General features: G+C 47.4%; 48 protein-coding genes and 4 tRNA genes (1 of these 52 only partly in view). 46 read left to right on the top strand and 6 right to left on the bottom strand.

Annotation, left to right across the window (positions count from 1 at the left end):
• The 12 genes from IEY24_RS27645 to IEY24_RS27590 all read left to right on the top strand — a co-directional run.
• Window positions 1-81, top strand: the end of a protein-coding gene (locus IEY24_RS27645) for a quinol:cytochrome C oxidoreductase (protein ID WP_188938534.1). It extends 1296 nt beyond the left edge of the window; 81 of the gene's 1377 nt are visible here — the last part of the coding sequence; the start codon falls outside the window, past its left edge; its stop codon occupies window positions 79-81.
• Between the two features lie 21 nt (window positions 82-102).
• Window positions 103-1212, top strand: a complete 1110-nt coding sequence (locus tag IEY24_RS27640) for a cytochrome c oxidase subunit II (RefSeq protein WP_188938533.1) — start codon at window positions 103-105, stop codon at window positions 1210-1212.
• Between the two features lie 30 nt (window positions 1213-1242).
• The gene (locus tag IEY24_RS27635) at window positions 1243-3126 is read left to right on the top strand and encodes a cytochrome c oxidase subunit I (RefSeq protein WP_188938532.1); all 1884 of its coding nucleotides are present in this window, start codon (window positions 1243-1245) and stop codon (window positions 3124-3126) included.
• Window positions 3101-4129 carry a COX15/CtaA family protein gene (locus IEY24_RS27630; protein WP_188938531.1) on the top strand — a complete coding sequence of 343 codons (1029 nt, stop codon included), beginning with the start codon at window positions 3101-3103 and terminating at the stop codon, window positions 4127-4129. Before IEY24_RS27635 ends, IEY24_RS27630 begins: the two co-directional genes overlap by 26 nt.
• A 20-nt stretch (window positions 4130-4149) precedes the next feature.
• Complete coding sequence (gene cyoE / locus IEY24_RS27625) at window positions 4150-5043, top strand: heme o synthase (RefSeq protein WP_229223298.1); 894 nt, start codon at window positions 4150-4152, stop codon at window positions 5041-5043.
• Window positions 5044-5060: 17 nt separating this feature from the next.
• On the top strand, window positions 5061-5648 hold the full coding sequence (locus IEY24_RS27620; RefSeq protein WP_188938530.1) for a cytochrome c oxidase subunit 3: 588 nt from the start codon (window positions 5061-5063) through the stop codon (window positions 5646-5648).
• Window positions 5649-5662: 14 nt separating this feature from the next.
• Complete coding sequence (locus IEY24_RS27615) at window positions 5663-6433, top strand: cytochrome c oxidase subunit 3 (RefSeq protein WP_188938529.1); 771 nt, start codon at window positions 5663-5665, stop codon at window positions 6431-6433.
• Between the two features lie 31 nt (window positions 6434-6464).
• Window positions 6465-6800, top strand: coding sequence for a cytochrome C oxidase subunit IV family protein (locus IEY24_RS27610; RefSeq protein ID WP_188938528.1), 336 nt, complete (start codon window positions 6465-6467; stop codon window positions 6798-6800).
• Window positions 6801-6809: 9 nt separating this feature from the next.
• Window positions 6810-7406, top strand: coding sequence for a hypothetical protein (locus tag IEY24_RS27605; protein WP_188938527.1), 597 nt, complete (start codon window positions 6810-6812; stop codon window positions 7404-7406).
• Window positions 7407-7412: 6 nt separating this feature from the next.
• Window positions 7413-7952 (top strand): DUF420 domain-containing protein, encoded by a 540-nt coding sequence (locus IEY24_RS27600; RefSeq protein ID WP_188938526.1) that lies wholly within the window; start codon window positions 7413-7415, stop codon window positions 7950-7952.
• Complete coding sequence (locus IEY24_RS27595; RefSeq protein WP_188938525.1) at window positions 7949-8230, top strand: hypothetical protein; 282 nt, start codon at window positions 7949-7951, stop codon at window positions 8228-8230. The genes IEY24_RS27600 and IEY24_RS27595 overlap by 4 nt, the downstream gene beginning before the upstream one ends.
• 126 nt (window positions 8231-8356) lie before the next feature.
• Window positions 8357-10879 (top strand): glycosyl hydrolase, encoded by a 2523-nt coding sequence (locus IEY24_RS27590; RefSeq protein WP_188938524.1) that lies wholly within the window; start codon window positions 8357-8359, stop codon window positions 10877-10879.
• A gap of 4 nt (window positions 10880-10883) precedes the next feature.
• Here the strand turns inward: IEY24_RS27590 and murI are convergent, their stop codons facing one another.
• Entirely contained in the window at window positions 10884-11693 is an 810-nt protein-coding gene (gene murI, locus IEY24_RS27585) for a glutamate racemase (RefSeq protein ID WP_188938523.1), read from the bottom strand.
• 130 nt (window positions 11694-11823) lie between these two features.
• On the opposite strand from murI, the gene IEY24_RS27580 reads away from it, so the two are divergent.
• The 17 genes from IEY24_RS27580 (at window position 11824) to IEY24_RS27500 (ending at window position 28591) form a co-directional block, all read left to right on the top strand.
• Window positions 11824-12414, top strand: coding sequence for an RNA polymerase sigma factor (locus IEY24_RS27580; protein WP_188938522.1), 591 nt, complete (start codon window positions 11824-11826; stop codon window positions 12412-12414).
• Window positions 12395-13225 carry a hypothetical protein gene (locus IEY24_RS27575; RefSeq protein ID WP_188938521.1) on the top strand — a complete coding sequence of 277 codons (831 nt, stop codon included), beginning with the start codon at window positions 12395-12397 and terminating at the stop codon, window positions 13223-13225. The genes IEY24_RS27580 and IEY24_RS27575 overlap by 20 nt, the downstream gene beginning before the upstream one ends.
• Window positions 13226-13236: 11 nt before the next feature.
• Window positions 13237-14340 (top strand): hypothetical protein, encoded by a 1104-nt coding sequence (locus tag IEY24_RS27570; protein WP_188938520.1) that lies wholly within the window; start codon window positions 13237-13239, stop codon window positions 14338-14340.
• 164 nt (window positions 14341-14504) lie between these two features.
• Window positions 14505-14587: transfer RNA gene (locus IEY24_RS27565), tRNA-Tyr, on the top strand.
• Between the two features lie 63 nt (window positions 14588-14650).
• A tRNA-Gly gene (locus IEY24_RS27560) sits at window positions 14651-14726 on the top strand.
• A gap of 95 nt (window positions 14727-14821) precedes the next feature.
• Window positions 14822-14893 (top strand) — tRNA-Thr (locus IEY24_RS27555).
• Between the two features lie 253 nt (window positions 14894-15146).
• Complete coding sequence (gene tuf, locus IEY24_RS27550; RefSeq protein WP_090381988.1) at window positions 15147-16334, top strand: elongation factor Tu; 1188 nt, start codon at window positions 15147-15149, stop codon at window positions 16332-16334.
• Window positions 16335-16436: 102 nt separating this feature from the next.
• Window positions 16437-16507: transfer RNA gene (locus IEY24_RS27545), tRNA-Trp, on the top strand.
• A gap of 19 nt (window positions 16508-16526) precedes the next feature.
• The gene (gene secE / locus IEY24_RS27540) at window positions 16527-16718 is read left to right on the top strand and encodes a preprotein translocase subunit SecE (protein ID WP_031528323.1); all 192 of its coding nucleotides are present in this window, start codon (window positions 16527-16529) and stop codon (window positions 16716-16718) included.
• 33 nt (window positions 16719-16751) lie between these two features.
• Entirely contained in the window at window positions 16752-17306 is a 555-nt protein-coding gene (gene nusG, locus IEY24_RS27535; RefSeq protein ID WP_015812908.1) for a transcription termination/antitermination protein NusG, read from the top strand.
• Between the two features lie 75 nt (window positions 17307-17381).
• Complete coding sequence (gene rplK / locus IEY24_RS27530) at window positions 17382-17831, top strand: 50S ribosomal protein L11 (protein ID WP_019944910.1); 450 nt, start codon at window positions 17382-17384, stop codon at window positions 17829-17831.
• 36 nt (window positions 17832-17867) lie between these two features.
• Window positions 17868-18566 (top strand): 50S ribosomal protein L1, encoded by a 699-nt coding sequence (rplA, locus tag IEY24_RS27525; protein ID WP_188938519.1) that lies wholly within the window; start codon window positions 17868-17870, stop codon window positions 18564-18566.
• 1 nt (window position 18567) lies between these two features.
• Complete coding sequence (gene rplJ / locus IEY24_RS27520) at window positions 18568-19098, top strand: 50S ribosomal protein L10 (RefSeq protein WP_090381982.1); 531 nt, start codon at window positions 18568-18570, stop codon at window positions 19096-19098.
• Between the two features lie 90 nt (window positions 19099-19188).
• Entirely contained in the window at window positions 19189-19572 is a 384-nt protein-coding gene (gene rplL / locus IEY24_RS27515; protein WP_019944912.1) for a 50S ribosomal protein L7/L12, read from the top strand.
• 278 nt (window positions 19573-19850) lie between these two features.
• Window positions 19851-23717 (top strand): DNA-directed RNA polymerase subunit beta, encoded by a 3867-nt coding sequence (gene rpoB / locus IEY24_RS27510; protein WP_188938518.1) that lies wholly within the window; start codon window positions 19851-19853, stop codon window positions 23715-23717.
• Window positions 23718-23798: 81 nt separating this feature from the next.
• Entirely contained in the window at window positions 23799-28121 is a 4323-nt protein-coding gene (gene rpoC, locus IEY24_RS27505) for a DNA-directed RNA polymerase subunit beta' (RefSeq protein WP_188938517.1), read from the top strand.
• Between the two features lie 140 nt (window positions 28122-28261).
• The gene (locus tag IEY24_RS27500) at window positions 28262-28591 is read left to right on the top strand and encodes a DUF3467 domain-containing protein (protein WP_041736494.1); all 330 of its coding nucleotides are present in this window, start codon (window positions 28262-28264) and stop codon (window positions 28589-28591) included.
• Here the strand turns inward: IEY24_RS27500 and IEY24_RS27495 are convergent, their stop codons facing one another.
• Window positions 28592-31993 (bottom strand): M12 family metallo-peptidase, encoded by a 3402-nt coding sequence (locus IEY24_RS27495; protein ID WP_188938516.1) that lies wholly within the window; start codon window positions 31991-31993, stop codon window positions 28592-28594.
• A gap of 251 nt (window positions 31994-32244) precedes the next feature.
• On the opposite strand from IEY24_RS27495, the gene IEY24_RS27490 reads away from it, so the two are divergent.
• The 5 genes from IEY24_RS27490 to IEY24_RS27470 all read left to right on the top strand — a co-directional run bounded on the left by IEY24_RS27490 (window position 32245) and on the right by IEY24_RS27470 (window position 38484).
• On the top strand, window positions 32245-32706 hold the full coding sequence (locus tag IEY24_RS27490; protein ID WP_188938515.1) for a (2Fe-2S)-binding protein: 462 nt from the start codon (window positions 32245-32247) through the stop codon (window positions 32704-32706).
• 2 nt (window positions 32707-32708) lie between these two features.
• On the top strand, window positions 32709-34853 hold the full coding sequence (locus tag IEY24_RS27485) for a xanthine dehydrogenase family protein molybdopterin-binding subunit (protein WP_188938514.1): 2145 nt from the start codon (window positions 32709-32711) through the stop codon (window positions 34851-34853).
• A gap of 102 nt (window positions 34854-34955) precedes the next feature.
• Window positions 34956-35927 (top strand): hypothetical protein, encoded by a 972-nt coding sequence (locus IEY24_RS27480; RefSeq protein WP_188938513.1) that lies wholly within the window; start codon window positions 34956-34958, stop codon window positions 35925-35927.
• A gap of 53 nt (window positions 35928-35980) precedes the next feature.
• A complete protein-coding gene (locus IEY24_RS27475; protein WP_188938512.1) occupies window positions 35981-37921 on the top strand; it encodes a KUP/HAK/KT family potassium transporter in 1941 nt (646 codons plus the stop codon).
• A gap of 203 nt (window positions 37922-38124) precedes the next feature.
• On the top strand, window positions 38125-38484 hold the full coding sequence (locus IEY24_RS27470; protein ID WP_188938511.1) for a hypothetical protein: 360 nt from the start codon (window positions 38125-38127) through the stop codon (window positions 38482-38484).
• An 86-nt stretch (window positions 38485-38570) separates the two neighbouring features.
• On the opposite strand, the gene IEY24_RS27465 is transcribed toward IEY24_RS27470, so the two are convergent.
• Window positions 38571-38852 (bottom strand): hypothetical protein, encoded by a 282-nt coding sequence (locus tag IEY24_RS27465; RefSeq protein ID WP_229223285.1) that lies wholly within the window; start codon window positions 38850-38852, stop codon window positions 38571-38573.
• Window positions 38853-39099: 247 nt separating this feature from the next.
• Between IEY24_RS27465 and porU2 the strand changes: the two genes are divergently transcribed.
• Window positions 39100-42426 carry a putative type IX secretion system sortase PorU2 gene (gene porU2 / locus IEY24_RS27460; protein WP_188938510.1) on the top strand — a complete coding sequence of 1109 codons (3327 nt, stop codon included), beginning with the start codon at window positions 39100-39102 and terminating at the stop codon, window positions 42424-42426.
• Window positions 42427-42462: 36 nt separating this feature from the next.
• Here the strand turns inward: porU2 and IEY24_RS27455 are convergent, their stop codons facing one another.
• A complete protein-coding gene (locus tag IEY24_RS27455) occupies window positions 42463-44388 on the bottom strand; it encodes a T9SS type A sorting domain-containing protein (RefSeq protein ID WP_188938509.1) in 1926 nt (641 codons plus the stop codon).
• A 226-nt stretch (window positions 44389-44614) separates the two neighbouring features.
• Here IEY24_RS27455 and IEY24_RS27450 point away from each other — a divergent pair, with 226 nt between their 5' ends.
• The 5 genes from IEY24_RS27450 to IEY24_RS27430 all read left to right on the top strand — a co-directional run bounded on the left by IEY24_RS27450 (window position 44615) and on the right by IEY24_RS27430 (window position 51574).
• Window positions 44615-45193: a Crp/Fnr family transcriptional regulator gene (locus IEY24_RS27450; protein ID WP_188938508.1), complete on the top strand. Its 579-nt coding sequence runs from the start codon at window positions 44615-44617 to the stop codon at window positions 45191-45193.
• Window positions 45194-45286: 93 nt separating this feature from the next.
• Complete coding sequence (locus IEY24_RS27445; RefSeq protein WP_188938507.1) at window positions 45287-45823, top strand: YceI family protein; 537 nt, start codon at window positions 45287-45289, stop codon at window positions 45821-45823.
• Between the two features lie 61 nt (window positions 45824-45884).
• Window positions 45885-46265: a nuclear transport factor 2 family protein gene (locus IEY24_RS27440; protein ID WP_188938506.1), complete on the top strand. Its 381-nt coding sequence runs from the start codon at window positions 45885-45887 to the stop codon at window positions 46263-46265.
• Between the two features lie 338 nt (window positions 46266-46603).
• Window positions 46604-49960, top strand: coding sequence for a SusC/RagA family TonB-linked outer membrane protein (locus IEY24_RS27435; RefSeq protein ID WP_188938505.1), 3357 nt, complete (start codon window positions 46604-46606; stop codon window positions 49958-49960).
• A gap of 18 nt (window positions 49961-49978) precedes the next feature.
• Window positions 49979-51574, top strand: a complete 1596-nt coding sequence (locus IEY24_RS27430; RefSeq protein ID WP_188938504.1) for a SusD/RagB family nutrient-binding outer membrane lipoprotein — start codon at window positions 49979-49981, stop codon at window positions 51572-51574.
• Between the two features lie 215 nt (window positions 51575-51789).
• On the opposite strand, the gene IEY24_RS27425 is transcribed toward IEY24_RS27430, so the two are convergent.
• Window positions 51790-52413, bottom strand: a complete 624-nt coding sequence (locus IEY24_RS27425) for a hypothetical protein (RefSeq protein ID WP_188938503.1) — start codon at window positions 52411-52413, stop codon at window positions 51790-51792.
• 48 nt (window positions 52414-52461) lie between these two features.
• A complete protein-coding gene (locus IEY24_RS27420) occupies window positions 52462-53076 on the bottom strand; it encodes a Crp/Fnr family transcriptional regulator (RefSeq protein WP_188938815.1) in 615 nt (204 codons plus the stop codon).
• Window positions 53077-53641: 565 nt separating this feature from the next.
• On the opposite strand from IEY24_RS27420, the gene IEY24_RS27415 reads away from it, so the two are divergent.
• The 6 genes from IEY24_RS27415 (at window position 53642) to IEY24_RS27390 (ending at window position 57506) form a co-directional block, all read left to right on the top strand.
• Window positions 53642-54880: a site-specific integrase gene (locus IEY24_RS27415; RefSeq protein ID WP_188938502.1), complete on the top strand. Its 1239-nt coding sequence runs from the start codon at window positions 53642-53644 to the stop codon at window positions 54878-54880.
• A 4-nt stretch (window positions 54881-54884) separates the two neighbouring features.
• The gene (locus IEY24_RS27410; protein WP_188938501.1) at window positions 54885-55193 is read left to right on the top strand and encodes a hypothetical protein; all 309 of its coding nucleotides are present in this window, start codon (window positions 54885-54887) and stop codon (window positions 55191-55193) included.
• A complete protein-coding gene (locus tag IEY24_RS27405) occupies window positions 55190-55516 on the top strand; it encodes a hypothetical protein (protein WP_188938500.1) in 327 nt (108 codons plus the stop codon). The genes IEY24_RS27410 and IEY24_RS27405 overlap by 4 nt, the downstream gene beginning before the upstream one ends.
• A gap of 183 nt (window positions 55517-55699) precedes the next feature.
• Window positions 55700-55945, top strand: a complete 246-nt coding sequence (locus tag IEY24_RS27400) for a hypothetical protein (protein WP_188938499.1) — start codon at window positions 55700-55702, stop codon at window positions 55943-55945.
• Between the two features lie 66 nt (window positions 55946-56011).
• A complete protein-coding gene (locus tag IEY24_RS27395; RefSeq protein WP_188938498.1) occupies window positions 56012-56311 on the top strand; it encodes a helix-turn-helix domain-containing protein in 300 nt (99 codons plus the stop codon).
• Window positions 56301-57506 (top strand): primase-helicase family protein, encoded by a 1206-nt coding sequence (locus tag IEY24_RS27390; protein ID WP_188938497.1) that lies wholly within the window; start codon window positions 56301-56303, stop codon window positions 57504-57506. Before IEY24_RS27395 ends, IEY24_RS27390 begins: the two co-directional genes overlap by 11 nt.
• The last annotated feature ends 165 nt before the right edge of the window (window positions 57507-57671 follow it).

The following is a 57671-nucleotide window of genomic DNA, read 5'->3' as shown; positions in this document are numbered from 1 at the left end:
GCAAATCAATTGACCAAGGCAAATCTGATCCCGAGAAATCACCCGATGTTGGAGGAGTCACTGCATCACGATATCGCCTAATTGCAAAACCAGTAAATCATCATGTATATTATTATCGCATTAGTTGCTCTTGTATTTATTGTCCTCACCGGGGTGGTTATATCCAGGTTGCAGGGTGTTTTGAAGAGTATCGACAAGACCGGTTCTGAGGAGGTTGAAACGTCTGGTAATAAAGTAAACGGTGCCATGTTTATCGTGATCCTGATTGGGGGCGCTGTTTCCATCACCTGGTCATACCTGCATGCACGTGAGTTTTTCCTTCCTGAGGCATCTTCGATCCACGGTAGAAGAACCGACGACCTGTTCTGGTTCTCGATGGGAATTCTGACTATCCCTTTCATCCTGGTAAACTTCCTGGTATTCTATTTCGCCTGGAAATACCAACACAAAAAAGGACACCGAGCTACATTCTATCCTGAAAACCACAAGCTTGAATTGGTCTGGACTATCATCCCTGCTATTGTAATGGCATTGCTGGTATTCACAGGCTGGAAAGCGTGGTCGGATATCACAGCGGAAGCTCCACGCGATGCGGAGGTGATTGAGATTACCGGTAAGCAGTTCAACTGGATCGCGCGTTATGGCGGTGTTGATAATAACAAACTAGGTGACTACAATTATAAATTGATTGATGCACAAAACGAAGTAGGTATCGATTTGTCGGATGAAAATTCGTTCGATGACTTTACCAACCCTTCTGAAATGCATATCCCGGTAGGCCGTCCGGTGCTATTGAAAATCCGTGCCCGCGACGTGTTGCACAGCGTTTTCATTCCTCACATGCGTGTGAAAATGGATGCAGTGCCAGGTATGCCGACCAAATTCTGGTTCGTACCGGACAAAACAACCGCTGATATGCGTGCCGAAACCGGTAACCCGAAATTTGACTACGAGATTGCTTGTACGGAGGTATGTGGACAAGGTCACTTTTCAATGAAAATGAGATTGATCGTAGACGATGAGGCTACATACAAGAAATGGGTTTCAGAACAGGCTACTTTCCTGTCGACTTACCCAGAGTATCTTGCGAAAGTTCCTGAGAACCTGAAAGCAAAGGCCATGAAATATGTGCCTGCCGAAGCAGCGACTCCTGCGGCTGACAGCTCAGCAACCTCTGCTGGCGGTGCCGGAGCAAGTTCTAGTCTACGATAATTCTATTAATTAAAATTACAATAAAAGTATATGTCAGCTATTGAAGGATTGGAAACAGCTCACCACCACGCAGACGAGCATGACCACCACCACGAAGCACAAAGCTTTTGGCAGAAATATATATTTTGTGAAGATCACAAGGTAATTGCCAAGCAGTATCTGATCACGGGTATTTTGTGGGCTATTATCGGGATTACCATGTCGGTGATCTTCCGTATTCAGCTCGGTTTGCCCGATTCTAACCTGTCCTGGTTGAAGCCTGTTTTGGGTGGATGGATCAGCGACGCTGGAAAGCTGGATCCCAACTTCTACCTGGCCTTGGTTACAATGCACGGTACCATCATGGTATTCTTTGTATTGACGGCCGGTTTGAGTGGTACTTTCAGTAACTTCCTCATCCCACTTCAAATCGGAGCGCGCGATATGGCGTCAGGTTTTATGAACATGCTGTCGTACTGGTTCTTCTTCCTGGCCAGCGTGATCATGTTCGCTTCTTTGTTCTTGCAACAAGGACCTGCTGCCGGTGGCTGGGTAATTTACCCCCCATTGAGCGCGTTGCCGCAAGCGCACCCGGGCTCAGGCATGGGTATGACATTGTGGTTGGCTAGTATGGCATTCTTTATCGTTTCGCAGCTGTTGGGTGGTATCAACTACATTACTACTGTTATCAACCTGCGTACTAGAGGTATGTCTTTCGACCGTCTGCCTCTGACGATCTGGTCATTCCTGATCACCGCGGTATTGGGTCTGATCTCTTTCCCGGTATTGCTTTCATCTGTATTGCTGCTGATCTTCGACCGTCACTTCGGTACCAGTTTCTATCTTTCCGACATTTATATCAATGGTGAAGCGCTGCCAAACGTGGGTGGTAGCCCGATCCTGTTCCAGCACTTGTTCTGGTTCCTTGGTCACCCTGAGGTATATATCGTACTCTTGCCAGCTTTGGGTATTACATCCGAAGTAATCGCAACAAACTCACGCAAGCCGATCTTCGGTTACCGTGCGATGATCGCATCCATGCTGGGTATTGCATTCCTTGCATTTATCGTATGGGCACACCACATGTTCGTAACAGGTATGAACCCATTCCTGGGATCGGTCTTCATGTTCCTGACGCTGATTATCGCGGTACCTTCTGCGGTGAAAGGTTTTAACTACATCACAACACTCTGGAAAGGTAACATCGTGTTCACCCCCGGTATGTTGTTCTCGATCGGTCTGGTTTCTCTGTTCGTATCAGGTGGTCTTACCGGTATTATCCTGGGTAACAGCGCATTGGATATTCAATTGCACGATACCTACTTCGTAGTTGCCCACTTCCACCTGGTAATGGGGGCTGCATCGGCATTCGGTCTGTTCGCAGGGGTTTACCACTGGTTCCCTAAAATGTTCGGCCGCATGATGAACACCACATTGGGTCAGATTCACTTCTGGATGACATTCATCGGAATTTACCTGGTGTTTATCCCAATGCACTACGTAGGTATCGCGGGCTTCCCTCGCCGTTACTACCAGTTCACCAGCTACGACTTTACGCATAAGTTCATGGATATGAACATGTTTATCTCCGTTGCGGCGATATTCACGTTCCTTGCACAGTTCATTTTCCTCTGGAACTTCTTTTACAGCATTTTCAAGGGAAGAAAAGCTCCGCAAAACCCATGGCGTTCAAACACGCTCGAATGGACTGCTCCTATTATTCCGGGTCACGGAAACTGGGAAGGCGAAATTCCTGCGGTATATCGTTGGTCATATGATTACAGCAAACCGGGTGCCAAAGAGGACTTCATCCCTCAGAACATCCCGTATTCTCAAACACCTGAATCGAACTTCCCTCATGAGAATGAGTTGATCGCGACAGAAAAGGTGATTGAGTCACAGAACTTCAATGACCAGTTCAAAACACATCATTGATCTTAAAGCGAATCGCCGGTTCCGGCGATTCGCTTTAAATACGCTCATTTCGCTGTACCTGGTAGTAATAGCAGGCGGCGTCGTGAGAAGCACAGGCTCAGGAATGGGCTGCCCCGACTGGCCTAAATGCTTCGGCAGATGGGTTCCTCCTACCGAAGCATCACAACTTCCTGCCAATTACAAGGAGATTTACGGTGCCAAGCTGAAAGGAGAAGTCGAGTTTAATGCGACGAAAACCTGGACCGAGTACGTAAACAGGCTTGTAGGAGCGCTTACGGGCATCATTATTTTTCTGATGCTGCTGGCCTCCATTCCTTTTCTGAAATCGGGAAACAAGCAAATATTCTTTTGGAGCCTCGCGGCTTTTTTGTTGACGGGCTTCCAGGGTTGGCTCGGTGCGAAAGTAGTTTCTTTCGAGTTGCACCCGCTGATCGTCACAGTACACATGCTGCTCGCCATAGTGATCATTTTCATCGTGCTCTATGTGTTTACATGGGCTGGTTATGTTGGGAAAGTGCTCACATTGCGTGAAGGCAGCGAGAAAGTGCTCAGTGGAATCGGGATCGTGGTCATGGCGCTGTCTTTGTTCCAGATCCTGCTCGGAACGCAAGTACGTGAGGCAATGGATGTAGTGATAATGCAGCTCGGTTACGATGCAAGGTCACAGTGGATCGATGAATTAGGAGCTAATTTTTACATACACCGGTCGTTTTCAATTCTGGTCTTTATTGTGAATGCAATCTGGATCAACAAAGTTTTGAAATCAGGTAACCAGGGCACAGCAGCGGGTAAAATCGCAAGGGCTTGCTTCTGGATATTGATAGCGGAGATCGCAACAGGTGTGATCATGGCGTATTTCCGGGTTCCCGCATTTGCGCAGCCCGTTCACCTGACATTCGCGATACTTTTGATCGGCTTGCAGTTTATCGTCTGGCTGGTTGTGAATGGTAAGAAGTATTTAAAATATGAAGGCGTGGCCGCGACGGCTGGTAGCCAGTTTTAGAATTTTCAATTTCTGTAATAATGATTTCAGTAGAGGAAAGTGTAAGCGGGGTTGGGAAGATCAGAGAGAGATTAGGGGTTTTATTTGAATTATTGAAATTCCGGCTGGCGTCGTTGATTGCCTTCTCCGGGGCAATGGGATATTGCCTGGGTTCGCGGGATGTGAAAGCCGGCGATATGGTACTTTTTGTGCTCGCATCGATCGGTATTACCGGTGCAGCGAACATTATCAACCAGATTTTGGAAAAAGATCTGGATAAAATGATGAAAAGAACGGCGTCAAGGCCGTTGCCAAGCGGAAGGATTACCGTGGAGCAGGCTGCTGTCTGGGCGGTTATCCTCGGAGTAGCTTCGCTGGTGATATTTGTGATGGTATTTAACCTGACAACGGGGCTTATTTCCCTGCTGTCGCTTGTGCTTTACGGCTTTGTTTATACGCCGTTGAAGCGCGTCGGTCCGATCGCGGTGTTCGTGGGTGCATTCCCCGGCGCATTTCCTCCGATGATCGGTTGGGTAGCAGCTACAAACCATTTCGGTCTGGAACCTGGTATCCTGTTTGCGATCCAGTTTTTCTGGCAATTCCCGCATTTCTGGGCGATTGCATGGGTGCTGGACGAAGATTACAAAAGAGCAGGTTTCAAATTGTTGCCCGCCAACGGTTTGAAAGACTCTGATACGACATTGCAGATCATGATCTATACCTTGTTCCTGCTTCCGATTGGCTGGTTGCCGTACGAGCTGGGAATGACGGGCATCAACTCCGCATTCATTGCGACGATTTTTGGGGTTTTGTTCCTCGCGCAGACGTTCCATCTCATGCGCAAATGCACAGACAAGACCGCGAAGCAGCTGATGTTCGGATCGTTCATTTACCTGCCGATCGTGCAGATTGCTTTTTTGTTGGATAAATTGTGATATTGAATCGAGAGAAAATGGAAAACGTTCGGCAATATAAATTGGAAAGAGAGCCGCAGGAAACGCTGGCGATGGACCCGAAGAAGTTTATTCTCTGGCTGTTCCTCGTGACGATCATCATGCTTTTCGCCTCTCAGAGCAGCGCCTACCTCGTGCGCCGCGCGGAAGGTAATTGGCTGGAGTTCGAAATGCCGCAGATATTCTGGTACAGCACCGTGGTGCTCATAATGAGCAGTGTAGCGATGCAATGGGCCTATTTCTCGGCAAAAAAAGATCAGTTCCAACAATTGAAAATAGCAATTTCTATTACTTTTGTACTCGGCCTGATCTTCCTTTATATGCAGTTTCAGGGCTGGAAAGAGCTGGTGGCGATGAATGTTTATTTTGTAGGAAACCCGTCTGGCTCGTTCTTTTACGTGTTTACAGGACTTCACGGTTTCCACATCATTACCGGGCTGATTGTTTTGGTATTTGCGTTATTCTCGGCATTTAAGCTGAACGTGCATTCCAAAAATCTGAGAAGAATACAGATCAGTGCTACGTACTGGCACTTTTTGGATATACTCTGGTTATACCTTTTTGTTTTTTTATTGACCTTTAATTAATAATTTTTTTATCAATGGCTTCACATGTAACAACACCCGGCGCGGTAGAACCCAAAATGTGGTTGGGGGGTATTGAGCCTATGAAAGCGAGTTACGGTAAACTGATGATGTGGTTCTTCCTCATCTCGGATACCTTTACTTTCTCTGCCCTGCTGGTGGCATATGGTACAGCCCGGTTTAGTTTCCCTGCATTCACCGGAAAGCACGAAGATTTTACCTTCTCCAACATGTATTGGCCGGTACCTGAAAGGGTTTACGAAGCCGTACCATTCCTGCACGGCATTTCCCTGCCGTTGGTGTTTGTTGGTATCATGACATTCATCCTCATCGCGAGCTCCGTAACGATGGTACTTGCAGTGGAAGCTGGTCACCGCATGGACCGCGCGAATGTTGAGAAATATATGCTTTGGACAATCCTCGGCGGTTTTACCTTCCTTGGTTGCCAGGCTTGGGAATGGAGCCACTTTATCCACGGAACCGAAGCTGGTTCGGTAATGAAAGTGATTGAAAACGGCACCTGGATCGAGAAGACGATCTTTGGAGCTAACCTGACGGAGAACCAATACGGTCCTCCTGCATTCGCCGATTTCTTCTTCTTCATCACCGGTTTCCACGGAACGCACGTGTTCTCAGGTGTGATCCTGAACATTCTGATCTTCTTCCGTGCTGCCACAGGGTTCTACGACAAAAGAGGAAGCTACGAAATGGTTGAGAAAGTAGGTCTCTACTGGCACTTTGTAGATCTGGTTTGGGTGTTTGTGTTTACATTCTTCTACCTGGTTTAATTTATAGGACAATATTTAAAATTGAAGTAAAATGGCGGAAGTACATCATCACCACGTACATAACCAGGATCCCGAAGCAGGAGCTGAGCAACGTAAAGCGATCTGGAAGACCTTTTGGATTCTTTTGATCATCACCTCACTCGAGTTCTTGATCGCATTTACAGTTCCCCACGGAATTTTGAAGATTTCTATCTTCATCATCATGACGATCGTGAAGGCATTCTATATCGTAGGGGAATTCATGCACTTAAAACATGAAACAAAAACGCTGATCTGGTCGATACTCGTTCCGATAATATTTGTTGCCTGGTTGATCCTGGCGCTCATGCTCGAAGGAAATGCGATTTTCGAGGCGATTTTCGGATAATAAATTAGAATGAGAAAATTTCCCAAAGCCGGATTACTGATCGTCACATTAGTAATACCGGCTTTGATTTTTGCTTTACTGAAACTGTTCGGAACGAACCATTACGACCTGCCGTACTTTGTGGCGGAGAAAGACGGAAACGGTTCGGTGATCGTGCAAAGCGGCGACACGCTGTTTCACAAGGTTTCTGCGGGTTGTGGCATATTCGGAGGCGTAAATCTGGAAGGACGATTGACGGTGGTGAGCAGAATGCCATCGGAATGTGGAGAGCCTTGCGAAAGGGCGACGGACGAGTTGGAACGGATAGCGGCATTGAAAACTGCGATTCCCGAATTGCAGGTATTATTGGTCGCTACAGATACGGTAAGACGTGGAGAATGGCAATCGGTGAAAGCGGATAGCGCCACGATAGCAAGCTGTTTTACGAAGGAACTGACAGATGCTGCCAAAGGAAGTGATGCTTTAAATGGTCGAGCCGGGCAAATAGTACTGATCGACCGCGATAAGCATGTCAGAGGCTTTTATAAAGCCGGAGATGGAGAGGAAACCGACCGGCTTATGGCCGAGATCAAGATCCTCGATTATGAAAAGAAGAATGAGAAATAAGCGGGTATGGCTACATTAACAATCGAAAGAAAACCAAAGTACGAACGCATAATCAATATCCTGGCCATCGTCATTCCGGTGGTGGTTGCATTGTTGCTGGGAATCCGGCAGAAGATTGACCTCGGCACGTGGACGAAAGTATTGCCGCATATTATCGGGGTGATCAATACCCTTACGTCCATGTTGCTGATCATGGGCTTCTATTTTGTCAAGCAGAAAAATATTTCCGCTCACCGGCAGACTATGACGGGGGCATTCTTGCTAGGAGCTGTGTTCCTGGTGTGCTACGTGCTTTATCACATTTCCAACGAGGCAACACCATTTGGCGGAACAGGTTTTATCCGGCCAGTTTATTACTTTTTGCTGATCTCCCATATCGTGTTGTCGATCGTGGTCGTTTGGTTTGTATTGAGAGCGGTGTATTTTGGTTATACCAACCAGATCACCGAACACCGGAAGGCTGTGAAATGGGCGATGCCGATCTGGCTGTATGTAAGTGTTACCGGTGTGATCGTTTACCTGATGATTAGTCCATATTACGTATGAAAAAGTTCTTGACGATATTCGGATTGATTGTGTTGTTCGTGATGAACAGTGCGGGTGCATTTGCGCAATGCGCGATGTGCCGGGGATCGGTTGAAAGCTCCATGGGTAATGGGCGCAATAATGTGGGTGTGGGTTTGAATACCGGCATTATGTTTCTCTTTGTGATCCCCTACATTCTCGTAGCGGTGATCGGTTACCTTTGGTACCGCAATTCCAAGAAAGCGCAGGCCGAGCGGCAATTTGTTGCGGCGCGGGTACGGTCGGCTTACGACAACTGACCTCTTGACGAAGATATTCCAGGGCGGGACCACATTGGTCCCGCCTTTTTTGTTTTTAACAAATTATTCCCGTGTAGTGGCGTAGATAATGCAATGAGCGTCTTTAAAGAAAAACACTATCCCATCATGCGCCGGATTTTCCTCGTTCTCCTCCTGATACTCGCTCAATTTGGTAATGGCAATGCGCAAAACTTATCGACTGCCAAACCCTGGACTTATTGGTGGTGGATGGGCAGCGCGGTCACCAAAACGGATATTACGGCTCAGCTCGAATATTTCAGCAAATCGGGGCTTGGCGGGGTGCACATCATCCCTATTTACGGGGTGAAAGGGTATGAAAAAGCAGCTATTCCTTTTCTGGGAGTGCAGTGGCTGGAAGTAATGCAGCACACCGTCCGCGAGGGCAAGCGTCTGGGATTGGGTGTGGACATGACCACCGGCACCGGCTGGCCCTTCGGTGGCCCGAATGTAACACAGGCTATGGCGGCACAAGGTATGACCATTGTGGATGGAAAGCCCGCGGTGAAGCCAACCGGACAAAAGGTGAAACGCGCTGCGCCGGGCGGGGAAGGTTTTGTGCTCGATCCATTCAATGCAAACGGGATGAAGCAATACCTTTCCCGGTTTGATTCCGCATTTGCTAAATCGTCGGACAAGCCGCGATCGATGTACAATGACTCTTATGAAGCCTACGGTGCTAACTGGACTGACGATTTTGCAAACCAATTTCAATCGCGCAGGAAATATGATTTGTTAAGCAAACTGGCATTGCTCAACGACTCGACGGGAAACCCGGAGGCTACATTAGTTAAAATAGATTACCATCAAACACTGGCCGAACTGCTGCTGGAACGGTACGCGAAGCCCTGGACTGATTGGAGCCGTGCACACGGGTTTGTGACCCGCTACCAGGCGCATGGCTCGCCGGGTAACCTGCTCGATCTCTACGAAGCGGCCGATATTCCGGAAACGGAATCATTTGGTACCAGCCGCTTCAACATTCCCGGCCTGCGCGTCGATCCTGATTATTCGATCGATCAATTCGGAACGCCGAACCCGTTGGCAATGAAGTTTGCTTCTTCGGCGGCAAATTTGTCGGGCAAGAAACTGGTGAGCTCCGAGACCGGTACCTGGCTTGCGAATCATTTCAAGGTTTCATTATCTCAAATCAAGCCGCAGATCGATGAGCTATTTACGGCGGGTATCAACCACATTTTTTATCACGGCACCACCTACTCGCCGGAAAAGGAAGACTTTCCTGGCTGGCTGTTTTATGCTTCCACCAATTTTGGCAAGTCATCCCATTTTTCAGAACATTTCCCGTTGCTGAATCAGTATGTAGAATGGTGCCAAAAACTATTACAGGATAGCAAACCGGATAATGACGTGCTGGTATATTTTCCGATCCATGATTTGTGGGCTACCAAGGCGAAATCGGGCGGTGGAGTGCATTTGCTGGAAGTGCATCATGTTGAGCGCTGGCTGCTGGATTTGCCGTTCGGGAAGCTTTCGGAAAGGCTCTGGAAGGAAGGTTATGCGTTCGATTTTGTGTCGGATTTGCAGTTGAAGAAGTTCACCGTTGATGCGAATGGCGTTTTGAATTCAGGGAATGCTACTTATAGAACTTTGCTGATCCCGTCGGCGACATACTTTCCCGAGGAAACAATGGCAGAGCTCCAACGATTGGCTGGTGGGGGCGCAAAAATCATTTTTGAAGGGAAGCTACCGGCTACCGTTACGGGCAACGCAGATCATGCGCAGCGGCAGAAGGTATTCTCAGAAAATTTAACACAACTTTCAAAACTTAAAAATGTGCGGATTTCCGGCGACCTGCATGGCGACCTGGCGGCGAATGGCGTGATTAGGGAAGAGCTTTCGCGGAAAGGGTTAACATTTATCCGCAAACGGGATTCGCGCGGAATGGCCTTGTATTTTGTCGCCAATCTCGGCAATGCATTTAAAGAAGGGTGGGTGAAAATAGGCAACGGAGAGCTAGTGCGCCGTGACACGCCGCTTCGTGGGCAGTCGCTTATGCATGTTCGTGAAGCGGACGGGAAGTATGAAGTATTTTTACGGCTGGAACCGGGCGAATCTTGCTTTTTACAGACGTCGGGCGACGGATCAGATATACCTTTTGTAAAAAGCCGGGACCAGCAGTTGGATATCAAAGGTAATTGGCAGCTTACTTTCACAGACGGAAGGCCGTATTTGCCTGCACCTGCGAAATTAAGCCAACTGAAATCGTGGACGGAGCTTTCCGACTCAGCCACTTATTTTTCAGGCAAAGCAAAGTACAGTATCAAATTCGATGTTCCGGCCGCGGTGCTTAAAGGGGAAAATGCAGTTTTAGATTTGGGTGATGTGCGTGAAATTGCAAGCGTAAAATTGAATGGGAAAGACCTGGGCACAGCCTGGCGTATCCCTTTCCAGCTCTATGCCGGGCATGCGCTCAAAGCAAAAGGCAACGTTCTTGAAATAGAAGTCACTAACCTTTCAGCCAACTACATGCGCCTGCGCGACCAGCAGCAGCCCGATTGGAAGAAATTTTACGACATTAATATCGTAGACATTACCTATAAAAAGTTCGACGCTGCCCGCTGGCAGCCTATGCCGTCGGGCCTGCTGGGGCCTGTGAAGCTGCTTTATTAGTACTTTATTCCCACAGCGGATAATGTTCCAGCTGGATTTGCCGGCCAAAGAAGATGTTGGTGGATTGCTCGAACGACAATGTATAGTCCGAAACATAGAATTGTCGCTTGCCTTCGCCCTTTTCATTGATCAGATAGTGTTGTTCGAGCCAGGCTTTCAGCGAGCGGGCTACAATATCGGAAGTGTCAAGCGTTTCCACAGTTTCGCCGTAGAATTTGCGGATCTGGGTTTTGATCAAAGGATAATGCGTGCAGCCGAGTATCAATGCTTCGATTCCATTTAAAGTGGGATCCGATAGGTAATTGGCGATCACGCTTTCACTGATATTGTTGTCGAAGAATCCCTCTTCGATCATCGGAGCGAGTAACGGGGTAGCGAGCGATTTCAGGTGAATATTACGATCCAGTGCATCAACCTTCTTTTTGTATACATTGGAGAGAACCGTCTGCTTGGTACCGATGAGGCCGATGGTTTTTCCCTCATAATGCTCCTTCACATAGTCCACCACCGGGTCGATCACATTCAACACCTTTGCTTTGCTTCCCACATACTCGCGCACGAGCTCGTAGGCTGCCGCGGAGGCGGAGTTGCAGGCGATCAGGATCAGCTTGCAGTTTTGCTGTAAAAGCATGTTGCAGATTTTGATCGAATAGGCCTGTATGGCAGCGGTAGACTTATCGCCGTAAGGCAAATGCGCCGTGTCGCCGAAATAAATGGTGTTTTCCTGCGGAAGTAACCTGGTTACGGCACTGGCGACGGTCATACCGCCGATTCCACTATCAAAAATTCCGATGGGCGCAGAGGAGTCGAGCATTGTGGAAAAGTCCTTTTGGTGTTTAATAAATGATATTCGCATCAAAGCTAAAAAAATATCAAAAACTTTTCGGGCACATGCAACCTCATGCGCAGGAATGCGCATCTTGCTGTTGAAACCACCAATTAGAATGGGTCGAATTTTAGCACTATTTAGCCAGGAAGCACAGCTCGTTAAAGCCCTCAGGAAAGAAGATCCGAAGGCGCAGCGACAGCTTTATGACAAGTACAGCCATCGAATGCTGGCTTTGTGCTTCCGCTATGTGTGCGACGAAATGGCGGCTGAGGATGTAATGGTGGAAGGTTTTTTAAAGGTTTTTGAAAAAATAAATCAATTCAGCGGGGAAGGAAATTTTGAGGGGTGGATCAGGAGGATCATGGTGAATGAGTCGCTGGGGTATTTGCGGAAGCAAAAGCGGATTTTGGAGGACAATCTTTCCGACGAAGCCAATAATATCCCGGACTACATCCACGCGGATCAGAACCTGGAAACACAAGAACTGTTGGCATTGATCGAATCGCTGCCTGTGGGTTACCGGACGGTCTTTAACCTGTACGCCATTGAAGGGTACGCACATATTGAAATAGCCCAGATGCTGGGTGTTACCGAAAGTACATCGAAATCACAATTGCACCGTGCCCGTGCCCTGCTGCAAAAGATGGTCGCGGAATGGGAGAATGATTATAAAAAAAAAGTAGACTATGAAAAAGCATCCTGTTGATGATCTTTTCAAACGCAGACTCGAAGGATTGGAAAGGACACCTTCGGAAAATGCGTGGCTAAAAATTCAGGAAAAGCAACCGGCAAAACATCGTTCGGCTGTGTGGGGCTGGTATGCTGCGGCGGGAGTGGCGGCAGCGGTGATGGGAGGATACCTGGTTTGGCAAAATCAGCAGGTTGCGTCGCCGGGAGGTATTCGATCGAATCCGACAGTAGCAGTTGCAAAACCTGCGCCGTCCGAGCCGGCAGTTTTGCCTGTTGACAATACAAAACAGCCGATAGAGCATTTGGCGGCCATGGAGGGAAAAAGCGATGAACATGCCGTGGCAGGGTCAAAACAGACTTCCGAAATACCTGAAACTGGCAAGAATCAACTAGCACAATCGGAAATAAGGCAGGCAGAAATTATCCGGCCAGGTTACGATGCGCCCGTTGTAGCAATCACAGAAAAGCCATCGGTTCTGGTGGAAACAATCCAGCCAGAACCTGTAAATACCCCTGATATCCAGGGAGCCAAGATTTTGCCTGATGAGCCAGCTGTTAGTCAGGTAAACAAGCCGGTAACGGAACCGACAAGGATGATTGTCGTCGCCGTGGAGACCGGTACAGATGAAGCGGATGACAAACCACGCGGCTCCCGGTTCTCCCGGGTTTTCCGTCAGCTCAAAAATGCGAGGGCCGGCGAGAAAGTCGATTGGAATGAAGTCGGTTTTAATCCAAAGAATCTTGTAGCACGTGTGGACGATCGCCTGCGTGGGAAGGATGAAAGAAGTAATGAAAGAGACCACCCTAAAGACAAGACAAAACTGTAATCTGTTAAGCCATGAAAAGTAAAATATATGCAATGGCATTGCTGGTATTGTTTGCCATTGGCGCGCGCGCCGGTTCGTTGAAATCCAACGATGAGTTTTCTGAAAAGGACTCGATTATCGTGACATTCGGGGATAAAACACGGCTGATCATTTATGGAGAGAACCGTACGGAGCTGGAAAAGATCATGAAATACGACCTCAATGCACTTTTAAGGGATCTGAAAGTAAGATTGGATAGTACGCAGGGAGATACGACGTTTCTGCGGGAGGAATTCAACGGGAACAAATACCTCAAAAACCCGGACCAGGCGGTGGACAAGGATTATGTCAGAATTGGCGTTCGTGGAATTCACATTAAAGATGGTGATATGAAGGTTTCCATCGACGGCTCGGGCGTGGAAGTGAAGGAAGGCGATGAAGTAGTAGGTTCGGACTCGACTTACAGGCGTATTGGGAAACGGTTTCACAGGAGGTCGTGGGGCGGTTCGAGCCCGCGGAAGGGATTTAATATCGCATTAGGCCTTAATACATACGGTACCAACGAAACCACTCCGGGGTTTAACAAAAGCGACTATGATCTTAAACCATTCGGATCTCGTTTTGTGAGCCTGGGATATGTGGCCAGTGCAAACGTGGTCAAAGGGAAAGATGCCAGGCTGCATCTGGATTTCGGGATCGATTTTTCGTGGTACAATATGATGTACGACGGAAACAACACAATCGCGAAGACAGACGACAGGGTCGAGTTTAAAGAGATTGTGAACGACCAGGGGCAACCTGTGGAAGTGAGGAAATCGAAACTTGTGGTGCCTTATGTAAACCTGTCGATTATGCCGACATTGAGCTTTTCGAGATCATTCATATCCTATATCAGCGCGGGTGTTTACGGAGGGTACCGCATTGGCAGTTACACAAAGGTGCGGGTAGTGGGAACAAAGGATGTAGATCACGACCGACGAAATTTCTACATTGAAGATCTGCGCTACGGTTTGGCGGCTGAAATAGGTATCCGTAACTTTCCTGACTTGTTTGTGAACTACGATTTAAACAATCTATACGAGGCTAACCGGGGTCCTTCGGTCCGGATGCTGAGTTTCGGGGTGAGATTGTTTTAAGTCTAAAAAGTGCCTATACGGCTCGGAATCGCCATTTTTGATTCCGAGCCGTATTTTTTTTTATTTTTTTTTCAAAACAATTTGAGAATCTAAAAAATGGGTATAATTTTGCGACTCCAAATTGTGAAACAAACGGTTTTCACGCTTGTGTTGAAATGTTGTCTGGGGGTGTACCAGAGTGGCCAAATGGGGCAGACTGTAAATCTGCTGGTGTATGCCTACGGTGGTTCGAATCCATCCGCCCCCACAGTTTGAGTCTGAAAAAATGCTTCAAATCATACCAGTTTTGGAGCCTAGGACGAAGACAAATGCGGAAGTAGCTCAGCTGGTAGAGCGATAGCCTTCCAAGCTATAGGTCGCGAGTTCGAACCTCGTCTTCCGCTCCATTAAAAGCATCATCGAAGCGATTAGCGAAAACATTCAATAGATACTTTTTCGCTAATCGCTTTTTGGTTCTAACGACAGTGCTTTTAATAGCAATGCTTTTGTAGCTCAGGGGTAGAGCACTTCCTTGGTAAGGAAGAGGTCAGGGGTTCAAATCCCCTCAAAAGCTCAGGAATTTTTTGAGCACTTCCTTGGTAAGGAAGAGGTCAGGGCCGGGCGGCCGGTGCCGTTCAAATCCCCTCAAAAGCTCACGGTATTTTGAGTTCGGTATTTTAACTGGCTCAGAAAGCAGGAAGTTTCCCTGCATTGGTTTTGATCCTGATTTGGTAACGATTGCGGTGTTTGATTGCAGGATGCCAGCAGGATCAATTAGTAGTGTATAATAAATTCGTAATAACTTAAATTTTAAGCGTACTTAAGTCATGGCAAAAGAGACGTTTGACCGCTCGAAACCCCACGTAAATATTGGTACTATCGGGCACGTTGACCACGGTAAAACTACCCTTACAGCGGCGATTACAACTGTGTTGGCTGATAAAGGTTTTGCACAGAAACGCGACTTCTCATCAATCGACAATGCTCCTGAGGAGAAAGAGCGCGGTATCACAATCAATACTTCACACGTAGAATACCAGACAGCCAACCGTCACTATGCGCACGTTGACTGCCCAGGTCACGCTGACTACGTGAAGAACATGGTAACTGGTGCTGCTCAGATGGACGGCGCAATCATCGTGGTTGCTGCTACTGACGGTCCTATGCCACAAACTCGTGAGCACATCCTTCTTGCTCGTCAGGTAGGTGTTCCTCAGCTTGTTGTGTTCATGAACAAAGTGGACATGGTTGATGATCCGGAACTTCTTGAACTCGTTGAGATGGAAATCCGCGAGCTTCTTAGCTTCTACGAATTCGATGGCGACAACATTCCTGTTGTACAAGGATCTGCTTTGGGTGGCCTTAATGGCGATCCGAAATGGGTGAAAACTATCGAAGAATTGATGGATGCCGTTGATAGCTGGATTCCAATTCCTCCACGTATGACAGATCTTCCATTCTTGATGCCTGTTGAAGACGTATTCTCGATCACTGGTCGTGGTACTGTTGCAACTGGTCGTATCGAGCGTGGTATTATCAACTCAGGTGAAGCTGTTGATATCCTTGGTATGGGTGCAGAAGGTCTTAAATCAGTTGTAACTGGTGTTGAGATGTTCCGTAAGATCCTTGACCGCGGTGAAGCTGGTGACAACGTAGGTTTGCTGCTTCGTGGTATCGACAAAGAAGATATCCGTCGTGGTATGGTTATCTGTAAGCCAGGTTCCGTTAAGCCTCACTTGCACTTCAAAGGTGAAGTTTACGTACTGTCGAAAGAAGAAGGTGGACGTCACACTCCATTCTTTAACAAATACCGTCCTCAGTTCTACTTCCGTACCACTGACGTGACAGGTGAAATCACACTTCCTGCTGGTGTTGAAATGGTTATGCCAGGTGATAACATCACAATCGAAGTGAAACTGATCAACAAAATCGCTATGGAAAAAGGTCTTCGTTTCGCGATTCGCGAAGGTGGACGTACCGTAGGTGCTGGTCAGGTAACTGAAATTCTTGACTAATCAAGATAGCAATAATAAAACAAGTGCATTTCTTCTGGGATGCACTTGTTTTTTATAAAAAAATCGTATCTTTGCAGCCCCAATCAGTAGGTTGTACGATAAACGGGTGTAGTTCAAGGGTAGAATAGCGGTCTCCAAAACCGTTGATGGGAGTTCGAATCTCTCCACCCGTGCATAAATCGAAAAGGTGAAATGGAAAAATTTACTTCTTTTTTGAAAGCGTCCTGGGAGGAGATAACCCAGCATGTAACATGGCCGCCTTTCAACGAGCTGCAAGCCAATACCACGCTGGTGCTTGTGGGTTCGCTCATTTTTGCCTTTGTGGTAGGTGTGATGGATTTCGTTTTCGAAAACGCACTGAAACTGTTTTATCAGTCTTTCTAAGGCTATTTTATTAAAGATAACCCCCCGAAAGGTATGAGTAGTCTAAATTGGTTTGTATTAAGGGCGGTGTCCGGACAAGAGAAAAAGATCAAGTCCTACATTGAAAATGAAATAACACGCCAGAAGCTGAACGAATTCGTTCCGCAGATCCTGATCCCTTCGGAGAAGATCTATGAAATGCGCAACGGCAAGAAGCGTGTGAGGGAAAAGAATTTCTTTCCCGGCTATATTATCATTTCGGCCGATCTGTCAAAAGGGGAGGTTCTGCACATTATTACAAGTATCCCCGGCGTAATTGGTTTCCTGGGCAATGCCGAAGGGAATTCCAAAGTGCCCGTTCCGCTTCGTCAATCCGAAATTAACCGTATCCTCGGTAAGGTAGATGAGGCAGAGCAGCATGAAGAAGCGCCAAGCATGTCTTTCATTAAAGGCGAAACCGTGAAGGTTGTAGATGGTCCGTTCAGCGGATTTATCGGTCTGGTGGAAGAAGTGTTCGATGAGAAGAAAAAACTCAATGTAGTTGTAAAAATATTCGGGCGTAATACACCCGTGGAACTCAGTTACGCACAAGTAGAAAAGGATAGTTGAGCGAATAGCGGGCAGGTAGGCTTCCAACTGCATGTGAGCCGCTAGTCAATCAATGAACCGACAAATTCCAAAACAATGGCAAAAGAAATAGGTGGATACGTCAAACTGCAGGTGAAAGGTGGCCAAGCCAACCCATCACCTCCGATTGGTCCTGCATTAGGATCGAAGGGTTTGAATATCATGGAGTTTTGCAAGCAGTTCAATGGCCGTACCCAGGATAAAATGGGTGTGGTATTGCCGGTAGTTATTACATACTACAAAGACAAGTCTTTCGACTTCGTCATCAAAACCCCCCCGGCCGCTATTCTTCTTCTGGAAGCCTCAAAAGTGAAAACAGGTTCGGCTCAGCCAAACCGTATCAAGGTAGGATCAGTTTCATGGGATCAAGTTAAAACGATCGCTGAAACAAAAATGCCCGACCTGAACTGCTTCACCGTAGAGTCTGCTATGAAAATGATCGCGGGAACGGCTCGTAGTATGGGTATCACCGTGGCTGGCAAAGCCCCATGGGAAGAAAACAACTGAGCGTAGATTAATAAATACGCCAAAGAAACAAAGAACATGGGAAAATTGACCAAAAAGCAAAAAGAAGCTCTTTCAAAATACGACGCAACCCAGGCGTTTACCCTGGAGCAAGCTGCGGATGTTCTGAAGACGATTTCCTATACCAAATTTGATGCTTCCGTAGATATCGACGTTCGTTTGGGCGTAGATCCTCGTAAAGCTGACCAAATGGTGCGTGGCGTGGTAACATTGCCACACGGAACCGGCAAAGAAGTTCGTGTACTTGTATTGTGTACTCCCGACAAGGAGGCAGAAGCGAAAGAGGCAGGAGCGGATTATGTTGGTCTTGACGAATACATTACAAAAATCGAGCAAGGCTGGACAGACATCGACGTGATTATTACAATGCCAAGTGTAATGGCAAAAGTAGGTAGACTTGGTAAAGTATTAGGTCCTCGCGGCTTGATGCCAAACCCTAAGTCAGGAACTGTAACTCCGGATGTAGCGAAAGCTGTAAAAGAGGTGAAGGCTGGTAAAATCGACTTCAAAGTTGACAAAACCGGTATCATTCACACGAGCATCGGAAAGGTATCTTTCGGAACTGATCAGCTTGCACAGAATGCAACGGAGGTTATCAATACCTTGGTTCGCCTTAAGCCTTCATCGGCAAAAGGTACTTACGTAAAAAGCATTCACTTGTCAAGCACGATGAGCCCGGGTGTTATTATTGACAAAAACACGATTCCAGGACTGTAATATGACACGGGAAGAAAAAGCAGTAATTATTGACGAGTTAAGTCAGAAATTCGCCAGCACGCCGTACTTCTACATTACCAACGCGACGGGTATGACCGTGAGCGAGGTGAACACCCTCAGAGGCCTTTGCTTCGAGCGTGGTGTTGAGTATCGTGTTGTGAAGAATACATTGATTAAAAAAGCGCTTGAAACACTAGATACGGACTATTCTTCTTTCGACGAAGTGTTGAAAGGATTTTCCGGAGTAATGTTTCACCCGGAGTCAGGTAAAGTTCCTGCACAACTGATTAAGGATTTCAAAAAGAAATCAGGTAGCGACAAACTGAAGTTTAAAGGAGCTTCTGTGGATACTGCCCTTTTCGTTGGAGAAAGCCAGCTGGACGTTCTGATTTCTCTGAAATCGAAACAAGAACTGATCGGCGAAGTGATCGGATTGTTGCAATCGCCTGCCAAAAATGTTATCGGCGCTCTTACAAGCGGCGGACAGAACCTGGCCGGTATCCTCAAAACTTTATCTGAAAAAGAGGACTAATTTGAATAGCCAGGTCTAGCTCTCCGGGTTAATATTAAATGGAGCTTTTTTAAATCATCTTATTGTATAATCAAAAAAATCAAAATAAAAATGGCAGATTTGAAAGCTTTCGCAGAACAGCTTGTTAACCTTACGGTTAAAGAAGTGAACGAATTGGCTACAATTCTTAAAGACGAGTACGGCATTGAGCCAGCAGCAGCTGGTGCAGTAGTAGTGGCAGGTCCTGCTGGTGGTGGTAGCGATGCTCCTGCAGTTGAAGAAAAAACATCTTTCGATGTGATTTTGAAATCAGCTGGTGCAGGTAAACTTGCTGTTGTGAAATTGGTTAAAGACCTTACTGGTCTTGGCCTGAAAGAAGCGAAAGAACTCGTTGACGGCGCTCCAAAACCTGTAAAAGAAGGTGTTGCGAAAGACGAAGCTGACGCTTTGAAAAAGCAACTTGAAGAAGCTGGTGCAGAAGTTGAAGTGAAGTAATTTGCTCCACAGCATTAGAAAATAAATTCTACGGGAATAGGCCTGACAACCGTCAGGTCTTTTCCTGTTTTGTATACAAACCAAACGAAAAGCACTTTTTTATCGTTCTGGTTAAGGTGGTGACGAGTTCGCCCCCCATAATCTCCCCAAGCTGACTGCCCGAAACACTTCTTTACTCGTAGGAAAGGAGAACAGGGGCGTCAACTTTACTCTTCTACGAGGCATTAGATTAGGTTAAAACTAATTAGTTTTTCTGCTAACCCAAATCACACATAGCCTTGGCTACAATTAATCCAAAAACACCAAGAAAGAACTTCTCTCGGATTAATCAGATTATCGATTATCCTGATCTTTTGGGAATCCAGGTACAATCGTTCCGTGATTTCTTTAGTCTGGATACATCGGTTGAAGACCGTTCCGGAGAAGGATTGTACAAAGTTTTCGCTGAAAACTTCCCCATCGCCGACTCTCGTGAGAATTTCGTTCTCGAGTTCATCGATTACCTCCTTGAACCACCGAAGTATTCTGTCGACGAATCCATTGATCGCGGTCTGACTTACGCAGTACCTTTAAAGGCGAAACTGCGGCTGATCTGTAACGACGCCGATCATGAAGAATTTGAAACCATTGAGCAGGAAGTGTTCCTCGGGAACATTCCTTACATGACCGAACGCGGTTCGTTCGTAATCAATGGTGCTGAGCGCGTAATCGTATCTCAGCTTCACCGTTCACCGGGCGTGTTCTTCTCTATGAGCAAGCACACCAACGGTTCTAAACTATATTCTGCGCGGATTATTCCATTCAAAGGTTCCTGGATCGAATTCTCTACGGACGTGAATAACGTGATGTACGCGTACATCGACCGTAAGAAGAAGTTCCCTGTAACAACCCTTTTGAGAGCGATCGGTTTCGGATCTGATAAAGATATCCTCGACCTGTTCGGCCTTTCGGAGGAAATCAGCGCAACACCTGCTAACCTGAAAAAGGCAGTAGGACGCCGGTTGGCGGCAAGGGTTCTCCGTACATGGACTGAGGACTTCGTGGATGAGGATACCGGCGAGGTAGTTTCTATCCAGCGTAACGAAGTGTTGCTGGAACGTGACTCTTCCATTTCAGCGGATGATATCGATGTAATCCTGGAATCAGGGCAGAAGTCGATCATCATGCACAAAGAAGACATGAACGTAGCGGATTATAATATCATTTATAATACGCTTCAAAAAGATAGCTCAAACTCCGACAAGGAAGCTGTTGAGCAAATTTACCGTCAACTGCGTAATGCAGAAGCTCCTGATGAGCAAACTGCACGAGACGTGATCCAGAGCTTGTTCTTCTCGGATAAACGTTATGACCTGGGTGATGTAGGCCGTTACCGGATCAACAAGAAACTGGGATCGGATACCAGCCTCGACGTTCGCGTTCTGACAACCGGTGATATTGTTTCCATCGTGAAATACCTGATCGGTCTGATCAATGCGAAAGCGGTAGTCGATGATATCGATCACTTGTCAAACCGTCGTGTACGTACGGTGGGCGAGCAGCTTTATGCACAGTTCGGCGTAGGTCTTGCACGTATGGCGCGTACCATTAAGGAGCGTATGAACGTACGGGACAACGAAGATTTCAAACCTGTTGATTTGATCAATGCAAGAACATTGTCATCTGTAATCAACTCGTTCTTCGGTACCAACCAGCTTTCTCAGTTCATGGATCAAACGAACCCATTGGCTGAGATTACCCACAAGCGTCGTATGTCGGCACTTGGACCAGGTGGTCTTTCCCGTGAAAGAGCAGGTTTCGAGGTTCGTGACGTTCACTACACCCACTATGGTCGTCTGTGTACGATCGAAACTCCGGAAGGTCCGAACATTGGTCTGATCTCGTCACTTTGCGTATTTGCAAAAGTGAACGGTATGGGCTTCATCGAAACACCTTACCGTGTGATCGACAGTGCAGGTAAGCTGACCAACGAGCTGATCTACATGACAGCGGAAGAAGAAGATTCCAAATACATCGCGCAGGCGAATGCGTCTGTTGATAAAGAAGGAAACTTCACTGTTGAGAAAATCAAAACGCGTTTCGAAGGTGACTTCCCGATGGTGGATCCTTCGCAAGCATCGTATATGGACGTTGCTGCGAACCAGATCGTATCGGTAGCGGCTTCGTTGATTCCGTTCCTTGAACACGATGATGCGAACCGTGCCTTGATGGGATCTAACATGCAGCGCCAGGGGGTGCCTCTGTTGCGTCCGCAGGCTCCTATCGTAGGAACTGGTCTGGAACGCCGCGTGGCAATGGACTCCCGTGCATTGGTAGTAGCGGAAGGCGACGGCGAAATCGAATTCGTGGATGCGAAGAAGATCGTCGTTAAATACGACCGTACAGACGATGACCGCCTTGTTAGCTTTATCGACGACAGCGTTTCTTACGACCTCGTGAAATTCCGTCGTACCAACCAGGATACCTGCCTTAACCTTCAACCAATGGTTCTTAAAGGCCAGAAAGTGAAGAAGGGAGAGCCGCTTTGCCAGGGATATGGTACAGAAGGCGGTGAGCTTGCATTGGGCCGTAACCTTCTGGTTGCATTCATGCCTTGGCAGGGATACAACTTCGAGGATGCGATCGTAATCTCTGAAAAAGTAGTACGCGAAGATATCTTTACTTCGATCCACATCGAAGAATTTGAGCTCGAAGTACGTGATACCAAACGCGGAGAAGAAGAATTGACTGCCGAGATCCCGAACGTAAGCGAGGAAACTGTGAAGAACCTCGACGAAAACGGTATTGTCCAGGTAGGAACAGAAGTAAAAGAAGGTGATATCCTGATTGGTAAGATCACTCCAAAAGGAGAATCTGATCCTACCCCTGAGGAAAAACTGCTTCGTGCAATCTTCGGTGATAAGGCTGGCGATGTGAAGGATGCTTCGAAAAAGGCACCACCATCGATGAAAGGTGTGGTAATCGATACCAAACTGTTCTCCCGCCCAACCAAAGAAGAGCGTGCAAAACATAAGGACGAGCTTCGTCTGTTGATGAAAAAATACAGCCGCGATCTGACTGCATTGCGCGGTCGCGTGATCGATAAGCTGGTAACATTGACGGAAGGCAAAACAAGCTCGGGTGTAAAACATAAATTCGGCGACGAGCTGATCAGCAAAGGAATGAAGTTCAACGTGAGAAATATCTCCGAGAACCTGTTCCCTGCCAACAACCCGTACCGTGACGAAAGCCAGTATGCAGTTCCTGAGGAGGTTAACCTCATCGGAGACGTTCTGACCGACTCATGGACCGAGGACAGCAACGTAAACCTTCAGGTTTCATTGGTGTTGAAAAACTACCTGAATGCGCGCAGCGAAGTTATGGGCCGCTTCAAACGCGATCGTTTCGCATTGGAAGTGGGCGACGAACTACCTGCTGGTATCGTGAAACTGGCGAAAGTATACATCGCCAAGAAACGTAAACTGAAAGTTGGGGATAAAATGGCGGGTCGCCACGGTAACAAAGGGGTTGTAGCCCGTATCGTTCGTGACGAAGATATGCCATTCCTTGAAGACGGAACACCGGTAAACATCGTGTTGAACCCACTTGGGGTACCTTCACGTATGAACATCGGTCAGATTTACGAAACCATCCTTGCATGGGCTGGTCTGAAACTCGGCCGCCGCTACGCAACACCGATCTTTGACGGTGCTACTGAAGCGGAAGTTGCTGCTGAGTTGAAAGAAGCAGGTCTGCCGGATTGGGGACGTACTTATCTGTACAATGGTCTTACTGGTGAGCAGTTTGACCAGCCGGTAACTGTCGGTCTGATGTACATGATGAAACTGGGCCACTTGGTTGACGACAAAATGCACGCGCGTTCTATCGGGCCATACTCGCTCATTACCCAGCAACCATTGGGTGGTAAAGCGCAGTTCGGTGGACAGCGTTTCGGTGAGATGGAAGTGTGGGCGCTTGAAGCGTTCGGTGCATCGCACATTCTTCAGGAGATCCTTACTGTGAAATCCGATGATGTGGTTGGCCGTGCCAAAGCGTATGAAGCGATCGTGAAAGGTGAAAACCTTCCGAAACCAAATATCCCAGAGTCATTCAACGTACTTGTCCACGAACTTCGCGGACTAGCATTGGAGATTACACTGGACTAATTTCTAGTCGTTGGCGCGGGTGACCGCGCCATAGAAATGCAAACAAATTAGTTTCGACTAACAGACAAACGACTCTTTATTATGTCTTTCAAAAAGAATAAAAAATTAAATAGCGACTTTTCCAGAATGACGATCAGTCTGGCGTCACCGGAGTCTATCCTAGAAAGCTCCTTCGGTGAAGTAACCCAGCCTGAGACCATCAACTACCGGACCTACAAGCCGGAGATGGGCGGTCTGTTCTGCGAGCGCATTTTTGGTCCTGTAAAAGACTGGGAATGCCACTGCGGGAAATACAAGCGCATTCGTTACAAAGGAATTATCTGCGACCGTTGCGGTGTAGAGGTAACCGAGAAAAAGGTTCGCCGCGAGCGCATGGGTCACATTGAACTGGTGGTTCCTGTTGCACATATCTGGTACTTCCGCAGCTTGCCGAACAAAATCGGTTACCTGCTGGGACTTTCTACCAAGAAACTCGACCAGATCATTTATTACGAACGGTACGCGGTTGTTCAGCCAGGTATCAAGGAAGAGGACGGCGTAAGCTACCTCGACTTCCTGACCGAAGATGAATACCTCGACATCATCGACAAACTTCCACGCGAGAATCAGTTGCTTCCTGACACGGATCCCAACAAATTCATCGCGAGAATGGGTGCCGATGCACTGGAAATGCTGTTGAGCCGCATTAAGCTTGACGAACTTTCTTACGAGCTCCGTCACCAGGCTGCTACCGACACTTCACAGCAACGTAAAGCGGAAGCTTTGAAGCGCCTGAAAGTAGTAGAAGCATTCCGTGATGCGAATACCCGTATCGAAAACCGCCCTGAATGGATGGTGATCAAAATGGTACCGGTTATTCCACCAGAATTGCGTCCGCTTGTGCCCCTGGATGGTGGCCGTTTCGCGACTTCGGATTTGAACGACCTTTACCGTCGTGTAATTATCCGTAACAACCGTCTGAAACGCCTTATCGAGATCAAGGCACCTGAGGTGATCTTGCGTAACGAAAAACGGATGTTGCAGGAAGCGGTTGACTCGCTTTTCGATAACAGCCGTAAAGTGAATGCGGTACGTTCAGAAGGTAACCGTGCTTTGAAATCACTTTCAGACATGCTGAAAGGTAAGCAAGGCCGTTTCCGTCAAAACTTGCTGGGTAAGCGTGTCGACTACTCTGGTCGTTCGGTTATCGTGGTAGGTCCTGAATTGAAACTGCACGAATGCGGTTTGCCAAAAGATATGGCGGCTGAACTTTTCAAGCCGTTCATTATCCGTAAGCTGATCGAGCGCGGAATCGTTAAAACTGTAAAATCAGCGAAGAAGATCGTAGACCGCAAGGATCCTGTGATCTGGGATATTCTCGAAAACGTACTGAAAGGTCACCCGGTATTGCTTAACCGTGCTCCGACACTTCACCGTTTGGGTATCCAGGCATTCCAGCCTAAACTGATCGAAGGAAAAGCGATCCAGCTTCACCCATTGGTTTGTACGGCATTCAACGCTGACTTTGACGGTGACCAGATGGCGGTACACGTACCGCTGGGTCAGGAAGCCGTATTGGAAGCGTCTATGCTCATGCTTTCTTCGCACAACATCCTGAACCCTGCCAACGGTGCACCAATCACGGTACCATCTCAGGACATGGTTTTGGGTCTGTATTATGTGACCAAAGGACGTGTAAGCACAGAACAATACCCGATCATCGGAGAAGGCAAAATCTTCTACGGTCCTGATGAAGTTATCATCGCGATCAATGAAGGCAAGCTTTCAAAACATGCGAATATCAAATGCCGTCTGCGCGTACGCAACGACGACAATACATTTGAAACCAAACTGGTTGATACCGTAGCAGGACGTATCCTGTTCAACCAGGCCGTTCCTGAGGAAGTGGGTTATATCAACGAACTGTTGACTAAAAAGAAACTTCAGCAGATCATCGGTTTGGTATTCAAACAGGCTGGTGTGGCCCGTACCGCACAATTCCTTGACGAAATCAAAGAGCTTGGTTTCCAAATGGCCTTCAAAGGTGGTTTGTCAATGGGATTGGACGATGTAATGGTTCCAAGTGAAAAAGAAAAACTCATCGAGCAGGCGAAAGCCGACGTTGAAAACGTCTGGAACAACTACCTGATGGGTTTGATCACCGAGAACGAACGTTACAACCAGGTGATCGATATCTGGACGCGCGTTAACTCACGCATTACAGAAACGTTGATGAAGCAGCTGGAATCAGACAAAGGCGGATTCAACTCAATCTATATGATGATGCACTCCGGAGCCCGCGGTTCCCGCGAGCAGATCCGTCAGTTGGGTGGTATGAGGGGTCTTATGGCCAAGCCTCAGAAAAACATCGCTGGTGGTGCGGGTGAAATCATCGAAAACCCGATCCTTTCTAACTTTAAGGAAGGTTTGGACGTTTTGGAATACTTTATCTCTACCCACGGTGCGCGTAAAGGTTTGGCCGATACAGCGTTGAAAACTGCGGATGCGGGTTACCTGACCCGTCGTTTGCACGACGTTGCACAGGACGTGGTAGTAGTGGAAGAAGACTGCGGATCGCTCCGCGGTATCGCGATCTCTGCATTGAAAGATAATGAGGATATCGTAGAGCCATTGTCAGAGCGTATCCTTGGTCGTGTAAGTGTACACGATGTATTCGATCCGTTGACCAACGAATTGATCCTTACATCAGGACAGGAAATCACAGAAGAAATTGCTGCTTACATTGACGAGACGGCTATTGAAACTGTTGAAATCCGTTCGGTACTGACTTGCGAAACCCGCGATGGTGTTTGTGCAAAATGCTACGGACGCAGCTTGGCGTCTGCCCAGATGGTGAACATCGGTGAGGCAGTTGGTGTAATCGCTTCCCAGTCAATCGGTGAGCCAGGTACACAGCTGACACTCCGTACATTCCACGTGGGTGGTACGGCTTCCAACATCTCTGTTGAAGCCAACATCAAAGCGAAATTCGACGGTTTGATCCAGTTCGAAGACCTTCGTTTAGTACAATCTGTTAACTCAGAAGGCGACGAAGTAACAGTAGTAATGGGCCGTTCAGGTGAAGTGAAAGTTGTTCACCCTGAAACGAAACAACTCCTGATCTCGAACAACGTACCTTACGGTGCACATTTGCAAGTGAAAGAAGGCGACACCGTGTTTAAAGGACAGGAACTTTGTACCTGGGACCCTTATCACGCGGTAATCCTTTCTGAATTCACCGGAACTGTTTCCTTCGACGCTATCGAGGAAGGTATCACATTCCGTGAAGAATTTGACGAACAAACAGGCTTCCAGGAGTCGGTGATCATTGAAACGCGTGACAAAACCAAAAACCCGGCTATCGTGGTGAAAGGTAAGTCTACCTTGTTGAAAGATCAGACTGAAAAAGGTTATAACCTTCCTGTGGGTGCACGTTTGGTTGTGAAGGCAGGTGCAGCTATCAAGGCTGGTCAGCCGCTGGCGAAAATCCCACGTGTTGTTGGTAAAACACGCGATATCACGGGAGGTCTGCCACGTGTGACCGAATTGTTCGAAGCACGTAACCCATCGAACCCAGCAACGGTTTCTGAAATCGACGGTGTAGTATCTTATGGTGGCGTAAAACGCGGTAACCGTGAAATCCATATCGAATCGAAAGACGGAACACAACGCCGTTACATGGTACCTCTTTCGAAACACATCCTCGTTCAGGATGGTGACTTCGTAAGAGCCGGTGACCCGCTTTCCGATGGTGCTATCACGCCTGCGGATATCCTTTCTATCAAAGGACCAACCGCGGTTCAGGAGTACCTGGTGAATGAGATTCAGGAAGTATACCGTCTGCAAGGTGTGAAGATCAACGATAAACACATCGAGTGTATCGTACGCCAGATGATGCAGAAAGTGGATATCCTGGACGCTGGTGACACCAACTTCCTCGAAATGCAGGCTGTCGACCGCGTGGTATTCCGCGAGGAGAACGACAAGATCCTGGATATGAAAGTAGTTGAAGACTCTGGTAGCTCCGAGACACTGAAGCCAGGTATGATCGTTTCGGTTCGTCGTTTGCGCGATGAGAATTCAAGCCTGAAACGTCGTGACCTTAAACTGGTTACTGCCCGTGATGCGCAAGCAGCAGTTGCGAGACCTACCTTGATGGGTATCACACAAGCTTCTTTGGGTACTGAAAGCTTTGTTTCCGCGGCTTCATTCCAGGAAACAACCAAAGTACTGAGCGAAGCGGCTGTTCGTGGAAAACGCGACGAACTGAAAGGTTTGAAGGAGAATGTGATCGTTGGTCACCTGATCCCTGCTGGTACAGGTATGCGTCAATACGAAAACCTGATCGTAGGATCGAAAGAAGAATACGATGCGCTGTCAGATTCTCGCGAGAGACAATCCCGCAAGAAAAAAGAGTTGGCGTAATCCGACTGAATATGAGAAAGCAAAGAGCCGGCCTGCAAATGCAGGACCGGCTCTTTGCTTTCCAAGCCGGGCTTTTCCAAGCGCGGTATTTTTAGTAATTTCCCCATTAATTTCGATAGCGCAGCTATTTAAAACCAGCAATGAAAGAAGAAAACAAGGAAAACGAACAACAGATCAATGTGGAACTGTCGGAAGAAATGGCAGAAGGTGTTTATTCCAACCTGGCGATGATCGCCCATTCCAACAGCGAATTCATTCTTGACTTCATCCGCCTCATGCCCGGCGTGCCGCGCGCGAAGGTGAAAGCCCGGATTATCGTAACCCCGGAGCATGCCAAACGCCTCGTAGCCGCATTGCGTGATAACATCCAGAAATACGAGGACCAATACGGCCCTATTCAAAATTCACAGGATAGCGAGCCTACATTCAACTTCCCGATCAGTTTTGGCGGTCCCGGCGGCGAGGCTTGATCATTTATTTTTGATGATTTTCCAGGACCGTTTACTGCCATTTTGAACGGTCCACAAAATATACGTTCCCGCGCTCAGCCTACTGATATCCCATTCGGTAAGCTTCCCACTAATTTGCATGGAATCCACGATAACACCTTTCGAGTCCGCAATGTGGTATTCGAATGGCTTGTTATTTTGGTTTTCAAATTCGAGTAAGATCTTACCCGCACTTGGATTCGGATAAACTTTCACCCCAGGCCACGATGGTTCGGCGACTCCTGTAATCAGATTAGCCTGAATCTGAATACTATTGCCCACATTCCGGCTGTAACAATGCTTGTCTCTCAAACCGCTGATGGTCAGGTTTTCGCCAAGATAATTATGCAGAACATACGGCCGGGAATAATTGGATAATTCCGTAGAAACTGAGTCGCCGTTCCAGATTGTGAACGCCCACGGTTTTTCTCCGGTCAATTGGATGTTAACCGTGGCGGTATCTACCAACGGTCTCAGGACCGACTGGGTCACGGACATCGTAAAAAGCGGCAAACCGTGAATTACCACGCGCAATGCATTGCTCGAATTGACCTCCGGCTCTGCGCTTTTTACGTGTATTTCGACCTCCGGCCCTGTGACTCCATCAGGAATAATGAAGCTTATTTTGTTGCTGCTGGCAAAGACGTTAGGCACCGATTCAGTGTCCCCGTTCGCTTTTTTCAACACAACGGTAAATGGCTTGGTGGCATTTACTTTCCCTCCGACATTCATTGTCACCGTAACGCTGTCATTCACACAATACTCTGCTTTATCGGTCTCAACCAGGTCGAGCTGTGTCGCGGTCAGCCGTGCCACGCCATACTGGCCTGTAAGCCAGATATGATCATTTTCGCCGGGAACAATGTTGGTGGCAATATTGCGAAAGGGAATATCCGACCCCACTTTTTTCCAAACAGAACCATCGTATTTAAACACGCGAGTTTGTTCCCCGTCCGACAGCACATAGAAATTCCCGGCACGATCGCTCGCGATGGCCTGGATGGTACCGCCTGAAAATGGGACATCCCATGGTCTTAGAATCGACCATTTTTGCTTATCCCAAAATGCAAGCCGATAGCCATTGAAACTCGGATCGTACTGCATGATCATCAGCTTTCCGTCCTTTCCGAGTACAAATTGTTCCATATTTGCCAACAATTCGGGGTGGGTGAAGGAATTGATCCGCGCTGTCTCAGCACCGGATGAGGGATCCGCCAATATGATCTCTCCGAGGCCGGTATTGCTGTAAACCAATATCCACATCTTACCGGCCGTAATCACAACTTTGCGGAAATTCCAGCCATAATCTACTGTTTTGAATGGAACAAGCGTACGATTTTCTTCCTTGTAAATGGTGTTACTATTCCAGTAAATCTTGTGTGATGGACTGAAATCCAGGAAATAATCGGAGGAATAGAACCGGTTTACCGATGCATTGCTATCGGGCGTGTCGTCGACGAGTTCAACCCTGCGAAAGTTGGAATTACTTTCCTGGCCTATGATATGCAGTTTGAGGCTGTCATCTGTCTGCATTGTAACGGCCGCAGATGTAAAGCCGATCAGGCCGTCGGTGTTTTTCCGGTTGAAGACTTTATAGGAAAGATCTTCATTGTTTAACCTGATATAACCATTGCTTTGGGATGTCAGCCATAAGTTTTCGGCTGTGGCGGCAATTCTCGGATAGGATTGATCGAAAACACCTGGGTCGAGGCTTGATAAAAATGTAAGATTGCCCGGTAAAGACTGGCTGCCGGTTTTAAAAGGGAACGTATAGTCTATGATTTTTTTAAGCGGGAAATTCGGACTACTCAGGTTCCATTCTTCAAGTCTGAAATATAGCTGACTGTTCGCGGGCAGATTTGACACAACATCGCTTACCGTTCCAAAATTCGAATACTCCTTCTTGACAATCGGATGGGTAAATGATTGATTATCGGCGATTGTGATATTCAGTTTTGAATACGGAATCATCGGAAAGTAGCAGAAAGGAAAAGAGGTAGGCATGTTTTCAGAAACCGGGACATACAGTTGATATCCGGGAGTAGGATTGACGGAGAAGAAGCCGGCATCGGACCACTTGCCTTTGTCCTGATCGTTGAATGCCCGGACGCGCCATCTGACAGTCATCGGATAATCGGGCGTATAATAAAAGGCCGAGGAGCTTGAAGTAGCGGAAAAGTATGGGTAATCGAATGAAACATCGTTGATACCGGCCGTTTGGATTTCGTAACCCGTAGCGCCGGAAACTTCTGAATAGGGTAACAGAAAAGGTCTGCCCTGTTGGGCGATCGGGGATGCTTCCGGTGCAGCAACGTCCGGAGGAGGAAGCTGTCCCGCACCTATTGTCATTTGAACAGGCTCCGACCATGCAGAACTTCCCAGTGTATTCAGGGATTTAATTTTAAGATAAATGGTAGCGCCCTGGGCAAAGTCTTTCACATGAAAACCGTTGAACGGAACGGAAACGGTTTTACTGCCGGTGAAGTCGGGATTGTCGGCATAACTGACTTCGTACGACAACGCATTGGTGATCACTGGCCAGATCAGAAAATCGCCTCTCGAAACCACCTTATTTGCACTCAATTTCGGTGCTTCCGGAGCGGAAGTGATTTTTGAAAACGCATTATCTGCATGATTCCGCATGATCGCCTGGGAAAGGGGGTGGAACGTGGGTTCCCAAATGCAGTAGCTCATCAGGGTGCCGGACCTGTCGGTAAGCACTTCAATCGCCTTGTCGTAACAACCACCCTCCGGACTTGAACAGAAGTCGATAGGACCTCCCGGCCAGTAACAGCTATGCGTATGGGGCGACGCGAAATTGTGCCCGAATTCATGCATCATCAATTGCGGCATCCCCAGCATTGAAACACTCGTAACACCTCCTATATAAGCTACCCCCGACGCATTGCCGGTAACCGGTTTGGTGTAGAAATAGGCGCGCTTGTCGAAGTTCGGCGCTGCGGGAGGAAGGTTGGTCAGAATGTCGAGCAGGGAAAAGATATTCTCGCTGGCTGCAAACGGATCAGTGTCGGGATTTTTGAATATCCGGATATTCGTCACGAGCATTCTGGTATTGATTTCCTTCTCGTACACTTCCGAGACCTTTTCAATGTCTTCCAATACTTTCCTAAAAATGACATTAGTGTCCTGCTCGAACTTGACAAAAGTCTTGTAATCCACTTCAATATGAATGCGGCAGATATTCATTTCCCCGGCGCCTACCCTGGCTTTTTGCTGTCGCATGATGGCAGGTAACCTTGCCATATTGCGGAGCACATCCTGCGGTATTGCATCGTCACTTGTCCCGCAACGCACCGGTTTTTGCTGAGCGATGGCACTGGAAAACGCAAGGAATGTGAGTATTGTAAGGTAGAAAAGGCGCATAGCGATGGAAGGGAGTTAACTAACATTATTCTAAGTAACCAAAAATGCGTTAGAATGAATGAATTTCGGTTTTTTGTATGGACACTGAAAGCTGTTCACGCCGTTGTATCCACCGGTTGAGAAAAGTAAACTTTTGAAATCGTATACTTCTAGTGGGATAATCCTGTGATAACAAGCAACTTTGCCACAATTTGACTAATTTAGGTATCTGCTGCCCTCACGCGATTATTTCTAAACTCAATTTATTCACCATGGCATTGTTCAAATTATCAATCAACAACCGTGCATACAGCGCAGATGTGGAGGGCGACACTCCGCTGCTGTGGGTATTGCGCGACAATCTGGGCCTTGTGGGTACCAAATACGGATGCGGGATCGCCCAATGCGGTGCCTGTACGGTTCACCTCGATGGCAAGGCGGTCCGTTCCTGTGTGTTACCGGTATCATCGGTAGGTAAGGCGAAAGTGACGACAATCGAGGGACTATCCGAAAAAGGCGACCACCCGGTTCAGAAAGCCTGGGACGAGGTGGATGTAGCGCAATGCGGCTATTGCCAGGCCGGCCAGATCATGACCGCCGCGGCGTTCCTCAAAGAAAAACCCAAACCGACCGAAGAAGAAATCGTCGGGGCGATGAGCGGCAACCTGTGCCGTTGCGGAACTTACCACCGCATACGCGAGGCAGTGAAAGTAGCAGCCACTAAAACCAACTGACCATGAGCACAATCAATCAAGCATCGCGTCGCGACTTCATGAAGATCGCGGCAGCGGCCGGTGGCGGTTTGTTCCTGGGTTTTAACTGGTCGGACTCGACGGCAGCACCAGTGGTGGTCGACGCTCAGCAGATCGCCGCGGGATCGGTGAAGTTCAATAGCTATTTGTCAATCAGTTCGGACAACAGCATTACCATCGTTTCTCCAAACCCGGAAATCGGGCAGGGTATTAAAACGGCATTTCCTATGGTGGTTGCCGAAGAGCTGGACGCCGACTGGAAACTCGTAAAAACGGTACAAGGCAAATTGGATAGCGCACAGTTTGAACGCCAGGTAACGGGCGGTAGCGGTGCCGTTCCGCATTCGTGGGAGCGCCTGCGCAAGGCGGGCGCGACGGCGCGTTTCCTGCTCGTGAATGCAGCAGCGGCCAAATGGGGTGTTCCGGCTTCGGAAATCACCACTGCGGATAGCAAGTTGCTTCACAAAGCATCGGGTAAGTCGGCTAGCTATGGCGAATTTGCGGAGGCAGCCGGCAAGCTAACCGCGCCAACGGACATTAAACTGAAAGACGAAAAGACATTCAGACTGATCGGCCAGTCGGTCAGGAATGTTGACAACAAGAATATCGCAACGGGCAAGCCGCTTTTTGGCCTTGATTTCTATCGCGAGGGAATGCTTTTCGCAATTATTCAGCGGCCAAAAGCCTTTGGGTTTAAATTAAAATCGGTGGACTCGGCGGCTGCGAAGGCAATGCCGGGTATTGTGGACGTGGTTACTTTCGAAAACAGTGTGGCGGTAGTCGGTAAATCGACCTGGCAATGCAAAAAAGCACGCGAGGTACTCAAAATCGAGTACGAAAAAGCAGCCGACCTCGAAAGCTCGGAAGACCACAACCGTATTTTCTCTAACCTGATGGATAATGGCGAAGCGACTGTCCGCCGTAAAAACGGAGATGTGGAAGCGGCATTCAAGAGCGCTGCCAAGGTTATCAAGGCAGAATACCAATGCCCGTTCCTGCCTCACAGCCCATTGGAGCCAATGAACTTCTTCGCGCACGTACGAGAGGACGGCGTGGAGCTTGTAGGCCCTACGCAGACACCCGACCGCGCACGCGGGGAAGCGGCCAAAATCACCGGCCTGCCTCCAGAAAAAATCACTGTCGAAATCACACGGCAGGGAGGCGGATTCGGTCGCCGGCTTTCGGCCGACTTTGCTATTGAAGCCGTGCACGTTTCTAAACTGGTAAAAGCACCTGTGAAGGTAATCTGGACGCGGGAAGACGACATGACCGGCGGTACTTACCGCCCCGCCGTTCGTTACCGTTTTGAGGCTGCATTGGATAAAAACAATGAACTGATCGGCTACAAGCTACGTGGTGTCGGCATTAACTCGGGTAATCCTACCCGGGAGGATAACTTCCCGTCGGGCTCTGTCGACAACCTGCTGATTGACTCCGTGGAGCATAAATCTGCGATCACGACCGGCCCGTGGCGCGCTCCTATTACCAACTTCCTGGCCTATGCCGAGCAGTCGTTTATTGATGAAGTGGCTGAGGCGGCTGGCAAAGACCCGGTGGAATTCAGGCTTGCACTTTTGGAAAAGGCTAAAAAATCACCGGCTGGTGAGGTAAAATATGATGTCGACCGGATGATCGCGGTGATCAAGCTGGCAGCGGAGAAAAGCAACTGGGGCAAAAAGAAAGGCGTTCATCAAGGCTTTTCCGTTTATTTCTCGCACAGGTCGTATGTGGCGCAGGTAGGGGAAGTGGTGGTTGAGAAAGGCAAGCCTGCATTGAAGAACATTATTGCGGCGGTCGATTGCGGTATTGTGATCAATAAAAGCGGCTCGTTGCAGCAGGTACGCGGCGGAGTGGTGGACGGAATCGGCCATGCGATGTACGGCAATATGACTTTCAAAGGAGGCACGCCGGACCAGAGCAACTTCAACGGCTTCCGGCTGATCCGTATGAACGAAATTCCCGAGGTGGATGTGCATTTTGTGGATAACGGTATATCGCCGACCGGCCTCGGAGAACCGGCATTGCCTCCTGCCGGAGGTGCGGTAGCCAATGCGTTCTACAAAGCCACCAAGCAACGGCTTCGGAATCAGCCTTTTATTAATGAAGAGGCATTTAAAGGGATTTCGTAAGTATTAAATATTGCAAATTGTAAGACAGTAAGGTGAAAATGTGATACCGCATTTTTATCTTACTGTTTTTATTTACGTTCTTCCTAAACCATTGAAATACAAATGAAAAAGATCGTTACGCTGTTTTCTGCTTTGCTATCCCTCGGTATAGCCGCATTTACGGTTGCCGACTTCCCCGAAACCGATATATCCAACGGGTTAATCAAAGCCAAGCTCTATCTGCCGGATGCGAATGAAGGCTATTACCGTGGTGTGCGATTCGATTGGGCGGGTGTGGTGCCCAGTTTGGAGTACAAGGGCCATACTTACTTCGGCGCATGGAACCAGGCACCTTATGACCCCAAATTGCACGACGCGATTATGGGGCCGGTGGAAGAGTTTACGCCATTGAATTTCGACGAGACCCAACCAGGGGAGCAATTCGTGAAGATCGGCGTAGGTGTTTTGACTAAGCCCGATGACAAAAAGTATTCGTTCGCGACGAATTATACGATTAAAAATCCTGGCAAATGGTCGGTAACGAAAGGCAAGGACCAGGTTGCTTTTGCCCATGAATTAAAAGATGAGACTGGTTATGGCTACAATTATCTCAAGACTTTAAAACTCGTAAAAGGCAAACCGCAGCTCGTTTTGGAACACACTTTAAAAAACACCGGCTCCAAACCCATTGTGGCAAGCACCTATAACCACAACTTTTTCATGATCGACAACGAGCCGTCGAACGAGAATATCCGCATTGTGTTCCCTTTTGAAGTGAAGGGTGAGGGCAAAGGTTTCGGGAGCATTATCAATGCAAATGGCAAAATGCTGAACTACTCGCGGGAGGTTGTCAGGGGCGACCAGGTTTTCAGCGCCGGTTTGCAGGGTTTCGGACCTACGGCGAAGGATTACGATATCCGCATTGAGAATACCAAAACGAAGGCAGGTGTGAGGATTACCTGCGATCAGCCGCTCGAAAAGCTGGTTTACTGGGCCTGCCCAACCACGTCCTGTCCAGAGCCTTACATTAGGATCGCCGCCCAGCCGGGGCAGGAGATCAAATGGAAGGTGACTTACGACTTTTACACCTTTTAACGTAGAGCGGCCGGATTTTTCTAAATTCGCACCGCATTTCAACAAACTAGTCAATGGGTTCGCATAAACACCTGGATAAAGCATCGGCTGCCGGCCTTTTAGTCGCATTAGGGATTATTTACGGAGATATCGGTACATCTCCCCTTTACGTAATGCAGGCCGTAATCGGTACCAATAAAATTACGAATGATGTAGTGTACGGTGCCGTGTCGTGTATATTCTGGACGCTTACGTTACAAACGACCATCAAGTATGTGATCCTGATTCTCAGGGCCGACAACAAGGGTGAAGGCGGGATCCTCGCGTTATTCGCCCTGGTACGGCGGCGGGCAGCGTGGCTGACGGTTCCAGCCATCATCGGCGCAAGTACCTTGCTGGCCGACGGGATCATCACTCCACCCATTTCGGTATCGTCGGCCGTGGAAGGCTTGCGTATACTTTATCCCGACATTCAGACGATACCGATCGTGATCGGCATTCTGACGCTGCTGTTCATCATTCAGGTATTTGGAACAACCATCGTAGGACGTGCATTTGGTCCCGTGATGATGATTTGGTTCGTGATGCTGGCCGTGTTGGGTGTTTCGCAAGTGATCGATCATCCCGAGATCATGAAATCGCTCAGTCCGGTTTATGCCTACCAACTGCTCGCGAACCATACTGGCGGTTTCTGGATGCTTGGCGCCGTTTTCCTTTGTACAACAGGCGCGGAGGCGTTGTATAGCGACCTCGGACACTGCGGACGGGGCAATATCCGAATCAGCTGGGTTTTTGTAAAAACCTGTTTGATCCTCAACTATTTCGGTCAGGGAGCATGGCTTATCGTACATTCAGGCGATCTGTTGAATGGGCGGAAGCCTTTTTATGAAATCATGCCCGACTGGTGGCTGTTACCCGGGATCGGTATCGCGACAATGGCTGCCATTATTGCCAGCCAGGCTTTGATAACCGGCTCCTTTACACTCATTTCGGAGGCTATCCGTCTTAATTTCTGGCCAAAAGTAAGACTCGTTTACCCGAGCGACAAGAAGGGCCAGCTATATGTGCCGAGCGTGAACTGGCTGCTTTGGGCAGGTTGTATCGGCATTGTATTGTATTTCAAGGAATCCTCGTATATGGAAGCCGCGTATGGGCTTGCGATCACCCTCACGATGATCATGACCACGATCCTAATGTCGGTGTACTTGTATGTAAAACGGGTAAGCAAATGGATGGTAGCCGTTTTTCTGGTCATTTACCTGGCCATTGAAGGTTCATTTCTCGCCGCCAACCTGTTGAAATTCACACATGGCGGCTGGGTATCGCTCGTACTGGCAACCGTCATTGGGATGGTGATTGCCGTTTGGCTGAAAGCGTACTATATCAAGCTGCGCCTGACGGAATTTGAAAGCCTGGAAAAATACATCGGTAAGCTGAAAGAACTGAGTAACGACATTAGCATACCTAAATATTCGACACACTTAATATTCATGTCGAATGCGGCGCGCGAGAGCGAGATCGAGACCAAAATCATTTATTCAATCTTCTATAAACGTCCGAAACGTGCTGATATTTACTGGTTTGTGCACGTGGAAACCACCGACGAACCTTACACAATGGACTACCATGTGAATATCCTGGCGGAGGACGATGTGATCAAAGTGACGTTCCGTCTCGGCTTCCGGATCGAGCAGCGCATTAACCTTTTCTTCCGTAAAGTGGTGGAAGATATGGTGCTCAACAAGGAGGTGGATATTACCAGCCGATACGAGTCATTGAGCCGGCAAAATATCACAGGTGACTTCCGTTTCATCGTACTCGAGCGTTATTTGGCACTGGAAAACAATCTGCCTTTCATGGAGGAGCTGATTATGAAAATATATTTCGGAATTAAAAGCACCACCACTTCGGAAGATAAATGGTTTGGGCTCGACAGCAGTTCGGTGAAGGTAGAGAAGGTGCCCCTGGTACTGACACCTAGCCAGAAAATCCGGATGAAAAGAGTATATAGTTAGGAAATTGAATGCGAAGTATTTCAAAATAAAAGTTTCATTCCAAAACCATCACTTACCCAACGGTTTATCGCCCATTTTGGGTAGATCGGTACGCATTTTGGGGATGGGCCGTAGCCGGGCAGCTGGCTGGCTTCTGGAACGCTTTTAGTGCAAGCAGGCACCTAAGTTATGGGTAACTTTTGTTCACTAAACCAGAATGAACGATGAAATATCTTGCATGCATATTCACAATGCTACTCGGGATTACCGGAGCATTTGCACAGAACCCGGCTACACCCGCGCCACAGCCAGTACCGCAAACAAGTCCTGCCCCAACGACAGCACCTGAAACGAAGCCTGAATTCAATTCGCCACAATCCCCAGCCCGGCCAGCCCAGGTGCCATCCGAAGATACGCTTATCAAAGGACAAAAAAGTTCGGGAGCGGTCATACGAGACACGCTGATGCCCGCTGACAATAAGCGAAAAGACCGCTCGGAACGCCGTAAGAACCGCAAAGGAACCGTAGAAACCGGTGATACTACCTCACCGCAGCCTCAAACCGACCCAGCCAGAAAGCCCTGACACCAGGTGACATTACGTAAAAAAGCCCGGAACCATTTCCGGGCTTTTTTACGTAATGTCGGGAAGAGAGAAACGACTTCTCGGGATTAAAGTGTTTGGTTTAGAGAAGGATAGGCGTGGATCTCGGCCTGGCGGTAGGTGGCCGGTTCCAGGTCGTCTTCCCAAAATGGCTGTGTGACCACGGCTTTGTTCTTATTAACCCAGGTACACCAAACCTTTCCACTGAAAATCCGCCGGGTGAGAGGAAGAGAAGTCGATCCGTTCTGACTGGCAGTGGTTTCGACGACCTGATATTCGTCAACCTGCATCAGCTGGCTCCCGCCTTTTTCTTTCACCCAATCGTCTTTCATGAACTTAAAAGTATCCATCGGTCTTGTGGTTGAATTTATGCTGAGGTATGACAATCAAATCCTGTGCCACAAATTATACATTTTCAAGAGCCAATGAGTTAGATGCCCCCTGCCGAATTAAGGAGTAGAATTATTTTAACAAAACTACGACAAGTTCAGGATAGCCGGAATTTCCAGTCACTCACCCGCATGGTACGCTTGCTGGATATATATGGGTGGAGCCGTCGCCGAATGTTTATTTAGGATTTAATAGACATTCTCGAACATGAGGGACTTCATTAGGTTAGGGCTATTTGCCTTTGTTTTGCTGATTGGCCATCACTTGCAGGCTCAATGGGGCGCTCCGTATTCAAACAGCTGGATTAACTACGGCAAGCCTTATGTAAGAATAGGCATCCAGAAAAAGGGGCTGCACAGGGTTTCGTTCTCATCTCTGCCCAAAGGGTTTCCAACCGGTTCGCCGGAGAAATTTCAATTGTGGCGACGCGGCAAAGAAGTGTCCATTGTCAGCACGGCCAATCAGGAAATTGTTTTTTATGCGGTTCCGAACGATGGCGCGAGCGATTCGCTGTTATACCGGCCCATGAGTGCTCGCATGAATCCCTATTATAGTTTTTACTCGGACGAAGGCGCTTATTTTCTGACGGTTGGAGACAAGCCGGGAGCCAGAGCACGGACGGCCGATCAGCTTAATGGTGCTTCGGCGCCGGTTGTAACGCATCACCATGAGCTGTTCACCAAGATTTTTCAGCAGGATTATTCCCTGGGGACCAACTATCCGATCAACCCCGGCTTTTTCAACAGCTATTTCGAGCTGGGGGCAAGTAGGACAGGACAAGTGTATTCGGAAGGGAAGGAAGCAATAATCGATTATAAATTAAACGATTTTGCCAATAATGCAGGTAATCCGCGAATCAAGCTGCTGCTGCACGGGCGTAGCAAGAATAGCAGGAAGTTTGAATTTCACATTGGCAGAAACAAGAACGCGTTGCGGCTGGTGAACGCGCTGGACAATGCCGGTTTTGCAGGAATAGAATATGCGTTTGAAATCAAGCCGGAGGATATGGATCCGGAGAAGAAAGGTATGCTTGCGATCCGATCCGTAAGCGGCGATCATCTGGAGCGGTTCTCAATCGCCTATTATTCCATCGAATATCCTCAAACGCTCAAAATCGGAAGCCAGCCGGATAAGGAGTTCAGACTGGCCCCGGTTTCGGATAAGTGGAGCAGCATACCGGTTAAAGGTGTTCCCGTTCAATTTACTTTTATCGATATTTCGAATGCCGACAGCCCGGTGTTATTGAAAAGGGCCGGAGACAATCTGATGATACCGCGGCAGCCAAACAGGAGCTTGGTTTTGCTTGCCACCGACGAAATAACCGATATTAATGCTTCGAAAATCAGGGAGGTGCGTTTTGAAAAATACGATCCGAAGTCGGCCAACTATATTATCATCACAACAGCAGCACTGCGCGAAGGTGCGGCGAGCTACGCCGATTACCGGGCATCATCGGCCGGGGGAAATTTCAAGTCGGCGATTTTTGAAATTCAGGACCTATATGATCAATTCAACTACGGCGAACCCAGCCCGGTCGCCATTAAGAAATTCATGTCCTATATGCTTTCCGATGGGATCAAAGACAAATATTTGTTCCTGATCGGAAAATCCATTACCCAAAACGAGCGAATGGTCAGGGAACTGCCCGGCGAAGTCCCGACGATCGGCTTTCCCGGTTCCGACGCTTTGCTCGTGGAGGGTATAGCCGGCGGTGCGGTTAATACGCCGGTTATACCGGTCGGCAGATTGTCGGCAGTGATAAACCAGAATATCGCCGATTATCTTCAAAAAGTAAAGGCTTACGAAGCAACCGGGCCCGAAGAATCGGGTTGGCGGAAGAAGGTTCTTCATCTGAGTGGCGGCAAGACTACCAGTGAAATTGTACAGCTCCGGGATTATCTACGTGCATTGGAGCCGATGGTCCAGAAGGGAATTGTAGGGGGCACCGTGAAATCTTATGTAAAACACCAGCCTACTCAGGAAGTGGAAACCGTCGATATCGCCGCAGACGTGAACGAAGGCGTTGGGATGATCACTTTCTTCGGGCATGGTTCGCCAATTATAACCGATCCGAATATAGGTCACGTCAGGGACGCGACAAGGGGTTATCACAACCTGAATAAATACCCCATCATGTATTTTAACGGTTGTGGCGTTGGGAATGTATTCTGTAACCGGTTTAACCCGACTCCCGCCAATCCGAAATCAAGTGACAGAATCACGCTCACCCTCGACTGGCTCGTAGCGCCGGACCGGGGTGCAATTGCCGTTATTGCAAGCTCTTTCGAAAGCTTTGTGAGTCCTGGTATTGCTTATCTGCATTCGCTGTATCATCACATGTTCGAAAATCCCGCCACGGCCAGCCTGCCGATCGGCAAGATCCAGTTGGCCGTGGCCAACGACATATTATCCAAATACAAAGACCAGTACAATATCGCCTATGTGCATCAATCTCTGTTGCAAGGCGATCCGGCGTTGCGGCTATTCACCGCCGCGGAGCCCGACTATGCGGTGCAATCCGAGGAAGGTATTACATTGCTTTCCGACTCTGGAAACAAGACGATCGGTGAGTCGGATTCGCTCAGGGTTAGCATTGCCCTGACGAATCTCGGCAGGTTTGCAGCAGGGCAAACTGTGCCGCTGGAGGTTGTTTGTTCAGGAACCAAAGCGACATTTTCCCGGAAGGTCGAGGTTAAATCTTTTGCGGCCCGGCACGTTTTACAAATATCTTTCCCGAATCGAAAGGACGTAAAATATATCAAAGTGCAGATCGACCCCGGTCAGACTTTGAAGGAACTCACGCGCGACAATAATGTTTCGGAACTACACATTGACTGGGAATTCGTGAAGAACATTTCGCTATTTTCCAACAAGGCGGTGAAAGACTATATCCCGCCACTACTGTCGGTAAAGGTGAACGACCAGCCACTCAAACAAGGCGAACCCGTATGGCCGGAGCCGGGGATAAGCATTACACTCTCCGACGACCGGCAACTTGCTTCCGACACGGCGCTGGTCGATCTTTTTATAAAATCCTGTACAACTGACGCATGCGAATTCGAACGGGTAAGTTACAAAGGCAGCAATGCAACGTTAATTGCATCCGGCCGGGAGTTGAAGTGCGTCTATCCGACTCAATTAGGGCCAGGCGTTTACGAAATGCTCGTGAATGCAAAAGACCTTGCAGGAAATGCCGTCGTGCAACCGTACAGAATGCGTTTTGAAATTGCTAAGCCGGAAGAAATGCGATACAGCCTGGTCGTGAGCCCTAACCCTGCTACTTCCTATTTGCGATTTGAGTTAAAAACCACGAAATCGCTGCCCATTAAGGAGGTTCGTTACCTTATTTATGATCAGCGGGGAATTGAGCTGGACGATAAGACTTTGACGATCTCAGGTGGGGCATCGACCACCGAATGGTACTGGCAGAGGCGCGAACTTAGTGCAGGAGTTTATACTTACAAGGTTTGCCTGATAGGTGAAAAAGCCAAAATACTTGGCGTAGAGACCGGCAGGGTGGTATTTGTGCCCTGAAATTGAAACAGCCACTGATAGGTTACCCCGGAGATTTTACCTGGTGATCAGCATCCGCTGGGTCACTGTTGAATTGTCGGTCCTGGTAACTTTTACCGTATAAATGCCGGGCGTCAACTTTTTGGCGTCTATGTAACCCTTGAAAATGTCCAAATCTTTTGCGGCAATCTGCCCAAGGCTGTTTATTAAGCTGATAACCAGTACATGTTTTTCATCAAAATAAATGTTTCCGGCACTGGGGTTGGGGTAAAAAAACAAATTGTCCTGACCACTGAATAAGACATGCTCAATGCGACTGTATGCATGGCTGCCATCGTAATCTACCATTTTGAGCCGGTAATACATTTCAATTTGATCTGCACCGGTACCTGGCAGCATATCTGTGAAGGAATAAGTCTGTGATGTGAAATTTTCCGAATTAGACAAGACTTGTCCAATAGTCGCCCACGTACGCGAATCGTTACTTCTTTGAATTTCAAAATGATCATTGTTGATCTCGCTTGACGTGGTCCAGGTCAACCGAGCCTGGTTTTCAACCCGGGTAGCCTTAAATGTGCTGAGTATCACGGGAAGAGGATCCGTGGGCCCGAAAAGATAGGCGGCTCCGGCGTTAAACAAAACACTGGGCTGAAGTTGGTCCTCATAGGGGGCACCAGCAAGTACATAATTGCCGCTAATAGCGATTGGCGAGCCGAAATTATTAATCGAGCCGCGAACAGACGCAACTAATTTCTGCACGACGCCCCAATTATTGGCTCCGCCAATATCTTTTTTGAAAATATATGCAGCTCCTGCATCAAATACATTATTATTGTTGAGAGCGTCTTTATCGTCACCAATTGCGCCAACGATTACCTGCTCGCCATCAATTGCAACCGAGGCACCAAAGTTGTCGCCGGTAGTGCGTGTACTGGAAGTTATCTTTTTGACTTGCCCCCAATTATCGGCACCTCCTTCATTCCGATACAGAATATACGCCGAGCCTGCGCTCTCAATAGTGTTAGTTTCTGAGGCATCTTCATCTTCACCGGGTGCGGCTACGACGGCAATGTCGCCACTAACCGCCACAGACGTACCAAAGCGATCGCTCGCTGCCCTGGAATTGGAAGTGATTTTTTTTATAAGGCCCCAGTTGTCTGCTCCCCCCTGATCTTTGGCGAAAACATATGCAGACCCGGAGCCGTTCAGCGTATTGGTTTCCTGGGCATCTTCACTTTCGTTGTACGCACCTGCGATTATGGTGTTCCCGCTTATTGATACCGACCACCCGAAAAAATCAGTGATGGCTCTTACGGGTGCCGTAATTTTTTTAATCTGTCCCCAGCCATCCGGCCCTCCCTGATCCTTTTTAAAGATGTAAGCGGAGCCAGCAGAAAATAAAGCATTGGATTCTGTGGCATCAAAACGATCCAGCGCTGAACCAACAACTATATAGTCGTCGGTCATGGAAACCGAATTGCCGAATTCAGCTTGCGATGAGCGGGTACTGGCTGTGATCTTTTTGAGAAATCCCCAGTTATTCGGCCCTCCCTGATCTTTTTTAAATACGTATGCTGAACCGGCATTATCGACCGTGTTTGCCTCGTTCTCGTCCAGGTCATTTCCTCTCGCGCCGACGACGGCGTAATCTCCATTGATGGAAACCGATATTCCGAAATAGTCGAAAATGGCGCCCGTCGGAGGGGTGATTTTTTTCACCTGTGCCCAAACGCCTGCGTTGTTGTAGAAAATATGGGCAGCACCCACGCTACCTTCGCTACTGCTGCCGACAATGGCATAGTTACCGGATATGGCGACCGAACTGCCGTAGAAACAGAATTCGCTAGCGGAGGGTGAGCCGTCCGTGTTCGTTGCAGTTAGTCTGCTGATTTCTGAGAGGTCTTGTGCAGAAACCATGGGTATTTGGCATACTAACAGGAGTAAAAGAAGAATTAACTCAGCGATGTAGAGAAGGATTTTCATAAGATACAGGGTTGAAGTTCAAAAACCAGCTTTGAAAACAGACCATATCCGATGAGTAAAATCTACAATAAGTTATATTTTTTATCTGATAATAACTAGTCCTTGCGGGGGTAAATCTGGAAATTGATTGAATAGTTTGTCGGATAGGGGGAAGGGGTGTTTTCCTCTTGGCTATGATGATGAGGGCCAATTGCATATATTTAATGCCCTACAAAAACGCCGGACGATGGATGCAAAAGAAATTTTGAAACAACATATTGCTAAAACCGCCGCACTGACCGATGAGCAGTTCGATTACGTATTTTCACACTTCAAACCCCGGTCTTACAAGAAAGGGCAAGTGGTGATTTCGGAGGGAAGTCGTGTAGATCACGAATATTTCGTGGTTTCCGGCTGTCTAAAGGCTTTTTTTGTCAACGACGAAATCAAAATGTATATCCTGCAATTTGCCATGCCTACCTGGTGGTCGTCGGATTATGGCGCTTTGTACAACCAGACGCAGGCGACCATTAATATTGATTGCATTACTGACGCGGAAGTTCTCTGCCTTTCCAACGACGACCGTGAAAAGATATGCAGTGAGCTGCACCCGGTTGAGCACTTTTTTCGCTGGCGTACCAACAGGGGATACCTCGCATCTCAAAAAAGGCTGTTATCATTTATGAACAACGATACAAGGGCCCGTTACGAAGAACTGCTGGCACTTTATCCACAACTCTACAACCTGGTCCCGAAACATCTGATCGCCGCCTACCTTGGCGTTTCCCGCGAGACGCTCAGCAGGCTTTACAATACACATAAGTAGCTCCCTTTCGAAAGTGATTTACATCACGTAACGCCTTGCGGATTCCTGCGGTCCTTTGTGCTATCAAATTATTAACTGATAACATAAAAGAAAATGGAAACTAAAAGATTTGAAGTCGAGAGTTCAGAAAGCAACATCGACTGGACAGGCAAAAAAGTCACAGGAGCGCATAATGGCACTATTGATATCAAAACGGGGGAATTAACGGTGCAAGATGGGAATCTGAGCGGCGGGAATTTCATTATTGACACTACATCTATTAAGATCCTGGACATCACCGATCCGGATACCAATCAGCAGTTTGCGGGCCACCTGTTTTCGGCGGATTTTTTCTCAACCGAAAATTTTCCCGAGGCCTCATTCGTCATTACCACCACAGATCACCTGGAAAGCGACAGCTATCTGATCAACGGCGATCTGACCATTAAAGGGATCACCCACGGGGTTACTTTCGGGGCTCAGGTAGCTATTTCAGGCAATAAGATCACCGCTTCGGGCAAGGTCGTCGTCGATCGTACCCGCTACGAAATGAAGTTCCGTTCAGGTAATTTCTTCACCAACCTGGGCGATACGCTTATCTACAATGAGTTTGAGCTCGATGTACAGCTCACAGCATTTGCATCTCTTTAAAAACCACCGGGTATGCGCCGGATCATGATACCGGCGCATACCCGCTAAAACGGGAAACACAATGGACACTTACACAGATCGTGCAGCCGATATTACTGCGGTATTATCGGATTATTTTAACGGGGTTTTTAAAGGGGATACGGACTTGCTCCGCAGCGCATTCCATCCACAGGCATTGGTGGCGGGCGATGTGAACGGACAGGCATACTTCAAAACACTGGACCAATACCTTGACGGCGTCAGAAACAGAAAAAGCCCCTTTGAGCTGGGCGAAAGTTTTCGGATGGAAATTATATCCATTGAAATCATTAACCAGATCGCCGTCGCGAAGGTCCGTCTGCCGATGTTCGAGTTTAATTATCACGACCTGTTGTCGCTAACCAAAGTCGATTATAAATGGTTGATTGTAAACAAGTTATTGACCAATGTGGCGATGGTGTAATCCTACAATAGCTCAACGATGGTGCATGAAAAAGCCCGGTCTTTCGACCGGGCTTTTTCATGCCTGGCGAGTTTCGCCTCCTGGAAAGGTGCGACGTCACGGGTTGCATTTAACAGGAAGAGAAGCGAACGTATAGCGTTTTGGGGTATTTGTAAATAACCACATGAACTACTTGTTGTTTTGCAAATTATTGTCATTGAAGTTAGATTTTAATTATAAAAAATATTAACCAATCTTCAATTATTAAAAAATATTACTAATATTGTCCCATATTTAGTTTAGCGCTGCAACTTGGTCGGCAGGCTAGTATCCATCTATCTCTTAACTAAAATTACTCTATGCGAAAACTTCTACTGGGGCTTATTGCCGTTCTGGCAATAAGCGGTTCGGCGGTTGCACAAACAATCACCGGGAAAATTACGGGCAAGTCCGATGGCCAGCCTCTGGCTGGAGTCTCTGTCCTTGTAAAGGGCACAACGACCGGAACCACCACTGATGCGAGCGGGAGGTTCAGCGTCAACGCGACGGCTGGTAAGTCATTGATTGCTTCATTTATAGGTTTTAGAACCGCCGATGTGTTAATCGACAGCAGGACATTCTATGAAATTGCCCTTGAAGACGACGCGACCTCCCTGGGCGAAGTGGTTGTAACGGCTTTGGGTATAAAGCAGGATAAGCGATCGATCGGGTATGCTGTCCAGCAGGTGAAGGGAAGCGATGTTACCGTTGCCGCCCCGGTGGACATCGCCCAGGGATTAATGGGAAAGGTTGCCGGTCTGAACATCTCGACAGGGAATGGGATCGGAAATGCCTCATCTAAAATCGTAATCAGAGGAAACAACAGCCTCACGGGCAACAATCAACCGCTGATTGTAATTGATGGCGCGATCGTCGACAACAACCCCACGGCTCAATCCAGGATTACAGGCACCGATGCTTCCGTAACCCAGGACTGGGGTAATTACCTGAGCTTCCTCAATATGGACAACGTAGAAAGTGTCTCTGTTTTAAAGGGACCCAGCGCAGCTGCCTTGTATGGCGCAAGAGGCGCTAACGGTGTATTGCTCATAACCAGCAAGAAGGGAATGGTACAAAAAGGTCTTGGCCTGAGCTATAATTTCTCGACCAATTTTTCCAATGTTTACCGGTTTACAGATGTTCAAAACGAGTACGGAGGAGGATTTGCCGCAGGATTATGGACAGCCAACCCGGAATTGCCCAAAACCAGTACAGGCGAATACTACCTGCCTACCTTATATGGGGGATCAAGTTATGGCGCAGGCGGAACAGGAATAAGTGCTTCGCATGGTACTATTCCCGGCGGGTTTTATACAGCGGATATTTTTAGCTGGTTTGGTGCGAGTGCTTCCTGGGGGCCCAAATTGAATGGACAGATGGTACGCTGGTGGGATGGAGAGTTGAGACCATATTCGCCTCAACCGGACAATAGGAAGGCATACTACCGACAGGGTAATGAAACTTCGCATAACGTCTCATTTTCAGCAGGCAATGATTTTGGAACGGTACGTCTCGCATTAAGCCGCACGGATGCCAAGGCTGTGGTGCCCAACACCGGCAACAACAATACGAACTTGTCATTGGGGTCGAGTCTCAAAATTTCCAAGATGTTGAGCGCCGACGTAAATATTGGATACAACCAGAGCTTCCGCCTCAATGCACCTGAGATCGGGAATAATAATTCCTGGTCTAAGTTTTCCGTTTACGGCATGTCCAGGGAATATAAGCCGCTTGAAGAGCAATACTATAAAAACCCTGATGGCTCCAAACGTGACTTTGGCAGCACCTACCCTCACCAGGAATACGGGAAGGATCTCTACTGGCGGTTTTTTGAACAGAATAGCCGCCTAAACAGGGATGAGTTGCTGTCGACCATTAAGTTAAACGCGGAAATTACGCCATGGCTAAATGCCTTTGTCAGAACCTCAGCCAATCTGATTGCCGCTAAATTCGAAACAATCAATAATACCTCGAACGTCGACAAATTATCCGGAGGGATGTATCAGAAAGATCTGGACAAAACCAAAATTTTCAATACAGATTTGATGGTTACCGCTCATAAGGATAATTTTTTTATTGAGGGTTTTAATGCCAGCGCTTCTGCAATGCTCAATGCCTACTCCAACAAGTCTACGGGAATGAGTGGAAAAAATGCAGGGAAGTTTCTGGTGCCCGGTATTTATTCATTAAACAACATCATAGCCGCCGACAGGTCAAATACCGATAAGTTCTCCATTGGGGAAAGAAGGTATGAAGTGGAATCACGATCTGTGCTGGGCATATTGAACCTGAGCTATCGGGACTACTTGTTTTTGGAGGTTACGGGCAGAAACGATGTAAACTCAACATTGACACCGGGTAAAAACTCAACTTTTTATCCTTCGGCAAGTCTTGGATTTGTCTTTTCCGATGCGTTCAATCTCGGTAAAGCAAGCAATGTGCTTTCTTATGGTAAACTCCGGCTGGCCTACGGAAAGAGCGCCAATGCGAGTGATCCTTATAAACTCGGACTTACTTATGATGTAGGCTCGTTCGGCGGTCAGAATATCAATTCGATCCCTTCGACACTAAGCCCTGCCGAACTTGGCTTCCAGACTTCCAGTTCTGTGGAAATCGGCACGAACCTGGGCCTTTTCAATGACAGGTTGAATCTTGATGTTACTTACTACAATATCGTTTCGAAAAACCAGATATTGTCCGCGGACATCGCTCCGTCTTCAGGCGCTAGTGTTGTTACATTCAATTCGGGCGAACTGAGAAACAGAGGGTTCGAGTTTATCGTAAATGCATCGATCATCAAGACGGCCGACTTTGGCTGGAACCTTACGCTCAACGGGGCAAAGAATGATAACCTTGTTGTTTCGCTGGCACCAGGTGTGAGAGAACTGCGGATTGCTGACGTATTTGGCAACCTGGGTGCGTTTATGAAAGTAACACCCGGCGATAAATACGGAACCATCTACGGAACTGATTTTGTAAGGGACGAAAAGGGGAACAAGTTATTATACAATATCAAAGACGCTGCTGGCAAGGTATACGGCACTAAATACAAGACAACCAATGAACCTGTGGCCATAGGCAATGCAGCACCGAAGCTTACAGGAGGTATCGGAAATTCATTCAGATATAAGAATTTCGCCCTTTACGGACTGGTTGATTTCAAATTGGGAGGTGACATTTATTCAGTCGATCACTCCACAGCTATGGGAAGCGGCCTTGCTCCTGAAACACTGGTAGAAAGAAATGGCGGCGGGTTGCCATACACGTTTCCTGACGGGACAACGGCCAACGTAGGGGTGATCATGGACGGTTATAACGTTGATGATGAAAGGATAAATGACCGGGTCGTAAATCCTATCTATAAATATGCAGGCTCTTATGCGGGGTGGACACACCTTAATGTGCCGAGAAGCTTGTCTGTCTTTGAAAATAGCTGGGCTAAACTTCGTGAAGTCACTTTGTCCTACAAGGTGCCCGAAGGCGTACTGGCCAGAACGAAAGTCTTCCAAAACCTGTCTGTCTCGCTGATCGGAAGAAATCTCTTCTACCTCTATTCCAGTTTGCCCATGCATCTGAACCCCGAAGCTGTTAACGGGATTGGAAATGGGCAGGGTTTGCAGTGGTCGGGCATGCCAAGCATCAGATCATTCGGAGTAAGCCTGAAAGCGCAGTTTTAACCATTAATTTTCTGTAAAATGAAGAGATATATAAAGAAAGGAGCGTTGTCATTGGCAATGCTATGTTCGATGGCCTTGACCGTGTCTTGTGAGAAGGATTTCGGGGACATCAATGATCCCTGGGAGAATAAACAGTATACGGTCGAGCTTCCTCCGCTGTACAACAGCATCGTATCGACGATGACCGAAACCGGCAGACCGATCGCGTCATCGTTTTTGTATCAGGCAACACAGCTGGCAGCCAACTACGCTGCATCCGGTTACCGGTTGGACAACCAGGTGGGCGGAACATGGGAAAACTACTATTTTGCGCTGGTCGATTACCGCAAGGCGATAGATTTGATCGATGCAGATCCGCGATCGGCAAAAATGACGAATATCAGGGCAATGCTTCAAACATTGATTGCATTAAAAACCCTCAGAACAACGACGCTCTATGGTGATATGCCCTATAAAGACGCCGGGAAATCTATTTATGGATCGGCGTACTTCAGGCCGGTGTATGACAAGCAGGCAGATATCTTTACTGCTGCATTGGCGGATCTGAAACAGGCTGTTGACGGGTTCAGTACCAGTTCCGATCAGGTTTCATTAGGCGAGTATGAAACGTTGCTCAAAAATGACATACCTACCTGGATCAAATTTGCTAACTCGATCAGGCTTAGGTATGCGATGGTGATGAGAGGAAAGAACCCGGCCGCGGCAGACGCGATTATCGCCGAGGCGCTGACCAAGCCGTTGTTGGAAGCAGACAAATACGTAGGAATAGAAGCAGCATTAGTTCCTGGATCGCAGATTGACAGAGCGGGTAATTACCGGGGCAATTCGTACGTTCGAATGGGCTCTACCATGTGGCGTGCAATGTCAAGCACCGATGCCGAAGATGGAACGGGTATTTATGATCTAAGGACTAAAATTTTCTTTGAACCCAATAGTGCGGGTAAGTGGAAGCCCTATCCTCAAAATCCTCCTACGGGAACAGTGGCCGAAACAGGGAATGGTGGAGCAGATGATCCTTATGCTGAAATGAGATTGACAAAATGGGCGTCTGGTGGAACTTACAACTACTCGCCTTTGAATTTCTACTATGTGGCAGACAAAACATTCCCTGACTTGATCCTTGCCGGAAGCGAGATCAGCTTCTTAAAAGCGGAAATTTATAACAAAGGCATTGGTGGAGTTACTGCCAATCCTGCAACTGCTAAACAGTTTTACGAGGAAGGGATTACTGCGTCGGTTCAGTTTTGGCATAAGCTGGCAAACGGGTCCGCTGTTTGGGTAGTGAATAAACCGGCAGCGTCGCCGGATCCGGCGGCCCTGAAGGCCATGTTAACTAATCCGGCTGTTGCATACTCAGCGACACCCGCAGAGGCGCTGACCCAGATATACAAGCAAAACTGGATAGCATTGTTTCACCAGCCTTTCGACGCATGGGTTTTACAGCGCAGGACGGGTAATGCAACGCCTAATACACCGCTCGCCCCCACCAGCGAATCGCTCAATTTGAATAGGCTGGTTTATCCGTCTGGAGAAGTCACTTCCAATTTCGACAACTGGAAAGCGGTTACCGGTGGCACGGATGACAGGTCAGTTAAGCCCTGGTTTATGCCCTAATGACTAATTTAGTTAGGCTTAAATTGCTTATTATCAAAAAGTTAAATGACCATGATCGCTCGGTAAGCCACGCGGCTTATCGGGCGGCCTATTGAAAAGCCACTTACAAGGTGAAGTTGTAAGTGGCTTTTCAATGTCGGGATGAAACGCACCATCCCATTAAAGATTTCTCTTTCTCCACTTGCGTGTAAGGGCTGTTGTCTTTCGAAAAATTGCTAGAAATTATACCCAAAATGTAATCCCGGCTGCCCGAAGAAGAATCTTGACCATCTATCGTCAACCTGTTTAAACGAATCAGGCATTTTTGATTGATAGGGACGATGAGTTATTGCAATTGAAGGTTGGAAAAAAAACCTATCCTTGAAAAGTTTAATGTGATAGCCAATGGAATAAGTGTCAAAGATCTGAAAGCCATTGTCAATCTTATTGCCATTCTCATTTGCAAAAGTTTGCCAAGCAGGCATGACGTCAACTTGTGTATAAAGACCTTTCCATAAAAACCTGTAATAAGAAAGTGAAACTCCGTATTCACGAATGTAACCTGGAAACCCTTCTCCTTCCGCTTCATATGATTTTCCAAATGGAATGCCAATTGGCCAGGCATATTTCCAAGTTTTAAATTCAAGTGAAACTGCATCCTTTCCTGTAATGCGATAACCTACGTTCAGATAAACCATCTCAGGCGGATTGTTATCAGGTATAAGATTAGCTAGCATAAACAAGGTACTTCCTACAAAATACTTTTTATAAGTAGTGTCTTGTTTGGCATATTGAGCTTTAACTTGTAGGGAGCCTGCCATCATTAAAATCAAGGCGAACCATAAAATTTTCTTTTGCATATCTTTTCATTGGTAAAATGATACTGCAAAATTAGATTGGCAGGTAGCTTAAATACGTTCACTTAAGTTAAGAAATGACTCTTGACCTTTATTTTTCTCCAAAATCCTTGCCCTTAACCTGCTTAATGATTGTGGTTTTATGCCAAGATAACTTGCTAGCTGGTGTTGTGGAACACGTTGAATCAGATCTGGTCTTTTTTGTAGTAGATTCAAATAGCGTTGTTCGGGTGAAGAAGTCTTAAACTCATCAAAATTAATTTGTTGTTTAACCAGAAGTTCTTCTGCCAATATTCTGCAAAGGGTTTCAAACTTCGGAAACTTGCTAAACATTTCAGTTTCCATATCAGGGTTTGAAGTTATCAGAATTGTATCTGCCACACAAGATATGTAATATTCGGAAGGGGCTTTATTGATAACACAATGCGGTGTCAAGGCATCCATTTCTGTGTAGAAGGCGGTTGTTTTTTCTTCTCCGCCTATTATGTAATAGCTCCGAATACAACCTTGAAGAACAAAGTATCCATCATTGGACTTTTGTCCTTCTTTGAGTAAAATGGTTCCTTTTTTAAAAGAACGGAATACGTCTAAGGAAATGATAGCATTCTTTTCATCATCTGTCAGCGAAATGTATTTTGATATAAAGTCGAATAGTAAATCTTGCATCATTTTATGTTGTTACTGTCGTTTGTTACACTTGCCAAAAGTTGCTGACTATGTTACCCTCAACAAGTTACAATATTTTTAGATGAAATTGTACTAACAATGTGGCCCTTATCTGAAATAACGCATTAGCACCTTTACCATCTTTTGCTAGGTTTAGCATACCAAGACAGGCATGATACCCTGGTTCCTTTTCCAGCGACCGTCATGGTAATCGTTAGGCATTTGAAAATCCAATGTAGAGCGACCTTCCCGTGGTCATCATTGGGCCTCTCGAGGGGAAAATGCGGGTAAATGCAGATCATCACCACAAAAATGTTCGACCTAACAAAAAAAGCCACTTACAACTTTCGCTGTAAGTGGCTGAAATCAATGTCGGGATGACAAGATTCGAACTTGCGACCCCTAGCACCCCATTGGATATTTATTGTATTTTTCCAAGAAGTTTTATTAAGTATAATTATCGTAAAATGCTCTGAATGAGCATTTTGATTATTTTTAGTAACTTTGGTTAACTTACGTTAGACACGAAATGTTCGACCTATGTTCGACCTAAAGTTGTAGTGCTATGGCTATTTCGACCAAGTTTGTATTGCGGAAGAAACGTGATTCGGAGGAAACTCAGTTCCCGATAATGCTTCAAATCATTATCGATAGAAAGAACCTGCTGGTGAGTACAAGGAAGATATGTGCCGAAATTCAATGGCAGCCTAAGTTTCAATCCGTTGCAAAAACACATCCGAAGCACAAGGAAATCAACCTCCTGCTCCGCACCATTGAGTCGGAAGTAGACTTCATGATCATCTCTTATGGAAAGCAAAATAAGCGTCCCTCGTTTGATGAAATCAAGGCGTTGGTCAAAAAACTGACGGGCGGCCACACGGAACCTGAAAAGAAAAAGCTGTTTGTACTTTTTGAAGAACACATTGCCAAGCTTAGGAGCCAAAACCGGCTAGGGAGTGCAGAGTCACATAACTCGACGCTGAAAAGCCTTAAACACTTTATGAACCAAAAGGATCAGGATATCCTTTCGATCGGCTTGCCATTCATTAACCGTTATGAACAATGGCTGATCGACAAAGGCTGCACAATCGTCACGAGAAGCTTTTACCTGAGAACCTTCCGTACGCTGTGGAAAGTCGGGATTAAGGAAAACTATTATCCCGAAACACATTATCCCTTCAAAGACTTCTCTTTCTCTAAATACAATAACCCTCGCACGAAAAAGAGGGCGATCTCCAAGGAGCAGATCGAATTGATCGCAGGAGCTGAAATCGATCCGGAAAATGATTCGTTAATCAACTCGCGTAACTACTTCCTGTTTAGCTTCTATTGCCGAGGCCTGAACTTTACAGATTTGGCCGAACTGAAATGGACGAACATTGTGGATGGTGAGCTCCATTATGTAAGATCAAAAACAAAGGAGGAGTTCCGGTTTCGTTTGCACCCCTCGGCAGCTCAAATACTAGATTTTTACAAAGACCTGAAAGGTAACAGTGATGCTGGCTTTGTATTCCCAATCTTGTACAAGCGTCACGCAACGATTCAATCGGTACGGGATCGGAAGAAAAAGATCTTGACTAGGGTCAACAAACAAATTAAAGAGTTGGGCATATCCCTCGGTATTTTGAAGCCTTTAACTACCTACGTGGCCAGGCACTCGTACGCGACCACGCTTCGGCGAAATGGTATATCCAAGGAGAACATAGGGAGATCGTTGGGCCACGATAGCTTGAAGACCACTGATATTTACCTGGAAGACATTGGAGACCCCGTGCTGGATGATTTGATCAACTCAACGATTTGAACGAATGTATTTTTTCAATTTGCCAGGCTTCGATCCTGATCTCGGTATAAACCTCGACGATCAAGGACGGTTTCCGTATCTGAGATTCGTGGATCATGTTTTTCGCAGAGGAAACGTAGACTACCTATCACGCAACTTCCATTTTGAGAACATTGCCGATAAAGCAAAGCTGCCGGTTTTCCTCAGTGAGCCAAACCTCAAAGCTATTTTCGATCTAAAAGGCCGGAAGAATATCATCGTAGATCATCACAGCCCAATCTCGGAGTCTTATGCCGACGAACTGAGAGCGCAATTTAAGAGGGTACTTCGATGAATGAGTATCCACAACAGATAATCTCCATTCTGTACAATCCTGATAACGAGAGCAAAATTGCTCATTTGGAGCAATTCATTGAATTCTGCTCTTATCATTTATACTTCGAGGGATTTGCTGTTCCTTCCTGTTTATACGCGCTTGGATTTATTCAGGCGTACCTTGTACGTGCGTGCGGCGATAGAGTAAATACGCTTCGCCTGGCTAAGTACCAACATCGTTCTGTTTCACAGAAGCAAGAATTGCCAGTGGCCGAAGTGCAAACGAAAGGCCCGGAGCGGATTCCGCTTGACTATGCGGTTGACGAAATCATATCCATGTGATTGATTTTAGTTGATGCATGGAAATGTAAGGCAGTGGGCTCGATTCAGGTTTTTACCAGAGAAGAGGAAGTGTTGCAGCTGTTGGGAATGATGTTCGAAGAAAAAGGAGGCAGACTGCCTCGACCTGAACATAAGTACTTTGAAATGCCTCCGGGAAACTACGAGCGCGTTTTAAACCTACTTATGCATGCCACCTATAAGCTGAACACAGATCGGAACAATATTGGGCTTGACAGATACTGTCAATTGCTGCTCGATACTTTTTCTTGCTACTCGAAAACGAAGCTGGAAAGTCTTCGCAGCAACATCAACAAAGCACGTGGAAACATCGTGCAGAGTATAGGGAATCTGGCTGACAGCCCGCATTCTAAAAATGTTTTGAAAACATTAAGGAAAATAAACGAGTACGGTGTCGCAGATCTGACTTAGTCAACTTCATATTGTTTTTCCCCGATTTTCTAGCCTTGCTTTGCCCATCACCAAAACGCAAAAGGGATGAGCACAACAGTTCTAGTTTCAATGAACGATCAGCAGTTATCGGAGTTGATCGAGTCTTCACTGCGCCGGGTTTTGGAGGCAAAACCGGAGACAGCGACCGACACCAGTGACACTCTGCTGGACACCAAGGAGGCGGCGCGGCTGACCAAATACAAGGAAACCTCCATTTATGGGCTGGTGAAAAGAAAAAAGATTCCATTCTGCAAAATGGAAGGCAAGCTACTCTTTTCACGCAGGGAGCTCCTGGAATGGATAGCCAACGGTCAGCAAAAAATCGGAGGTAGCCATGAAAGATAATCCGGCTTACCTGCGCATAGGTACCAGTTACTTTAAGAAAGTCAACCGGCCATTATCTTCCGGCGACACGATTTCCTCATTAATCCCCTGGTCGGCTGAATGTATCCGGCTGGATCACAGCCGTGACTACTTGAAAGACCGCGTGGATTGCTTCGACGGATTTTGTTTTGTGCCGAGCCATCTGGACTACCAACAAAAGGTCGGCGGATTCTACAATCGCTACCAGCCATTCCAGCATGAGACGCGGCAGGGCGATGCCTCGGTGATCTTTCAGTTCCTGAGTCACATTTTCGGCGAGCAGATCGAGATGGGTTATGATTACTTCAAAATCCTGCTCGAACGTCCTACCCAGATCCTCCCGATCCTGTGCTTGGTAAGCGAGGAGCGTGGAACAGGTAAGACTACATTTCTGCATTTTGTCAAATCCATCTTTGGCGAAAACATGACGATCAACAGCAATGAGGATTTCCGATCCAACTTCAACATCGAATGGGCACAAAAATTGGTCATAGGCGTGGACGAAACGTTCCTGGATAGAAAGGAGGATTCAGAGCGGATCAAGAATCTGAGCACGGCTCGTTTTTACAAAGTCGAGGCAAAAGGCCATGACCGGCAGGAAGTGGAGTTTTTTGGTAAATTCATTTTGTGCAGTAACAACGAAGATCATTTCATCATCGCCGAGCCAGGGGAAATCCGCTACTGGGTTAGAAAGGTGCCGCCACTAAAATCAGAGAATCATCACTTGCTTGCCCAACTTAGGGCTCAGATCCCGTTCTTTCTGCATTTTCTAGTGAGCCGTGACTTCGTCCATCCCAGTAAAACGAGAATGTGGTTTACTGCTGATCAAATTGCCACACCGGCATTAAAAAAGCTGCTGAATCAGAATAGGAACAAGCTGGAAGTGGAAATCGCCCATATCCTGCTGACAATCGCAGACGAAAAAGAGCTGGACGAAATCCGGTTTTGCACTGGCGATGTTCAGGACTGGCTCAACAAAAAGCACATCCGTTTCAAAGACCTCTCACAGGTCAAGCGGATCCTGCAAAATGCCTGGAAATTGAGCCCGGCAAGTAATTCACTTACTTACCCGCAATACAAATTTCTAACCGACGGTTCCGTCTTCGAGCAGACCGGTAAGGGTAGGTTCTATACCCTATCCCGAGGGCGCATAAATGAGCTCAATGAATTGCCTTAATTTTTGATGCTTTGATGCGCATCATATTTAATTAATTGACTAATAAATAATTACAGCGCATCAAAATCCGCATCAAGGTGCATCAATCACTGAATAGCGATGCGGCCCCTGATGCATTTTGATGCTCTTCTGATGCGGGCATAAATAGCTAAAAACCAATCAGTT

This window comes from Dyadobacter endophyticus (genome assembly GCF_014641595.1).
GTDB lineage: Bacteria > Bacteroidota > Bacteroidia > Cytophagales > Spirosomataceae > Dyadobacter > Dyadobacter endophyticus.
This window is presented reverse-complemented; position numbering and strand designations above follow the sequence as displayed.

Bases quoted from the DNA above. Each gene is read 5' to 3' on its own strand.
- IEY24_RS27620 (WP_188938530.1), top strand. From the start codon at position 5,061: ATGGAAAACGTTCGGCAATATAAATTGGAAAGAGAGCCGCAGGAAACG.
- IEY24_RS27445 (WP_188938507.1), top strand. From the start codon at position 45,287: ATGGAAACTAAAAGATTTGAAGTCGAGAGTTCAGAAAGCAACATCGAC.
- IEY24_RS27470 (WP_188938511.1), top strand. From the start codon at position 38,125: ATGAAATATCTTGCATGCATATTCACAATGCTACTCGGGATTACCGGA.
- IEY24_RS27415 (WP_188938502.1), top strand. From the start codon at position 53,642: ATGGCTATTTCGACCAAGTTTGTATTGCGGAAGAAACGTGATTCGGAG.
- IEY24_RS27490 (WP_188938515.1), top strand. From the start codon at position 32,245: ATGGCATTGTTCAAATTATCAATCAACAACCGTGCATACAGCGCAGAT.
- IEY24_RS27435 (WP_188938505.1), top strand. From the start codon at position 46,604: ATGCGAAAACTTCTACTGGGGCTTATTGCCGTTCTGGCAATAAGCGGT.
- IEY24_RS27605 (WP_188938527.1), top strand. From the start codon at position 6,810: ATGAGAAAATTTCCCAAAGCCGGATTACTGATCGTCACATTAGTAATA.
- IEY24_RS27485 (WP_188938514.1), top strand. From the start codon at position 32,709: ATGAGCACAATCAATCAAGCATCGCGTCGCGACTTCATGAAGATCGCG.
- IEY24_RS27390 (WP_188938497.1), top strand. From the start codon at position 56,301: ATGAAAGATAATCCGGCTTACCTGCGCATAGGTACCAGTTACTTTAAG.
- IEY24_RS27495 (WP_188938516.1), bottom strand. From the start codon at position 31,993: ATGCGCCTTTTCTACCTTACAATACTCACATTCCTTGCGTTTTCCAGT.
- IEY24_RS27610 (WP_188938528.1), top strand. From the start codon at position 6,465: ATGGCGGAAGTACATCATCACCACGTACATAACCAGGATCCCGAAGCA.
- IEY24_RS27430 (WP_188938504.1), top strand. From the start codon at position 49,979: ATGAAGAGATATATAAAGAAAGGAGCGTTGTCATTGGCAATGCTATGT.
- IEY24_RS27450 (WP_188938508.1), top strand. From the start codon at position 44,615: ATGGATGCAAAAGAAATTTTGAAACAACATATTGCTAAAACCGCCGCA.
- IEY24_RS27420 (WP_188938815.1), bottom strand. From the start codon at position 53,076: ATGCAAGATTTACTATTCGACTTTATATCAAAATACATTTCGCTGACA.
- IEY24_RS27465 (WP_229223285.1), bottom strand. From the start codon at position 38,852: ATGGATACTTTTAAGTTCATGAAAGACGATTGGGTGAAAGAAAAAGGC.
- IEY24_RS27575 (WP_188938521.1), top strand. From the start codon at position 12,395: ATGAAAAAGCATCCTGTTGATGATCTTTTCAAACGCAGACTCGAAGGA.
- IEY24_RS27455 (WP_188938509.1), bottom strand. From the start codon at position 44,388: ATGAAAATCCTTCTCTACATCGCTGAGTTAATTCTTCTTTTACTCCTG.
- IEY24_RS27580 (WP_188938522.1), top strand. From the start codon at position 11,824: ATGGGTCGAATTTTAGCACTATTTAGCCAGGAAGCACAGCTCGTTAAA.
- IEY24_RS27600 (WP_188938526.1), top strand. From the start codon at position 7,413: ATGGCTACATTAACAATCGAAAGAAAACCAAAGTACGAACGCATAATC.
- IEY24_RS27595 (WP_188938525.1), top strand. From the start codon at position 7,949: ATGAAAAAGTTCTTGACGATATTCGGATTGATTGTGTTGTTCGTGATG.
- IEY24_RS27630 (WP_188938531.1), top strand. From the start codon at position 3,101: ATGACCAGTTCAAAACACATCATTGATCTTAAAGCGAATCGCCGGTTC.
- cyoE (WP_229223298.1), top strand. From the start codon at position 4,150: ATGATTTCAGTAGAGGAAAGTGTAAGCGGGGTTGGGAAGATCAGAGAG.
- IEY24_RS27475 (WP_188938512.1), top strand. From the start codon at position 35,981: ATGGGTTCGCATAAACACCTGGATAAAGCATCGGCTGCCGGCCTTTTA.
- IEY24_RS27500 (WP_041736494.1), top strand. From the start codon at position 28,262: ATGAAAGAAGAAAACAAGGAAAACGAACAACAGATCAATGTGGAACTG.
- IEY24_RS27395 (WP_188938498.1), top strand. From the start codon at position 56,012: ATGAGCACAACAGTTCTAGTTTCAATGAACGATCAGCAGTTATCGGAG.
- nusG (WP_015812908.1), top strand. From the start codon at position 16,752: ATGAGTAGTCTAAATTGGTTTGTATTAAGGGCGGTGTCCGGACAAGAG.
- rplK (WP_019944910.1), top strand. From the start codon at position 17,382: ATGGCAAAAGAAATAGGTGGATACGTCAAACTGCAGGTGAAAGGTGGC.
- porU2 (WP_188938510.1), top strand. From the start codon at position 39,100: ATGAGGGACTTCATTAGGTTAGGGCTATTTGCCTTTGTTTTGCTGATT.
- tuf (WP_090381988.1), top strand. From the start codon at position 15,147: ATGGCAAAAGAGACGTTTGACCGCTCGAAACCCCACGTAAATATTGGT.
- secE (WP_031528323.1), top strand. From the start codon at position 16,527: ATGGAAAAATTTACTTCTTTTTTGAAAGCGTCCTGGGAGGAGATAACC.
- rplA (WP_188938519.1), top strand. From the start codon at position 17,868: ATGGGAAAATTGACCAAAAAGCAAAAAGAAGCTCTTTCAAAATACGAC.
- rplL (WP_019944912.1), top strand. From the start codon at position 19,189: ATGGCAGATTTGAAAGCTTTCGCAGAACAGCTTGTTAACCTTACGGTT.
- IEY24_RS27440 (WP_188938506.1), top strand. From the start codon at position 45,885: ATGGACACTTACACAGATCGTGCAGCCGATATTACTGCGGTATTATCG.
- IEY24_RS27570 (WP_188938520.1), top strand. From the start codon at position 13,237: ATGAAAAGTAAAATATATGCAATGGCATTGCTGGTATTGTTTGCCATT.
- IEY24_RS27635 (WP_188938532.1), top strand. From the start codon at position 1,243: ATGTCAGCTATTGAAGGATTGGAAACAGCTCACCACCACGCAGACGAG.
- murI (WP_188938523.1), bottom strand. From the start codon at position 11,693: ATGCTCGACTCCTCTGCGCCCATCGGAATTTTTGATAGTGGAATCGGC.
- IEY24_RS27640 (WP_188938533.1), top strand. From the start codon at position 103: ATGTATATTATTATCGCATTAGTTGCTCTTGTATTTATTGTCCTCACC.
- IEY24_RS27425 (WP_188938503.1), bottom strand. From the start codon at position 52,413: ATGCAAAAGAAAATTTTATGGTTCGCCTTGATTTTAATGATGGCAGGC.
- IEY24_RS27590 (WP_188938524.1), top strand. From the start codon at position 8,357: ATGCGCCGGATTTTCCTCGTTCTCCTCCTGATACTCGCTCAATTTGGT.
- rplJ (WP_090381982.1), top strand. From the start codon at position 18,568: ATGACACGGGAAGAAAAAGCAGTAATTATTGACGAGTTAAGTCAGAAA.
- IEY24_RS27615 (WP_188938529.1), top strand. From the start codon at position 5,663: ATGGCTTCACATGTAACAACACCCGGCGCGGTAGAACCCAAAATGTGG.
- IEY24_RS27410 (WP_188938501.1), top strand. From the start codon at position 54,885: ATGTATTTTTTCAATTTGCCAGGCTTCGATCCTGATCTCGGTATAAAC.
- rpoC (WP_188938517.1), top strand. From the start codon at position 23,799: ATGTCTTTCAAAAAGAATAAAAAATTAAATAGCGACTTTTCCAGAATG.
- IEY24_RS27400 (WP_188938499.1), top strand. From the start codon at position 55,700: ATGCATGCCACCTATAAGCTGAACACAGATCGGAACAATATTGGGCTT.
- IEY24_RS27405 (WP_188938500.1), top strand. From the start codon at position 55,190: ATGAATGAGTATCCACAACAGATAATCTCCATTCTGTACAATCCTGAT.
- IEY24_RS27480 (WP_188938513.1), top strand. From the start codon at position 34,956: ATGAAAAAGATCGTTACGCTGTTTTCTGCTTTGCTATCCCTCGGTATA.